We start from the raw sequence: 57,671 nt of genomic DNA, 5'->3' as shown, positions 1-57,671 counted from the left end.
ATTTTTATTGTACTACTATGATTACGTTGGACTGGTTTTTCTGATCGTGTCGCTGCTAAGCAGTGTAGTCTGGTTCATCCATACCCTTAGCGGGTTGAAGACGCAGGATAACGAGAAATGGGCCAAAATCAACTTTTTGATTTCGGTTAACTATCTAATGCTAATTTTTATCTTGATGGTTGTGAACACGACCTGGAGGTAACTCATCAAAACGAACGCCTTATGGAACAATGTGTGGACAAGCTGATTGTCCTCATTAAGGACCAGAGGTGTTTTTTTGTTATAATTAACAGATGTTTCATATTTAAGTGGATAATTTTAGGGAAAAAGGGTGCAGAGATATGAGTCAACTAGAGCAAGCAATACGGTTAAGACAGGAAGGCAAGACGCAGGATGCGATTGAGTTATTGCATACCATCGCGGAGAAGGAACCGGGCAATGCGGACGTATGGTATCAATTGGCCTGGGCAAATGATTCACTGGGATTGGAACGCGAAGCCGTACCATATTACGAAACAGCGCTAAGCCAGGGATTAAAGGGGGAAGATAGAGCAGGAGCCATTCTGGGTCTCGGCAGTACATATCGGACTTTGGGTCAATATGAACAGGCTAAGAAGTGGTTGGAAACGGGAATGAAAGAATTTCCGGAACAGCGGGAATTTGAAGTCTTCTATGCCATGGTACTCTACAATACCGGGGAGCATGCGGAAGCCATGAAACGGCTGCTGGTTCAGCTGGCGGATACATCGACGGATCAAGGCATACATGATTACAGCAGGGCAATCCGCTTTTATTCGGGTCAACTGGATCGCATCTGGGAGTAAACTGATTTTTTAAGTCAGCATTAATAAGAGGAGATGATATCATGAGCTCCAATAAAGAACTGGAACAGATGAACGAAAGAATGAATCGGCTTGAGCAGAAGCTGGATTATTTGGCATATCATCATCAGGGGAATCGGCGTTGTACAAATTGTGAGTAATGCGAGTTAAAGGAAGGGGAGGCACACTCCCCTATCCTGATTAAGGGGTATGAGCCAGCCATTCTTGTACAGCTTCAATAAAACGGCGGGTAGCTGGAGACAGATTGGCAAGAGAAGGGCAGGCTAGCCCAATGGTACGGTAAGGGTCGCCGCTGAGTGGTACAAGTGCCAGTTCATTCGTATGCCCTTGTAATACCATCTCAGGCAGGAGACTGATCCCGAGTCCGTTTCGAACCATGGCCATGATGGCCTGATCTTCAGCAACTTCATAGACTACATTCAGCTTGGCGGCGTGCTGCCGAATCAAACGTTCGATCTCATTGTCACCACCCCAGCGGGGCAGGATAAAAGGCTGTTCCAGCAGCAATTCAAACGATACAGAAGTTTCATCTGCAAGTGGATGACCTAGGGGCAGGATGCACATCATCCTGTCTTTTTGCAATGGGATGTTCTCATAAGACATCGATTCGCCAAGGGATAAAAAGCCGAGATCAATAGCCCCGCCAGCCAGCCAGGCTTCAATTTCAGCATAGTCACCCTCCCACAGTTTGATCTCTATACCCGGATGCCGCAAGCGGAATTGCTTCAGTATTCCAGGCAGCCATTGAGTCGAGACGCTGGCAAATGTTCCAATGCGTACTGTACCGACCTCAGCTCCGCGAATCAGTGATATTTCCTGGTTCATGAGCTCGTTCCAACGCAAAATTTCACGCGTATAACCAAGAATCCGTTCCCCTTCAGCGGTAACCTTTACACCTGTTCGGCCTCGATTCAACAATGTAAATCCGCAATCCGACTCCAGACTGGCAATGGCATGACTGATGGCAGACTGAGTAATATTCAGGGCCTCCGCAGCCTTGGTAAGGCTTCCGTAATCTACGACGGCATTCAGAATTTCATACTTGACCAATGACATAATTCAATCCGTTCCTTCCGGTGAGTAATGCATGAATTCATTTCATAAATACTATTATAAATATTCATTTTTATAATGGAAAGAGATCGTTTATACTTGCCAAGGCGAGTTGAATTTGTACGGTCTCAACATAGAACAATACATAGAATGAAGGTTGAAGCAGAGTGGGTAGAGTCATTGGAAAACAAGTTAATGTTTCAAGAAGGGCAGATCTGCAGATGCTGCTCGCAACCGTTATTTGGGGTTCCTCCTATTTATTCATGAAGTCAGGTCTGGAGTCCATGCAAGAACTCAATTTGGTCGCATTCCGCTTCAGTATCGCTTTTATTGCCGCAGCGGTTATTTTCCACCGGCGACTGTTCCGAATGGATCTGAAAACACTTGGGGCAGGTACCATTATGGGCACTGCATTATTTGCAGCCTTTGTACTGATTACTTATGGCGTACAGCGGACAACGACTTCGCAGGCAGGATTTCTGATTAGTTTGGCCGTAATCTTTGTGCCGATCCTAAGTACCATCTTACATAGACGCATGCCGGATACAAGGCTGATGATTAGCATTATTGTGGCTGTTGCCGGACTTGGTCTGCTCACACTCCAGCATGAGCTTAGCCTGCATACCGGTGATATCCTGTGTATTTTGGCTGCTTTAACGTATGCTATTTATATCATGATTGCTGGAAGATATATTCCGAAACATGATCCCTTAACGCTTGGCACCATTCAGCTGGGGGTTGCAGCGCTCTGGGGAATCGGGTCCACATTCCTGTTTGAGAGTCCGCGGTTGCCGGATAGCCCGGAATCGTGGGTGGCTATTCTCGGGCTCGGGGTACTGTGCAGTGGTATTGGATATATCCTCCAGACACTGGCTCAGCGTCATGCCTCGCCTACCCGGACCAGTCTCATTTTCTCTCTTGAACCGCTGTTTGCGGCAGCCTTTGCTTTTAGCTTCCAGGGAGAGACATTGACGATGCAAGGATATACGGGAGCCGCATTGATGCTGCTGGGTGTATTAATCACAGAAATTAAAACATTGGACGTCAGGTTTTGGCGCAGGAAGCGGGGAACATTGCCTGCAGACCTAGGGGAGCAGGGAGCTTCCGGAATATAAAATGGGCATAAGACAAAAGAGTTCGAACATCTCTTACCAGAAGAGTGGACGAGCTCTTTTTTGGTATAAATTGCAATCCGTGTTGGCTAACAAAACAAACAAAATTATAACTTGTTTTGTTGGATTATGTTTTTTATGCTACACTAAATGTAAATTAAGGGAGAACGGGTGAGTGAGTAATATGGGCAAAAAAGTGACCATGCAGCAAATAGCCGATGCTGCGGGGGTGTCAAAATTCGCAGTCTCGCGTGCTTTGACGGGAAAACCAGGGGTGAGTGAACAAACCAGGGAAATGATTGTGAGAACGGCAGGTCAACTGGGGTATTTCAAAACGGAAACCAAGCGATATCCTGTTGAGCCACAGCCTATGCGCAGCAGCAAGCCAGGGCAGTCTGGCACGATTCTCATTTTGTTTCCCAATATTCGTTCCCAAAATCGCTCCTCACTGTACTGGGGACCTGTATTTGACGGTATTTCTGCCCGCCTTAACGAACAAGGGATGGATATATTAACATTAACCGAGCCATCTTCGGACCGGATGTTCTCGGTACTTAATCCTGAAGCAATTAGCGGCATTATAACCGTGGGTTCCATCTCCACCCCTATACTGCTTGAGATTTATAGGCTTCAAATTCCGCTCGTGATGGTGGATCATGAGGACCCGGCCATTCACGGAGATACCGTATTTACGGATAATATCAAATGTATGAAAGAACTGGTGCTGATGCTCGTAAGCAAGGGGTACAGACGATTTCAGTTTGCCGGCCAGCTTCCTGATGCAGCAAGCTTCAGAGAGCGATGGTTAGGATACCGAACGGTGCTTGAAGAAATGCAGCTACCAACATTGCAGCAGGCCGACTTGCTGGGACCGGATCTTAAGCTTATTCAGAAGGCAATAACCGAAATGCCGTTAGAAGATATTCCAGAAGTCATCGTCTGCACCAATGATCATACGGCAGTAATCGTACTGCGTGCCTTGCAGAGTCGAGGCATAGCGGTGCCTGAGCGCTGTGCGGTGACAGGGTTTGATAATACGAGTGTAGATGAGCCTATTCTGGCCACGGTTCATATCAATAAGGAAAACCTTGGCATTAGAGCAGTGGATCAATTATTATGGCGTATGGATCATCCTCATGAGCCGTATGAACGCAAGTTGATCTATTCCGATTTGGTTGTCCGGGATGAGTACAACGCCATTCGTGAGCAAGATCAAGGTGAATAGATGCTTGTCGGATATGGGAGCAGACATGAGCAATGAACAGCTCATGTCTTTTTTTTGTTTTCCTATTTTGTTATTTAAGAAAAACGGATTGACGTTAAGTGGGTTATCATGTTAATTTTGTTTTGTAAGTTATTCTATAATTGAATAACAAAACCTAACAAATTGTTTCGCTTAAGACACTTCATCGATAAACGGAGGCTGTTATGAGTAAAATACAATCACAGATTTTTCAAAATTGGACGTTCAAGGCTTGTGAGGATCAAGAATGGTTGCCGGCTCAGGTGCCCGGCTGTGTGCATACGGATTTGCTGAAACTGGATAAGATTCCGGACCCGTTTTATGGAACGAACGAGAAAGAAGTTCAGTGGATTGACAAGAAGGATTGGGAATACCGGACAGAGTTTGATATAAACGAGGATTTGTTGTCACAGGAACATTTGGAGATTGTGTTTGACGGTCTCGATACATATGCGGATGTATATGTGAATGACCAGCACGTATTATCCGCTGACAACATGTTCCGCGTGTGGAATGTGGATGTGAAGTCCATTGTGAAGGCCAGTGGTAACGTACTCCGAATTCGTTTTCGGTCACCGATCCAAGAAGATCTGCCCAAGCTTGAGAAGTTGGGTTATGCATTGCCTGCTTCCAATGATCAGTCCGATGTCGGTGGACTTGGTGATAAACGGGTTAGTATCTTTGCCCGGAAAGCACCATATCACTACGGTTGGGATTGGGGTCCCCGCTTCGTAACCAGTGGCATCTGGCGTGAAGCACGTCTGGAAGGCTGGTCCGAAGTGAGAATCAATGATGTATTCATCCGGCAAAATGAAGTAACCGCTTCCGCTGCTTCGCTGACGGCCATCGTGGAGGTTGAAACGTTCAACCCGATTGAAACAATCATTCGTATTGGTACGGATGGTCAGACCTGGGAACAGGCTGCTTCGCTGCAGACGGGCGTGCAAACGATCGAAATTCCAGTTTCGATTAACGAACCGAAGCTGTGGTGGAGCCGGGGATTGGGTGATCCGCATATGTACTCCTTTGTTACAGAAGTACTCAAGGGAGAACAGGTTTTGGCCGATTCGACGGTTAAGACAGGACTTCGATCTATTCGCCTGGTGCGGGACAAGGATGAAGCTGGAGCTTCTTTCTACTTTGAGTTAAACGGTGTTGCCGTGTTTGCAAAAGGCGCCAATCACATTCCCAATGACAGCTTTATTACGGAGATTACGGCAGAGCGTTATCGGCATGAGATTGTCTCAGCAGCCGAGTCCAACATGAACATGCTGCGGGTCTGGGGCGGCGGTATTTATGAAGAAGATGTGTTCTATGAATTATGCGATGAGTACGGCTTGCTGGTTTGGCAGGACTTTATGTTTGCATGCAGCATGTATCCGGGTGACGAAGCGTTCCTGAACAGCGTGAGACATGAGGCCATCGATAATGTGAAACGTTTGCGTAATCATCCAAGCATCGTACTGTGGTGCGGAAATAACGAAATCGACTCGGCTTGGGCTCATTACATTGAAGACGGTGGCTGGGGCTGGAAAAAGGATTATAATGCCGAACAGCGCGAGAAGATCTGGGCAGATTATGAAGCCATTTTCCATGAGCTACTTCCGGAAGTGGTTGAAGCCTATGCGCCAGGTGTGGACTATTGGCCTTCTTCGCCACTCGTATCACTGACGGGTGATGAGAAGCAGCATGCTAATCCATCGACGTCGGAAGGGGATATTCACTACTGGGGCGTGTGGCACAGCGTTGAACCATTTGAAAACTACAACGTTTACGTTGGGCGTTTTATGAGCGAATATGGCTTCCAGTCGTTCCCGGAATATAAATCCGTTCGCAAATATGCGGAGGAAGAGGATCTGGCACTGGAATCCGAAGTGATGCTGGCACACCAGAAGAACGGTGCAGGTAACCGTCTGATCAAGCAGTATATGGACATGTACATGCATGAACCGAAGGACTTCCCATCCTTCCTATACATGAGTCAGGTGCTTCAGGCTGAAGCAATGAAAACAGCCATTGAAGCACATCGCCGCCGTAAACCGTACTGTATGGGAACACTCTACTGGCAGATGAATGATTGCTGGCCGGTCGCTTCGTGGGCAGGCATGGACTACTTCGGGAACTGGAAGGCCTTGCAGTATTATGCCAAACGTAGCTTCAGTGACGTACTGATCTCGGTGGATGGTACGAAGGAAGATAGAACGGATGTTTACCTGATTTCGGATCAGCTGCAGCCGGTTGAGGGTCAATTGCAAGTGCAGCTCATAGGGTTCGATGGTACGGTATACCGGGAGGAAGAGCACACAGTGAGTCTGGAGTCGAATTCCGGCAAACAGGTCCTGACCCTAAACAACGCCGACTGGCTCCAAGGCCACGATGCGGCAGCAACCCTGTTGCGATTGGAACTGAAGCAGAAGGGTCACGCAGACATTGTACAGGAACACTATTTTGCACCGTCGAAGGATCTTGGCTTGAAGCAAGCAGCGATCCAGGTGACTGAAGTGCAGGAGTCCGATGGTTCATATTTGGTTCTGGAAAGTGACACACTGGCTAAACAGGTATGGATCTCTACAGAAGCTGAAGGCGTGTTCTCCGATAACTTCTTTGATCTCATTCCTGGCATTCCGGTGAAGGTCAAGTTCACGTCCAGAGAAGGATTACAGCATGCTGGTGCTGCCTCGAAAGCTGGTGCAATTGAGGTTCGTTCGATGGCTGATTTTATTAAACTGTAATTGTACGCATTATTTAATCGTTGAATAAACAAATGTGAAAGGCCCGGGTGCACATGTCGTGTACCCGAGCCTTTTTTTAGTTTCTCTATCTCACAATACGATTAAAGGATGTTTCTTATTTTTCAATTTCGAGGATTTCAAGATCATACCGGTCCAGTAGCAGCTGATCTTCCTTGACTGAGCCGTCCAGCGCACTCGTATAGGTATCATTCAACTGTATGGAAACAGGCTCGGGGCTTAAGTTCAGAATAAAACGAAATGATCCATTTGGACCTGTCCGGGTGGTGATCTGGACCCCGTCAGGTAGAGCTTCAATCCCCGCAAGCTGGCGTTTGTCGCCAATCGTACGCAGTAACTTGCGCAAATAGGCTTCTTCCGGTTGGGTGGCTATGTAATAGACCTCACCCTCACCCCACTGGTTACGTGTAACGGCTGCACTTTCGGCATAGAATTGATCGGCATATACAGCAACGGGGTGTGCCGTATCGAGTTCAAGCACATCTGCCCACTGAGATGCGGTATATATATTGCCTAGATCATCCCGAATCGTGATGGTGTCGCCGCCTACTGGGTCATATTCAGTTACTCTCACACCGGAACAAGCGGACAATAATCCGGGAAGCGGGGCCATCACACATACATTATGGTCATCCTTAACGCCGGAACGATGTGTAAGGATCAGGGTTCCTCCTGCAGCTGCAAATGCCTGGAGTCGCTCTGCGGTTGCCTCGTCCAGGAGGTACAGATGAGGAGCAATAATGATTTTATATCCATCCAGTGATGCGGAAGAGTGGATGACATCTGTACTGATTCCCAATTTGGTCAAGGCACGATGCCATACTTTTATATTTTCGTAGTAATTCAATCCCTCAGCCTGAGGTTGAATATGAAGAGCGTATAATTGCTCATGCGAATGCAGGATGGCAACTTCATTATCCAGAGTTGAACCTTGGAGACGCTCGCCGAGTCTGTTCACCTCCGAGCACAACTGCTGGAATTCTTTAAACCGCCGGCCGGGCACATTACTGTGGTCGATTAGGCCATGCCAGAACTGCTCTGCTCCCACCGTAGCACTCCGCCAGCGGAAATGCACAACCGCATCTGCTCCGCGGGCTATGGTCTGCCACGAGTAAGCACGCAGAAAACCCGGACGGGGTGCACGCCACATCGGAAACCAGCATCCTGGCGGTCCGCTTAGCTGTTCCATAATCCAGAAATTGCGGCGTTTGATGCCACGTGTCAGATCCAGAGACAGCGCCCCACTGTATGGTGCCGTTTCGGTTTTGTTTGGTGATGGATTCGGATAATAATCAAAAGAAGCGAAATCGAGCTCTGCTGCAATCTTATATTGATCCGCTTTCTGCGGATAACTATGGAAATTATGCGTAATCGCATGGTCTGGACAATTACGGCGAATGATGTCTACCTGAATCTGCTGAAAGGCGACGATGGAATCCGACTGAAAACGGGAATAGTCCAGCAAGAAAGAAGGATTCTGAAACGTAGATCCCCCAAAGGGCGGTGTAATCTGTTCCCAATCACTGTATTCACCGCTCCACACCACAGTACCCCAGCGTTGATTGACTCGTTCCAGCGTCGAGTAACGCGCGTGAACCCATTCCCGAAAAGCATCCGCACAAGCGGGACACTGGCAATCCGTGAAGCTGAATTCATTGTCTGTTTGCCAGCCTACTACTCCAGGGTGCTTGGCATAACGTTCAGACAGTTTCTGCACGATGCGTGCACTGTATGTCCTCATGCTCGGACTGTTATAGCAGCGGTGGCCACGAACCCCTTCGTGGTATCGTTGACCATTGGGAAGGATAGGCAGAATATCCGGACATTTCTCAGTGAGCCAGCGTGGAGGTGTCATGGTGGGGGTTCCAATGATGATCTCTAATCCGTGACTGTGCAGGATATCCAGGGCCTGATCAAGCCATTTCCAATCGAACTGCCCATCTGCAGGCTCCATACGGCTCCACGCAAATTCACCTACACGCACAAGGTGTACACCGCTTTCGGCCATCAAACGGGCATCCTGTTCCCATAACGCAGAGTCCCAATGCTCTGGATAATAATCGACGCCCATTTGAACGGGACGGTTGAATTCCATATGAATTAGCTCCTTTTACAATAAAAATGATTAACTGCACATGAAACTGCTGTGCCTGTATCAGACAATAGTAAGCAGCATCATCTTGCATACGTAATGTACTTCTAACTTATTGTATAATGGATGTTTTCAGCGGAGTATAACATCATATTGTGATGATTAGTATGATCTTGTCATTTTCAAAAGTGTCTCGAATGTAACGTCTTGTACGCTTGGGTTGCGCATCCATAATTTGAATATTGCCATGCATAATTTCCCTTTAATAACAAACAATACATTCAAATTCACACAGGGAAGGAAGCGTTGAGCATGTGCAATCGTTTTTCATTAGCAGCTGATCTGGATGAAGTGAGGGACCATTTCAAGATTGAACGCGTGATGTATTACTACAAGAACCGGTATAACATTAGTCCGACGCAGCACACGCCGATCATTTTGCATCAGGACGGTGAACGGGTTTTGGACGAGTTTCGCTGGGGCTTTATTCCGTTCTGGGGGCGTGATGCCGTCAATGCCAACCTGATGACCGTGCATGAGAACCCATCCTACTACAAATTGGTGGAAACGAAACGATGCGTTATCCCATGTAACGGACTGTATTACTGGCGCAAGGAAGGCAAAAAAAGCTATGCGGTACGAGTGGTAATGCCGGATCGGGGATTGTTTGGTATCGCAGGGTTATATGAGATTTGGAAAGATACCCGCAAGCAGCCGCTTCGCACCTGCACGATGCTAATGACTGGTGCTAACATGGTAACCCGGGAGTTCGGCAGTAAAATGCCAGCGATTCTCTCGGAAGATGAAATCAATACATGGCTTGACCCGTCCAATACACGGGTGACGCAGCTGCTGCCTCTTCTCAAATCGTACAATACGACAGATATGAACCTGTACCCGGTGACACCTATGGTAGCTAACGATGAACATGATTGTTATGAATGTGTGGAAGAGATGGATCTGAAGCTCGCGTATGTACGCAATTTCTAAACGCATTTCTGTGGATGGTGATCCATAGGGCGGAGTGTTGGATTTCACTTCGCCCTTTTTGCTGTGAGCTTGATGCGGCGTGATTGTGTTTATATAAATGGAGGAATTGAATCGTCCAAAAAGATTAGAAAATGAAAAGTTGAAATCTGGAGTAATAGTAACTATAATGGTTACAGTAATCGAAATACGTATTCATATATCTATTTAAAGAGATATTATAATCAGGAGGGAACCACGAATGAATCCAAAGTATAGCCAAATGTTTGAACAAGTTTCACTACCAAACGGCATTAGTCTCAAAAACCGGATCGTACTCGCTCCTATGACTCATATGTCCTCGAATCCCGACGGTACCGTCTCGGATGCTGAACTGGCTTATTATGCTCGTCGCACTGGCGGTGCAGGCATGTCCGTGACTGCCGTAACGTATGTTACACCGAACGGTATCGGATTTCCGGCGCAGTTTGCAGCCTATGACGATAGCTTCGTTCCGGGCCTGAAACGCCTCGCCGACACGATCAAGCAGCAAGGTTCCAAAGCAGTACTTCAGATCTTCCATGCCGGACGTCTCACTCCAGAACAAGCTGTACCCGCTGGTCAAGTGGTAGCACCAAGTGCAGTTGCCAGTGAACGTCCAGGATCTCCTCTACCGAGAGAACTCTCTGACGAAGAGATTACGTCCATCATCAACGATTTCGGTGAAGCGACACGTCGCGCCATTGAAGCCGGCTTCGACGGTGTAGAAATCCACGGTGCGAATGGTTACTTGATTCAGCAGTTCTTTTCTCCGCATTCCAACCGCCGGGAAGACCGCTGGGGTGGCAGCATTGAGAAACGCCTGACATTCCCGCTGGCTGTAGTGGATGAAGTGAATAAGGTTGTTGCGAAACATACCAAGCTTCCGTTTATTGTTGGATACCGTTTCTCTCCTGAAGAACCGGAAACACCAGGGTTGACTATGGAAGAGACTTACGCACTTATTGACGCACTGAAAGAAAAAAATCTGGATTACTTGCATGTATCTCTGAACGAGTTCTGGTCCAAACCACGCCGGGGCGAAGCAGATACCCGTTCCAGAATGGAATTTATCCTTGACCGTGTAGGCGGCAAATTGCCGGTTATTGGTGTAGGTGCAATCCATACGGCAGACGAGGCAGCGGAAGCTCTTCAAACTGGCGTGCCACTGCTTGCCATCGGACGTGAGTTGATTATTGAACCGGACTGGGTAGAAAAAATCGAGAGCGGACGAGAAGAGGATATCGAGACCGTTTTGACCAAAGCGGATCAGGAGCGTCTGGTTATCCCTGACGGATTGTGGAATGCCATCATCAACACGCCGGGCTGGTTCCCTTTGGCAGACGATAAATAATACATCTCAGCAATTACGGAGGGAGCATAGGCTCCCTCTTTTTGCACGTTCTTCATCCCGATAAAATTCTCCTTCAGATAGCACTGTGGTATGATGGGATGTACAGGATTCATCTTGGATATCAACGGTTTGGAGTGAAGAAATAATGCTCGTGGCTGAACGTTATGAGAAAATTGTGGAATGGGTGGATGCGCAGGGAAGCATGCGTGTAACCGAGCTTAGTGAGCGCTGCGGGGTGACAGAGGAGACGATTCGCCGCGATCTGGACAAGCTGGAGCAGGCTGGCAGGCTTAGAAGATCCCACGGCGGTGCGGTTAGCGTAAAATATAAAGAAGAAGGACAAGCGGAGATCCCTTATCCTGAACGGGCGATTACGCATGCTGAAGAAAAGCGCAGAATAGCTGAAGAAGCCATCAAAATGGTACAGCCAGGCGACCGGATTGCACTGGATGCAAGCACAACGGCATGGTATATGGCTGCAGGGCTGCCGAATATTCAGCTAACTGTATTGACCAACTCCATCAAGGTGGCCGCTGAACTGAGCAGCAAGGAACAGATCAGGGTTATTGCTACGGGAGGGCAGCTTGCTTCCAAGTCGTTATCTTTTGTAGGCCCGCTTGCTGAACGTTCACTGGATGCCTACCATGTGGACAAGGTGTTTCTGTCCTGCAAAGGGGTGCATTTGACCAAAGGCATCAGCGAATCGAACGAATTGCAGGCTCTCGTGAAACAGAAGATGATCAGTATTGCGGATGAATTTATTTTGCTCGCCGATTCGAGCAAGTTCGATATACAGGCTTTTACGCGAGTTGCAGAACTCAGCAGTGTGACACAGGTTATTACCGATGTGGGGTTGAACGAGGAGCATGTTAGCGCACTGAACGAACAATCCATACCATGTAAACGAGTGTAATTATAGAAAAGTATAATCGAATATCTACACTTGAACGGAGAGGGCAGAAGAACTGGAAAAGCGGAGCGGTCGCATTTATCACCGGATTTCCCCTATAACAAGGGATTAAAAAATCTGGGGATAACAGCGATTGAAAGTTTTCTGACTTTGGAGTTCTCTTGTGTAGATTCAATTTTTTACTTTTCAAGAAAGGAATGAGTGAAATGAAACATCCTTTTCATCTGAAAGCTGTATGGAACGGTGGACGTAACAGTGAGGGCACAATTGATGCAGGAGGATTAAAATCGGTTATATCCATCCCACAGGAGATGGGGGGGCCAGGTACAGGAACCAATCCGGATGAAATGCTGCTGGGTGCAGCCTCTACCTGTTATCTGATTACCCTGGCAGCCATGCTGGAACGCTCGGATATTACACCGCATGAGCTGACACTGGAGTCGGAAGCAACGGTGGATGTCACCAATAATATTTTTACGTATGAACGAATCGTGCATCGACCACGCATAGTGCTTCAGTCTGATGCAACAGAGGCTGAGCTGACCAAAGCGGATCGACTTGCACATAAGGCCGAAGAGTCTTGTATGATAACAAGAGCGGTCGCAGGGAATGTAACCATCGAAACGCAGCCTGTCATTGTCACAGCTGATGTTAAAACAGTCTAAATGAAATGAAGAGACGGCGCGAGCCGTCATTTGTGTAAAATAAGGGGAAGTTCGGTATGAATTCACAGAAAAGCAAAGCGAACCGATTCGCGCGTTTAACGCGTGCGTTGAAGCTGAATTTTCTTAAATTGTTACGTGCTCCCGGAGGAGCACATAAGGTTTCCACCGGATTCGCGATCGGTTTTGGTCTCGAATTGATCGTTATCTCCACGGCATCACTGATCTATCTCGTGTTTTACCCCATTGTGCGATTGTCTGGCGGTTCACTTCCGGCTGCCATTGTGGGCAATGTGATTGGAAAACTGACATTTCTGCCGATTTTGCTCATGCCGCTAGCCAAGCAGATCGGGTCATGGATATTGCCAGCGCACAGCATGGGACAGGGCCCCGTGCACGAGAGTGCCTTTATGGAGCTGTTTCGCGGCAACTGGTCTGCGCTCAGCGAATTATTGCTGGGTGGGCTTGATATCCTCGCAGGCATGTCTGTATTTGGCGTGATCCTGGGGTTCATTTCGTATTTTGTGGTCAAATTCTTCTATGTCAGAGCTCTCCGTCGTCGCCATGAACGAAGAATGGAGAAGCGCCGCCTAGCGGCGATGTCTCCTGGACCAGCACCAGTGCTTATCCGGAAGACATCACAATCATAACCGGCAGAATGACCATGGATGCTGCGGTTGTCCATAGAATGCAGCGGGATACAAATTGCGGTGAGGCATTGAATTGCTCAGCCAAAATAACGGCGTTTACTGCCGTTGGCATGGATGCCAGAATCAGCAGCACGCTAAATAAGGTGCCCTCGACCTGAAGTGCAGTCAGAATCAGGTAAGATAGTACCGGCGCAGCAGCGAGACGCACGACAAGTCCAGTCCAGAAAGCACGCCGTACGTTAGGCTGCCATGGCTCAGCGGAACCGCGTGGTCGTAACATCTGTGCACCCAATATGGCAAGCACGACCGGGGAATACCCCGCTGCAAGCATTGCGATGCCACCATCCAGAGCTTCAGGAAGACTGATGCTGGTGGACCGCAGAACGATTGCAATGAATGCGGCATAAATGGAAGGCATACGGAACACGGACAAAATGGCATGTTTGACCGTGAATTCCGACCTGGCTGCAAAAAAGATCCCGACCGTATTCACAATAATCATCTGTCCGATCACATAGACCGAGGCCTTGTCCAATCCCAGTTGTCCAAAGGCAAGCAAAACGAGCGGGAGCCCGTAATTCACACAGTTTGTAAACGTGGAGACAAGGGTGAGTCCTGCTTTTTCGCTTGCACCCAGGTGGAAGATCCGGCTTAGTAGTTCGGCCAGTGCCCATAACGCGATCAGATTAATAATGGAAAACCAGAACGTGCCTGTGACGTCCGTCCAGGTAATTTCGGCATGAAGCAGCGTATCAAAGATCAGCGCAGGGCTCAGAATATAGAGGGAGAAGGTTGACAGTGACCGGGTATCCCAATTTTTGAACCGTTTCAACAGAAGGCCTCCGATAACTGGCAGGGATATGGGCAAAAAAACATGATACAACGTAAGCAGAAATGATTGCAGCAACCGAATTCAGTCCTTTCATGATGAAAAACCTATCTAATCATAGCAGAAGTTGGCCTGGATCGTGAAAGAATACACGTATGATATTTCTCCAATAACTTGCATGAGCCCCTGTATGTTGAGCGTGGGAAGGGCTGACGGATTGCTATTTTGATATGGCAGATTTATTATAGAAGAGGTGCAGCTAGACTACATACACATATAGGAGGAAACTGTAATGAGTGAATCAAAACGCTTGCTCGTATTGGTCGGCTCTTATGCCGAAGCGGAAAATGAGGGCATTTACGCATATGAATTGAATGAGGATACAGGCAGCTTAAGCAAGCTGGACGGCATCTCGGGTGTGAAAAATCCAACGTTTGTAAACGTTAATGCCGAAAACAACAAAGTGTATGCGATTGGGGAAGCTGTATCTCCAGAGGGAAACAAAATGTCCGAAGCGGTTGCTCTGAACATTGATCCTTCCACAGGGAAACTATCCTTGCTTAATCGTAATGATTCCATCTCAGCTCCACCATGTCATATCCAGCGTGATCCGTCTGGACGTTACCTGATCCTTTCCAGCTATCACGGTGGACTGGTAGGTCTGCAATCGTTGACGGATAACGGTGAAGTCGGAGCGCTTTTGGACGAGAAAAAACATGAGGGTAAAGGCGCACATCCAGAGCGTCAGGACAAGCCTCATGTACACTCTGCTTTCTTCAGCCCGGATGGCAAATACATGATGGTACAGGATTTGGGTGCTGACAAGATTGCCATCTACACGATTGATGCTGACAACAATGAGCTTGTGCTGCATAGCGAAACAAAAACCCATGCAGGAGCAGGTCCGCGTCACTTGGCGTTCCATCCGAATGGCCAGTTCGCTTATGTGATTAACGAAGTGGATTCTTCCATTACGTCTTACCGTTATGATGCAGCGGCAGGTACGTTGACTGAAGTATCCACTGTGTCGACCTTGCCGGATGGCTATGAGGGCGCTGAAAATACAACTGCTGAAATTACCGTATCGAATGATGGTCGTTTTGTATACGGATCGAACCGTGGACATGACAGCATCGTTGTATTTGCAGCAGATGCTGAAACAGGACATCTGAAACTGGTAGAACACGTTTCTGCTGAAGGTGAACACCCACGTCACTTTGCATTGACACCGAACGGTAAATTGCTCATTGCAGCTAACCGTGATACCAACAACATCGTTACGTTCACTGTAGATCAAGAAAGCGGACGTCTGAAATATACAGGACATAGTACAGGTGCTTCCAAGCCGGTATGTGTAAAACCCGTTTATTTCTAAACCGTATTGATCCAGTTGTACAAGCATAGATATATGAAATAATGCCCTGCCTTATGGCAGGGTATTTTTATTGATATAAGGAAGAGTTTTGTATTCGCTACTTATCCTATAGAGTGTTCCTTAATTAATTGTGATTACTACACTTCACATAACAACTAAACTAAATCGATAGTATAGTGTAGGTAACTACCTGACTTCAAAGTGCGTACTTCCTGAATGGAAAGTCAGGCCCTACAATGAATGAGTAGCCAAGATAAACATTGCATGCATCTGAAGAGGCTGATTGGTGCAGGCTAATTATTTAGAATCCTATACAGCAATAATCATACTTGAACAACAAAGGAGAAATGAATCATGAAATTGCAACTCGCACTCGATCTGGTAAATATCCCTGAAGGTATCGCTCTGGTTAAAGAAGTGGAACAATATATCGATATCGTTGAGATTGGTACACCAATCGTTATTAATGAAGGTTTGCACGCGGTAAAAGCGATGAAAGAAGCATTCCCAAATTTGCAAGTTCTTGCAGACCTCAAAATTATGGACGCTGGTGGTTATGAAATCATGAAAGCAGCTGAAGCTGGTGCGGATCTGATCACTGTGCTTGGGGCAACCAATGACAGTACGATCAAAGGTGCAGTAGCAGAAGCGAAGAAACAAAACAAACAAGTTCTTGTGGACATGATCAACGTGCCTAACCTTGAACAACGTGCTCGTGAAGTTGATTCGCTTGGCGTAGATTACATCTGTGTACACACAGGATATGACCTGCAAGCTGAAGGACAAAGCCCGTTCGAAGATTTGCAAACGATCAAAGCTGCTGTGAAAAACGCAAAAACGGCTGTAGCTGGCGGCATCAAGCTGGAAACATTGCCTGAAGTAATCAAAGCACAACCGGATCTGGTCATTGTGGGCGGCGGAATCACTGGACAAGCAGACAAAGCCAAAGTTGCGGCTGAAATGCAACGTCTCGTTCAACAAGGGTAACGGAATGAGCAGCAGACAATACGCAGCTGACATTCTGAAGGAGCTGGAACGTACACTAAGCCAGATCGACGATTCGGAGATGCAGGCGATGGCTGAGCATATTTTGGCTGCTGAACAGATTTTCGTGGCAGGTGCTGGACGCTCCGGTTTGATGGGAAAGGCTTTTGCCATGAGATTGATGCAGATGGGGCTCCGGGTATTTGTCGTCGGGGAGACTGTCACACCGGGCATCAGTCCGAAGGATTTCCTTCTACTATGCTCGGGTTCGGGAGAAACGGGCAGTCTGGCGGCGATGGCTCATAAGGCCAGCAAAGCAGGCGCTCCTGTCGGTCTGATCACGATCAAGCCGGAGTCCACCATTGGTCAATTGGCCAGCACCGTCGTTCGTCTGCCTGCATCGGCAAAAGAGGACACCGCAACGTCAGGCGCAGCCGTTACAATCCAGCCGATGGGTTCACTTTTTGAACAGGGATTGCTGCTTGCTATGGATGCTTTGGTACTCACATTAATGGAAAAGAAAGAGATGACCGGGGCGGACATGTTTGGCCGTCACGCGAATCTGGAATAGAAGATCGCTCATAGATTTTAAAGACAACATAGGCAGGACCGGTCCCTTATATATAAGAGGGAAGCCGGTCCTTTCTGTCATGCTTAATACGGTGGTAAATCACGTCTCCTATGCATTCGTGCCATGCTGTAGTAGAATGAAGAGAAGCTATATCGAATAATGTACCTGTTGATATAAGAATGTAAGCTAAGGGGGCTCGGAGCCATGGCAGCCGAAGTCAAGGAACGGATAAATCTGAAAGAAATCAACTGTGAGAAGGAATTGACCCTTGCTGTTATTGGCGGCAAATGGAAACTTATTATATTGTGGCATCTGGGCCTGGAAGGAACCAAGCGATTCAGTGAATTGAAACGGTTGATCCCTCATATCACCCAAAAAATGCTGACAAACCAGCTTCGGGAGCTGGAGGAAGATCGGCTGATTGAGCGTAAGGTTTATGCAGAAGTTCCTCCTCGGGTAGAATACAGCTTGACAGACCATGGACATAGTCTAATGCCAGTCCTGCGAGCCATGTACGATTGGGGCAAAAATTACGGTGAAAATGTAATCTGGAAATCAGAATAAGTCAGAGTCAAATAACCTTAAGTCAAATAAACCGCCAAGGTATGGAATATTTCCAGACCTTAGCGGTTTATTTTGATTCGGTTTGAACCAAAAGTCTCAATTTGGGAGATGTCAGGTATAAACGGTCGTAATATGATACGATGAGAGATATTGGAAATGCAAGGAGGAGGACATATACAGATGGAAAAGATACGTACACGCGACGAGGTAAGCCAGGAGTCGACATGGAATCTGACCGATTTGTTTGGGACTGATGCGGAGTGGGAGCAGGAACTCAGATCACTTCCTGAAGCAGCTGTCGATATTGAAACGTTCAAAGGACGTCTGGGCGAAGGTGCCGAACAGCTGCTGGCTTGTCTGGACGCTCGTGAAGCACTTCAGGAACGGATTGTGAAGACCGCATCCTACGCACGACTGAAACAATCAGAGGATAGTACCAATCCGGTAAACATTGAGAACTCGGCCAAAGCGGGAGATATCCTATCTTCTCTGTCGTCTTCCTTGTCTTTTGTCAATTCGGAAATTGCGGATCTTCCGGAGGGTACAGTGGAACGTTATATTGCAGAACTTCCCGGACTGGAGCCCTATGCTCGCAGCCTGAACCTTCTGCTTCAGGAAAAAGCACATCGTCTCTCACCGGAGACGGAGAAGGTGCTGGCTTCCCTCGGTGAAGTATTGGATTCGCCATACCGGATCTACCTCCGCGGTAAACTGGCAGACATGACTTTCGACGATGCGCTGGATGGAGAAGACAATAACCGTCCACTGTCCTGGTCGTTCTATGAAAATAACTACGAAATGTCTTCCGATACCAAGCTGCGCCGTTCTGCTTATGCAGCCTTTAGCTCCAAGCTTAACGATTACAAAAATACTTTTGCCGAAGGTTATGCAACCGAAGTAAAGAAACAGGTTGTTTTATCCAGGCTTCGCGGTTACGACGACGTAACCGATATGCTGCTTAGCCCGCAGCAAGTTAGCAAAGAGATGTACAACAATATCCTGGATATCATTCAGCAGGAACTGGCACCGCATATGCGCAAACTTGCGGCTCTCAAGAAACGCGAGCTGGGTCTGGACAAGCTTATGTTCTGTGATCTCAAGGCTCCACTGGACCCTGAATTTAGTCCGGCCATTACATATGAGGAGGCCTGCACGCTCATCCGTGAAGCGCTTGCTGTGCTTGGTCCCGAATACGGTGAAATTGTGGAGCGGGCATTCAGCGAACGTTGGGTGGATTACGCAGATAACGCCGGCAAGTCAACGGGTGCTTTCTGTTCATCCATTTACGGCGCGCATTCGTATATCCTTATCTCATGGGCTAACAATATGCGCGGTGCGTTTACGCTCGCTCATGAAGTCGGTCATGCTGGACATTTCATGCTTGCCGGACGCTATCAGCGGATCACCAATACAAGGCCTTCTCTATATTTCATCGAGGCACCATCTACCATGAATGAAATGCTGCTGGCCGATCATCTGTTAAAACGCTCTGACAATCCAAGAATGCGTCGGTGGGTAATCTTGCAGTTACTCAACACGTATTACCATAACTTCGTAACCCATCTGCTTGAAGGTGAATTACAGCGCCAAGTATATGCACTTGCGACCAAGGACGAACCGATTACAGCCAAGCTGCTCAGTGAGCTGAAAGGAAACATACTTTCCGCGTTCTGGGGTCCTGACCTGGTTGTAGATGAAGGGGCGAAGCTAACCTGGATGAGACAGCCTCATTATTATATGGGTCTGTACCCTTACACCTATGCAGCTGGTTTGACGGCATCGACTGCAGCTGCCGGACTGATTCGCGAGGAAGGACAGCCTGCCGTGGATCGCTGGCTCGAAGCATTAAAAGCAGGCGGTAGTCTCGCACCTCAAGAGCTCATGAAACTTGCGGGTGTAGACATGTCCGGACCTGAGCCGATTCGTGCAGCCGTGGCGTATGTAGGCAGTCTGGTTGATGAACTTGAACGTCTGTATTCCTGATTACGTTCATATAGTATACGGACAAGGCTAGTAAGGTTGTTCACGTGCACCGTCTCCTTGGCAAGGGACGGTGCATTCTTATTTTGGAGCCGGAAAGGAACGATGATGAATGATAACGAACAACATATCCTCATCGATGGGCAGATTAACCACAGACGGCTTCGGTGTATTTGACGACATGAATAGTGTGCCGGGATTTGAGGGGAATCAGGGAGGTTTTTTTTCGGGATTTAATGAGTTTGGGGCCATGAGTGCATTCGGATCCATATTTATTGGTGCTATATTTCTCATCATTGCATGTGTGATTGTGTACGCCATTATTTCAGGGGTTCGAACATGGTCTTCGAATAATGCAGCAGCACTGCTCACGCTGCACTGCACCGTGGTGGCGAAGAGAACCCAAGTTACGGGAGGCAGCGGGGACAGCAGTGCTTCCACCTGGTACTATGCAACATTTCAACTGGATAATGGAGAGCGTGTGGAACTGAACGTCGGCGGAAGCAACTACGGCATGCTGGTGGAAAATGACCAAGGCATGCTGACATACCAGGGCACAAGGTTCAAGCATTTCGAGAGAGATGTGCAGCCACAGTCCGGCGTAAGTAATGGCCGCTTTTATACGTAATCGAAACGTAATGCCAAACATAAGAACGACTTATCCATGGGATCAGGTCGTTTTTTTGTTGGGAAAGAACAAAACACAGGGTATTCAAACGCTTACAACAGTGATATACTCGTAAAATAAAGCAAAACAGTATAAAACAAAAACAAACAAACAATTAAGTGCAGGTAAAAAGCAACATTTGTATAGAAAGGTTGGTGTAGAGCAGTGAGCGTGTTGGCATATGATTTGGGAGCTGGCAGCGGGAGGGCGCTGCTGGGTCATCTGGATGACCGGGGAATAACGGCCACCGAAGTTCATCGATTCAAGAATGAGCCGGTCAAAGCAGGTGAGCGAATGTACTGGGACATTCTGCGTTTGCATCATGAAGTGCTGCAAGGTCTGCATCTGGTCAAGCAGCAGGGAGAGCAGCCAGGTAGTTTGGGGATCGACTCCTGGGGAGTTGACTTTGGACTTCTGGGCCACAATGGAGAATTGCTTGGTAACCCCTATCACTATCGTGATGGGCAGTTCAACGGCATGATGGAACAGATTCGCAATGAGTTAACCTCCCAGCGGATCTTCGAGCGAACAGGCATTCAATTTCTAAGTTTTAATACCCTGTACCAGCTCGCAACTCTGCAGCGGAACGGTTCACCACTGCTGGGTGCAGCAGATCGTTTTCTTATGATTCCGGACCTGCTTCGGTACTTTTTGACTGGAGAAGCGGTGAATGAGTTTACCAATGCAACGACAACACAGCTCTACAACCCGGTGAGCGGGCAGTGGGACGGAGAATTACTTGCTCACATCGGGGTTTCGGATCAGCTGTTTGGTGAAGCGGTGATGCCGGGTACACGAGTAGGTCAACTCCGCAGCAGTATATCCGGTGAATTGGGGATATCATCAATTCCTGTTATTGCAGTAGCCGAACATGATACGGGTTCAGCAGTGGTCGCTGTCCCGGCAACGGATCGTTCGTTTGCTTACTTGAGCTGTGGAACCTGGTCCTTGATGGGAACGGAGATCGATCATCCTGCCATTACTCCGGAAAGTTTGGCCTTGAATTTTACGAACGAAGGCGGAGCTGGCGGAACATTCCGTCTACTGAAGAACATTATGGGACTCTGGATCCTGCAGGAGAGCATGCGTGAATGGGAGCGTCAGGGGAAGGGGATCAGTTACGCTGAATTATTAAAACAGGCTGAAGCGGCCCCTCCATTTGCAAGTTTGTTTGACCCTGATGACGATCTGTTTATGCCAGCAGGTGACATGACGATTCGGATTCGCCAGTATTGCCGAGATACGGGACAGCAGGAACCACAGGATCAAGGAGCTATTGCCAGATCCATCCTGGAGAGTCTTGCGCTGAAATACAGAAGAGTACTTGAATGGACGGAACAATTATCGGGTCAGTCTTTTAATGGATTGCACATAGTCGGCGGAGGCATCCAGAATCAATTGCTGTGCCAGTGGACGGCAAGCTCTATTGGCAGACCGGTATGGGCAGGGCCGGCAGAAGGCAGTGCAATTGGTAACATGGCTGTCCAATGGATTGCGAGCGGAGCGTTCAAGGACATTTGGGAGGCTCGAAGGGTCATTCGTGATTCGTTCCCGGTAACCGAGTATGAACCGAAAGACAGAACGATTTGGGAAGAGGCATACGGCAGATTTCTTAGGTTAACGGACTCATCGAAATCACAGGCCGGAAGTGAGGTGTAACCATGCTGGCTGCCGAGCGGTATGATCGGATTGTCGAGATGGTTAATGAAAGCGGAAGCATGCGTGTGTCCGAGCTAAGTGATCGCTGTAGGGTAACCGAAGAGACCATTCGCCGCGATCTGGATCGGCTGGAGCAAGCCGGGCGATTAAAGCGCTCCCATGGGGGTGCTGTGAGCATCAAGGATGATCAGCCGGAGATCCCCTATCGCGTGAGGGAAACGACGCATGCGGAAGAGAAGAAGCGAATTGCTCAGGCAGCCCTTGCCATGATTCGCCCAGGGGATCGAATACTCCTGGATGCCAGCACCACTGCAGGTTATATGGCTGCGAACATGCCGGATATCCCGCTGACGGTGTTAACCAACTCGATTCAGGTAGCGACCGAACTTAGCAGCAAGGACAAGATAGAGGTGATCTCTACCGGGGGACAATTGGCACAGCGTTCGCTATCGTTTGTCGGGCCGCTGGCCGAACGTTCACTGGAAACGTATCACGTTGATAAACTGTTCTTGTCCTGCAAGGGGGTCCATCTGGATGGTGGCGGAATTAGCGAATCCAATGAACTGCAAGCCAGGTTGAAACAAAAAATGGTCGGCATCTCCGACCAGGTTATTTTGCTCGCAGATGCCAGCAAGTTTGGTGTGCGTGCGTTCGCCAGGGTAACCGGATTAAATGCGGTTCATGCTGTTATTCTCAATGAGCAGCTGGAGGGTGATCTCATGAAACGTTTGAAGGACTATGACATTCAAATTACGCTTGTATAAGCAAATGGGCATGTAGTCAGCTCGTTCTGACTTGGTACCTAGAGTTAACTTCAATAGATCAACTACTAATTGATTATGGGAGCGTGTATTTATGAAGGTCTCCTTGTTCATTACCTGCCTCAGTGATGCCATCTACCCGCGTGTCGGAGAAGCGATAGTCAGACTGCTTGCCGCTCACGGCGTTCGGTTGGAATTTCCGCCTGTCCAAACCTGCTGCGGTCAGCCTTCTTATAATAGCGGGTATTGGGATGAGACGAGAGTGGCAGCCAAAACGATTCTGGAAGCGTTTGACGACAGCGATTTTGTAGTCTGTCCTTCGGGGTCTTGCACGTATATGATTCATCATTATCCCGAGCTGTTTGGGGATGATCCGGTATGGCTCGAAAAGGCGAAACGGCTGGAAGCGAAAGCCTATGAATTTACGCAATTTCTGGTGCAGGTGCTCGGGATAACGGATCTGGGAGCACATTTTCCTCACAAGGTTACGTACCATCCATCGTGCCATGGCAGCAGGCTGCTCGGAGTCAAAGACGAACCGATGGCGCTGTTGTCTGCAGTGAAAGGGCTGGAATTTGTACCGCTTCCTTATGGAGAGGATTGCTGCGGGTTCGGGGGAACGTTTGCTGTAAAAATGTCCGATATATCCGGCGCCATGGTTACCGAGAAAGTTGATCATATCAAAGAGACCGATGCCGAGGTGCTTGTTGGACTGGATATGGCGTGTCTCATGAATATCGCAGGCAATCTGCGTTACCGGAATGAACCGGTTCGTGTCATGCATTTGGCGGAATTACTGTATGAGGGGGTGCGATCAGGATGAGTCAGCCTGGTGTAATGGATGTGTCTGTCAAAAAGCGTGCGGAACTCGCGCTCAATGATGATTTTCTGCGCAAAGCCGTCAAGTTCACAACAGAACGTCTGCGGAACGGAAAGAAATCGGCTTCGGAGGAACACGGAAACTGGGATGAATGGCGGGAACGGGGACGCCAGATTCGACTGCACACGATCGCACATCTGGATTATTATCTGAATGAATTCGTCAACAACGCCCGTGCTAACGGTGTCCATATCCATTTTGCTGATACATCGGCCGAGGCAGCCGCAATTGCGCTTGATATAGCGGCCCACAATGAAGCTGCGTCCGTGGTCAAATCCAAATCGATGGTGTCGGAAGAAGTACATCTGAACCATGCGCTTGAATCTGCCGGCATTGAAGCCATTGAGACCGATTTGGGTGAATATATCATCCAGTTGGCAGGGGAAGCACCCTCACATATCGTTATTCCGGCGATTCACAAAAATCGTTATCAGATTGCGGAGCTATTATCAAAAGAAGCAGGGGAAACTCTCGAACCGGATACAACCGTGCTCGCCGGGTTTGTGCGTAAAAAGCTGCGTGAAAAATTTCTTGAGGCTGACATTGGCATGACGGGCTGTAACTTTGCCATTGCAGAGACAGGCTCCATGGTGCTGTTCGAGAATGAAGGCAACGCCCGTATGGTATCCACTGTACCGAAGACACAGATTACCTTGATGGGAATGGAGCGTATCATTCCATCCTGGACCGATCTTGAAGTGATGGCCACACTGCTGCCGCGTTCCGCTACAGGACAAAAATTGACCATGTATATGTCAGGCATCACCGGGCCGCGCCGAACAGCAGACGGGGATGGTCCCGATGAGATGCATATTATTATCGTGGATAATGGAAGATCCCTGCAGCTGGGTGATCCTGAATTTCAGGAACTGCTGAATTGCATACGCTGCGGAGCCTGTCTGAATGCTTGTCCGGTATACCGTCATATAGGCGGTCATGCCTATGGTGGAACCTACAGTGGGCCGATTGGAGCGGTGTTGACCCCAGCACTGAATGGGAATATAGACGAGTGGAACGACATTGCCAGTGCTTCGAGTTTATGCGGGGCCTGTTATGAGGCCTGTCCTGTCAAAATACCTTTACATGATATGCTCGTGTATTTACGCAGACGTAAGGTTGAAGAAGGCCACGGAAACAAGCTGGAGGGAGCAGGCATGAAGGGATTTGCCGCTGTGGTGTCCAGCTCCAAACGTTTCAGTGCGGCTATTCGTCTGGGCCAGCTTGGCCAGAAGGCTGTTGTGCGTAATGAAGGAATTTCGCTCAAGCTTGGTCCGCTCAAGGGCTGGAACACATACCGAGTTGCACCGAGCCTGGCCAAACGTTCATTCCGCCAGCAGTGGAGCAAGCTGGATCAGGAGCTGGATCAAGATCGAAAAGAAATGGATAGCAATGTCCGCAACCGGATGGAGCACATTTTGCGAGAACGGGAGCAAGGAGGCGGCAGGCATGAGCACTGAGCATCAGCAGTGGCTGAACCAATTGGAGAAGCGGTCGCGCGAGAAGCAGGAGAAGTTCATGAATGGTATTGCTTCCAAGTTAAGAAGGCCCCGCCAAAATCATGCGCCAACGCAGCCTTTTCGAGGTGCGCCGTCATTCTGGAATGAACTGGAATGGGATGAAGAGAAACGTATACAGGCATTTACCGATAACTTTGTGAGTGTTGGTGCCCACATTGTTCGGGTGAAGAATTTGGATGAAGCTTCCACTTTTATTACAACGAAAGCGAATGAACTGGGAGCAAAGTATGTGATTCGTCAGAACGAACAGGAGCTAGATGAATTGCAGCTTGAAGCAGAGCTGCCGGACGTACAGATTTCCGTATGGAACAGCAAGCCGGATGAAAACTGGAAAGCTCGGGCTGCAGAGGCCGATATTGGCGTGGTCATGGCGGATTATGCGACTGCTTACACAGGTTCAGTTACGGTGCTATCTTCACCAGAGAAGGGACGCGCTGTGAGTCTTCTGCCAACCGTATTAATCATTATCATTCCGGTAGAACGCCTGCATACCCGATTGGGCGAGACGCTGAATCGCTTTGATGAAGCAGGAAGAGAGAACCTTCCCGCTGGTATCCATTTTATTTCCGGCCCAAGTCGGTCTTCCGATATTGAAAATGACCTGACGATTGGTGTACACGGTCCGGGTGTAGTATACGGCCTGATTATGGGATAAGCGTTTATCAATTATCTAATAACCCAGCACAGCAACTGTCCAATGGAGTAGATCCGTTCTCTTCTCAGGACAGTTGTTTTTTTGGCATACTTTCACAATGCATAATAGATAATAGCTATTAAATTAATATGTTTTATATATTTCAACTATAAGATGAACGCAGATATAATTTATGTAAAGAGCCTATTTTAGTCTACTTCTTATGGGAGGCGCTATATATGAATCCTATTTATTCTTATCAAGTTTCTTCAAAGGATGGACATATTGATGATTTATCAAGGTTTGAGGGAAAGGTACTGCTCATTGTCAACACTGCCAGCAAGTGCAGCTATTCCAGACAATTTTCGGAGCTGCAGCACCTCTATGACAAGTATGGCGAACAAGGCCTGGAAATTTTGGCTTTTCCCTGCAATCAGTACAATCATAAAGAACCAGGTAATAATGCAGAGATCACCCAATATTGCAAAAGTAATTTTCATGTGACCTTTTCGATGTTTGATAAGATCGAGGTTACCGGAACATCCATTCATCCTCTGTTTCGTCATCTGGTCGAAAAGGCTGCATTCCAGGGATATGATCTCGAAACGGAAGAAGGTCGGTGGATGGATCATTTTGTAAGGGAAAACCATCCTGCATTGTATTACGGGGACGGGATCAAGTGGAATTTCACCAAGTTTTTGATCCGAGCGGATGGCGAGGTTAGTGATCGCTATGAAACGACAGTTGAACCTTTAATGATGGAAACGAAAATCAGGGAACTGCTGAAGAAACGCTAGATTACATGGTGAAGCTCCCGTGTAAAAATCAAGGGTGGAGAAGGCCTGAAACCGTTTCAGGCCAAGGGACCACCTAGTTCAAAGAGCAGGGCCGACCCGATGGTCCTATGACTTTGAGACTGTTGAAGATTGGAACTGGAAATGTTAGGGTAAAAGTAAGATAACGAAGCGCCTCATTTTTTTTACTCAAAATTGACCGATATACCAAATCGGTCAGTTGGTTCTATTGTGTTTTATCATGATCTTGAATCAAATGTGAGTACTTGTAGAAAATGATGGTATACCTATTTAGTCGAATGCTGAAGTTAACAGTGCCATTATTCATGATCAGTCAACCATATGAGTTGGAATAGGAGTGAAGAAGATGTCGTCAATGTCAGTACCCCAGCCCAAAACCTTTGGACCACTGGGTAACTTGCCACAATTAAACTTGGATGAACCGGTACAATCCTTGGTTAAGCTTGCTGAGGAATACGGACCGATCTTTCGAATGGAATACCCGGGACGGAGCGAGCTGTACATTTCGGGTCATAAGCTGGTTGCCGAGGTGACGGATGAATCCAAATTCGATAAGCGTGTATGGGCACCGCTTGCGAAAGTTCGTGCGTTTGCTGGAGATGGCTTATTTACAAGTTGGACGGATGAGCCCAATTGGAAAAAAGCACATAATGTGCTTCTGCCCAGCTTCAGTCAGCGTGCCATGCAGGGATATCATAATAAAATGATCGATCTGGCCGTGCAGCTTGTTCAGAAATGGTCTAGGCTGAATCCGGATGAAACGGTAAATGTACCCGATGATATGACACGTCTAACGCTGGATACGATCGGGTTATGCGGATTCAATTACCGGTTTAACAGCTTTTATCGGGAAGAACCTCACCCCTTTATTACAAGCATGGTTCGCGCTCTGGATGAATCCATGAGTTCGCTGCAGCGTCTCCGTCTTCAGGACAAATTGATGATTAGCAAAAAGAAACAATTTGAGCAGGATATCCGCTCCATGTTCGCGCTGGTCGATCATATTATCGCCGAGCGCAAAGAACAGCCTCAGGAGGGCGCAGACGATCTGTTATCCCATATGCTGAGCGGTAAGGACCCGGAGACGGGAGAAACACTGGATGACGAAAATATCCGCTACCAGATCATTACGTTTCTGATTGCAGGACATGAAACAACGAGCGGACTATTATCCTTTGCCATTTATTATTTGATGAAAAATCCGGATAAACTGGCTAAGGCGCAAGCCGAGGCTGACCAGATTTTGAAGGATCCGGTTCCAACGTATAATCAGGTTCGGAGTCTGAAATATATCCGTATGGCACTAAACGAAGCACTTCGTCTGTGGCCAACAGCCCCGGCGTTCTCCCTTTATGCCAAAGAAGATACCGTGCTCGCCGGAGAGTATCCGTTGAAAAAAGGGGACAGCGTTAGTGTGCTCATTCCCAAACTGCATCGAGACCGCGATGCCTGGGGCGACGATGTGGAAGAGTTCCGTCCGGAGCGATTTGAGGATCCAAGCAAGGTGCCGCACGATGCATATAAGCCTTTTGGTAACGGTCAGCGGGCATGTATTGGGCAGCAATTTGCACTTCAAGAGGCAACGCTGGTGCTGGGCATGGTTTTGAAACATTTTGACTTCATTGATCATACGGATTATCAGTTGAAGGTGAAAGAAACCTTGACGCTCAAGCCGGACCATTTCACCATCCGTGTTCGTGCCCGTGGTGGGCAGCCTGTCATGGCTGTACCGGGTGTTGCGTTGGAAGAGCCAGCTCCTGCTGTCAAACGAAAAGAGCTGGATACGGCAAATGCCCATCATACCCCGATGCTGGTTCTGTACGGTTCCAACCTGGGTACTGCGGAAGGCATTGCACGTGAGATTGCAGATACTGCGCGATATCAGGGCTTTCGTAGCGAAGTAGAGGCACTGGACAATCGGGTAGGCAACCTGCCGAAGGAAGGTGTCGTCATTATTGTTAGTGCATCCTACAATGGTCAGCCGCCAAGCAACGCCAAGAATTTTGTGGAGTGGATTCAACATGCAGATGCCAATGCTTTTGAAGGCGTGCGCTTTGTTGTTCTTGGCTGTGGGGATCATAACTGGGCCAGCACGTATCAGCGTATTCCGCGTTTGATTGATGAACAGCTCTCTTCCAAGGGGGCAAGCCGGTTATCCCCACTTGGCGAAAGTGATGCCAGCGGAGATTTCGAGAAACAGGTTGAGGACTGGAGCGAACAATTGTGGCCGGATCTGGCACACGCAATGGGATTGAAGTTGAACAGCAGCTCAGGCAGTGAGCGCAGCTCGTTGTCCGTTCAATTTGTCAGTGGGCATGCGGTGACGCCACTTGCAGATACGTACGATGCCCATGCGGCTCACGTATTGGAGAATCGGGAACTTCATGATGCTGGCAGCCTCCGCAGCACGCGTCATCTGGAGATTCAGCTGCCTGAAGGCATGACTTACAAGGAAGGCGATCATCTGGGGGTTCTCCCGCAAAATCCACCGGAACTCGTGGAGCGTGTACTCAAACGTTATGGTTTTACGGGTACGGAACACCTGGTTTTGGATGCATCTGGTCGAAGCGCTGCGCACTTGCCACTGCATCAGCCGGTTAATCTGGTTGACTTGCTCAGCCACAGCGTGGAATTGCAGGAGGCTGCAACACGTGCCCAGCTGAGAGAGCTGGCAGCCTACACCGTATGCCCGCCGCATAAGAAGGAGCTTGAAGCACTTCTGGACGAATCGGTATATATGGAAGAAGTGAGGGGTAAGCGGGTATCGATGCTGGATTATCTCGTGAAGTATGAGGCGTGCGAAATGCCGTTCGAACGCTTCCTCGAACTGTTGCCCTCACTCAAAGCGAGATATTACTCCATCTCAAGTTCGCCTCGGGTACAGCCAGAGCAGGCTAGTATTACGGTCAGTGTGGTTCGAGCGCCGGCTTGGAGCGGTCAAGGGGAGTATAAAGGTATAGCGTCCAATTATCTGGCAAACCTGAAACCGGGTGAAGAGGTGATCATGTTTATCCGAACGCCTGAATCCGGGTTTGAACTGCCATCTGATCCAGAAGTGCCGGTTATTATGGTGGGTCCAGGAACGGGAGTGGCCCCATTCCGTGGATTCCTGCAAGCAAGACGGGTTCTTAAGGAACAGGGACAGAGCGTGGGCGAAGCTCATTTGTACTTTGGATGCCGCAATCCGGAGCATGATTACTTGTATAAAAATGAGCTTGAAGCGGCACAGCAAGAAGGACTTGTCCAGCTTCACACTGCCTTTTCCAGAGTCGATGGACAGGATAAATGTTATGTTCAGCATTTGATGAGGGATGACGCCGAAAAACTGATTCCTCTGCTTGAGCAGGGCGGGCATCTGTATATTTGCGGAGACGGCAGCAAGATGGCTCCTGATGTGGAGGCAACACTCAAGCAGGCATACACCGACATTAGTGGCAAGCCTGTAGATGAGGCAGATGCATGGCTCGAACGCTTACAGCAGGAAGGTCGTTATGCCAAGGATGTATGGACAGGGCTATAATGAGATAACCCAAGTAGAGTCGAATACAGTGTTCATTACATGGATAAGCTTCAATTGGTGAACTACGCGGTGAGACACAGAGAAATTCTGTGCTCACCGTTTTTGGCGTGAAGCGCTAAGCAGGCAAATCGATACAGGTTGCGTTATAATGAAATGGGCCGTATGGATTAGAGGGGACAGCGCCGATTAACGTGTCTGCTTTTTCTTTTTAATTGTTGGACGATGGATGGATTCGATCTGACTCAGGGGAAACAGGATGCGGGAAGGGAATTTGCCGGTTCCCTGCAGCTCCAGATAATCAAGTCCCACGCCAACCAGCCGGATATTTCGAAAGGCATTTTTGGATGGGAACACGGTGCGAATGCCTACTCGAACACCTCGGCGTGTCTGATGTGTATCAAACACACGGATGGACAACAGGCTGAGCGGAATAAACAATTGTCGATTTACTTTGATAAAATGGCGAGAATACACCCGTTTGATCCGGCCTGGTTCAAGTCCTGACCGCGGTGTATTGAGCTCGGCCAGATGTCCCTGCAGCTCCGCCAAACGCTGTTGCAGCGTTTTGCCTGTATGGAGATGATGCCACTTCATAAGTCATCCTCCGTTCTCCGTTTATACCTACTATATGAACGGATCAGGTCAGGTGGTGAGCAATTGCCTGCCCATGTTTTATCGTATTGGCCCATTATTTAAGATATAGGGAGTGATTCCAATGAACGTTGAACTGAATAAAGATTTGGTCAAGGATGACCGCGGAAATTACTATATTGCGGTGCACAAGGAAGGGAAAGAGTTAACACTCGTCAATGCGTTTGTTGAGTCATCCTTTACCCCGGAATTAATATACAATGAAGAGTTTCGTAATCGACACAAGGAGAACGAGGGCGGGTTTGTAGGCAAAATTGCAATGGATCTGCTGCGGCATGACGTGGTCATGGGATTAAAAGAAATTGACCGCAAACTGCTGGATTTATCGGAAGTAGAGCAGGAATACAACGTAAGTTTCATTGATACGATTGAGTTTTATCGCCACCCTTCGTGGCAGCGAAAAGCTTGAGTGAGTCTGTTTCTCTATAGCATTATAAACCGGGAGAAATGGACACGCTCTCCTCGGTAATGGACATGCTTTGGACAAGCAAAGGCGCAGGTGCATGGAGACTTCTCTGCACTTGCGCCTTTTTACTATTGATAACTTGGATAGATCATGCCAATATCCCGGACGGTTTGCAAACCATCTCCAGTGAAGCACTGCATCTCATTTCCTTTAATTCGAATCGGAAGGGACTTCCCCTGATAAGTAAGCTCGCCCTCAATCGTTCGCACGCTCATTCCAATGATACTTTCCAGCCTTCCATCACGATCGGTGATCACCCGGATTCCAGCCGGAGCCTGAATATGAAAGCTGCCTTTTCGATAGACCACCATTTGATCTGGGGAGTTCACCAGTTCAAACGGTTGCCCGTCAACCGTTCGGCTGTAGGCTGTACTCCCGGCAACTTCTTCGCCATGATCCATGGCTGGGGGAAGAAGTCCGGTAAACCACAGCTGGTCTGAACCGACAGGCATAATGCCGGATAACCTTTCCACAAAATCAAGTAGACACAGGATGGCTGGGGAGTAGGTATCCGTGAAGCCTTCTTCACCGGTCCATGGACTAAGGGTTTGAGCAAAACGCTTCGCTCTGGATAACGCAGCCAGAATCGGATTCAGCACCCATGTCAATTCCACATAGCGATGGTGATGTTCGAAGGCATGGGGAGCCCGAATGAGGCTCAGAAAATTAGACGGCCCACCCCAGCTGTTATAGGTGGATGAAGGGTCGAACCGGGGATCATCCATGGCTAGGGACGTAAAGGGATATCGGGCAAAAAATTTGCTTGTATTGAGCAGATATCTTTGCAGCAGCTGGTCGAACAAATGTTGATCACCCACCTCACAGGCCAGCACGCGCAGCAGCACATCCGATTGAACTCGAACAAACTTGTCATTGCGATCACGATCATAAAAGAACTGATCCTCTTCGTCATAACAGTAGCGAAAGAGGCTGTCCAGACTGAATTCAGCTTTTGCTTTCCATTCCTGACCCGATTCGCCAAGTTCCTCTGCCATACGGGACATATACATACGCTGGCAATAAATATTGGCGGTTAAATCCGGTGCCAGGAACGGCAATATCGGAGAATCCGGATGGTATGCACCGGGATCATTCTGGTAAGGCGTATCCGGTACATGCCAGAACCTGGGTGATAGATCATGTCCGGTGTCAAATGTACTGAAAGCCTCTACGCATCCGGTTCCCCGGGTATCCCGATGTTTCGCAATCCATTCGTCATAACGTGTCATGGCAGTATACATCGTACTCAGGAAACTCCAGTCCTTACCGTGAAGCTGATAGTGATTCCATACACTTCGTGCAAGCGGAGTAACCAATTGAATCTGACGGAAGGAGGGACCAGTCTCTGTCAGTTTGTAAGGCAGTAATCCATCCTCCCGCTGATGAGCTGCGAAGCTTAGATAGGTTGCTCGGGAAACGGAAGGAAGCAGGCGGGAGAGCAGTTCTGCGTTAATCGTGCCCGTGCTCTCCAGCCAGCAGCCGAGATAGATGCCTCCTTCCTGGAGAACAGGATCTCCGCTGCTCATGGGAACGATGCAGGCAAGGAGCTTCTCTACTGCTGCATAATAAGCCTGTTCCAGGCCTCCGCCCGAAGCGGCAAAACGGACTCCCGATTCCTGCCACTCTTGCAAGATAACTGCGTCTTTCGGCTTACTGGGCTGAACAAGGTTTGGAATGGACATCTGGCGCAGCCGGTTCAATAGTGCTTCTGCCATGTTCGCCTCCTAATGGGTTGTGGTGGTTATTGCTATTGGTTGGATTCGAAAATTCGGAGAGTACCGCTGTAGAAGCTTGATACCGCCTCCTCGACACTTTTTCGACCAAATCCAATTTCCTGGGTTGTCGTCTGAGCCAGCTTGGAGAATTCCGCAAAGCCAGGAGGATTATAACTTACGTCAAAAGGCTCCGTTTTGGTGGCTTCAGATACAAAATTGGTATAGTCATAAACGAGTTCTTCAACGGCTCCGGCTTCTTCCTGAAGAAGATTCCGATTGGTTTCCGTAACAGGGACGCCGCGGTCATTGCCAAGAATTCGGGCCGCATCCGGATCATTGATCCAGAAGTCCATCAGCATGGCAACCTCTTTAGGATGTTTGGTATTCGCATAGCCAGACAATCCCTGACTGGATTCAAATACCACGCCAGTACCTTTGGGTCCGCGCGGAACCGGATGCAGAATGAGCGGATCCTCCGTCAGGCTCTGGAATGCAGCGAGCTGGTTGGACGGAAGCAGGGTCATGGCCGCTTTGCCTGTAATCAGCAGCGATTTGCTCGTGTCATCATGCGGATTGGAGACCTGCAATTCAGGTGTGACTACACCACCGTCGGCCGATGCCTTTTCCCAGTATTGAAACCATTCGAGAATGTCCTCCTGTGCAAAACCCAACGTACCGTTGGTCATGTCATACAGCTGTTTGCCACGCTGCTTCAGGTAGATATCCATCCCGTCCACCGTAAAGTTATACGTTCCAAATATGCCATCGCCGAGCTTGTCAGAGAGCTCCTTGCTGATTGCGGCATAATCTTCCCAGGTCCAGTCCGCCTCAGGCAGAGGGATGCCAGCTTTATCGAACAACGCCTTGTTAATTACAATTCCACGTGCATTGGCACCGGCTGAAATATGCTGAAGCTTCCCGTCAAGACGACCGTATTCCACCATGGTGGTATCCATGCCGTCCAGGTTCAGTTCATTTCCGACATATGGATCGAGGTTGAGCAATACATCCTTTTTGGCATAATCGACCACATTGCCACCCAGGAAGAATACATCGGGTGCCGTTCCTGATGCCAGCTGTGTATTCAATTTGTCAAAATATCCGGAGGAAGGGGCGAATTCACCTACAATTTTGATGTCCGGATGTTTTTCCTGAAAGACTTGAAGAGCTTCGTTTGTAATGTCTGCCCGTTTCTGATCACCCCACCACATCATGCGCAGTTCGACCTGGCCGTTTGATTCGTTACCTTGATCCGTATTACCGCCAGCACCCGTATGATCCGTACCCGAGCAGGCTGTTGCAAATAGCAGGAGTGAGGCGGCCATTCCCATCATGAGTCGCTTAAACATCGTTCATCCTCCTAACGAATATGGTGATTGCGAAAATAGAACTTACTTCAGACCGGTAGTAGCAATGCCTTCAAGAAAATAGCGCTGAAATACCAAAAAGATAATCGTTACAGGGAGTAGGGATAACGTGGACATGGCAAGCAATGCTCCCCAATCGGATTGTCCTGATGGATCAAACAGGGAACGTATGCCCAGCTGTACGGTGAACAGATCGATCTTGCTTAGGTAAATCATCTGGCTGAAAAAATCATCCCAGCTCCAGATAAAGGTGAAGATCGCCGTTGTGATCAACGCAGGAACAAGGAGAGGCACCACGATTCTGAAAAAAATCTGGGACTGTCCGCACCCGTCAATCGTTGCGCTCTCGTCGAGCTCCCGCGGAATACCGCGGATAAATTGCACCATTAGCAGAATGAAAAAGGAGTCCTGTGCCAGCCACTTAGGCAAAATAAGCGGGAAATACGTATTGATCCACTGCAGCTCGTTATACAGAATATATTGAGGTACAAGCGTTACATGGTAAGGCAGCATAATCGTGACCAGCATGATGCTGAACCACAGCGTTTTTAAATTGAAGCGGAGTCTGGAAAAAGCATAGGCAGCGAGCGAACAGGAGATCACATTTCCCAGAACGCTCATGACCGAGATGAGTGCCGAATTGCCGAAGAATCGGCCGAAGGAAACGCCCTGTAATCCTTTCCAGCCATTCACGTAATGATCCAGTGTGAAGCTGGTTGGAATCAGACTGCTGTTCGTAAAGATTAGATGGTTAGGTTTGAACGAACTGAAGATCAGCCATAACACGGGGTACAGCATCAGCAGACCGAGGAGAATAATGACCGTGTGTCTCCCGGTTTGAATGAGCTTTCGTTTGAACGGCATATGCATTACCTCCCCTCCTGATTGTCGCCATAGAATACCCAGAACCTGGATGTGAGAAAGACGATAGCTGTGAATATACCGATAATGACCAACATGATCCAGGCGAGTGCCGAGGCGTAACCCATATCAAAGAACGAGAAGCCTTTCAGATACAAATACAGGGTGTAGAACATGGTGGCATCAAGTGGTCCTCCGCGACCATCACCGATGACATATGCCGGAGTGAAGGCCTGGAAGGAATTGATCATGCTCATGATCAGGTTGAAAAAAATGACCGGTGACAGCATGGGCAGCGTGATGCGGAAAAATTGACGCAGCTTGCTCGCACCGTCCACATCCGACGCTTCGTAAAGGTCGGCTGGAATCTGCTTCAGGCCAGCGAGGAAGATCACCATCGCCGAACCGAATTGCCACACGGATAAGGTCACGATGGTATAAATGACATAGTCGGGATGTGCAATCCAGGAAGGCCCCGCTATGCCGAACCAGTTCAGGAATTGATTGACGAGTCCGTTACCGTCAAAAATTTGGCGCCATACGATGGCGATGGCAACACTTCCTCCCAAAAGGGAAGGGATGTAATATACGGTTCGATAAATACCGAGGCCGCGAATGCCTTTGTTTAGCGCCATCGCTATTAGCAGCGCAAAGGCGAGGCGGAGCGGGACGGACAAGAATACATAAAAGAAGGTCAGTCCAAGCGATCTGCGAAATGTATCGTCTTCACTGAAGATTTGCACATAGTTGCTGAGCCCCGTCCACGTCGGCGGTGATAACAGATTGAATTTGGTCATGGATAAGTACAGCGATGCAGCCATTGGCCCCAGCGTTAGACAGAACAGTCCGATCAGCCAAGGCAACAGGAACAAGTAGGCTGTCTTATTTTGCTGGCCATATAAGGGCGTGGACATTTTTTTCATGATTTGCCTCCCTTCAGGCTAAGAGTGGTTGAACATTCACAATTCCAATAACTGAATCCGCTTACATGATACGCGATGAACGTCCTGATAACCTCATCTTACCTGGGAGCCGACGCGGCCGGAATCTCATTTCTTCGGATTCTCATCAGTGATTTTTTCGGATTGAAGCACCCGGTACTCGGAAGGACTCATGTGGTGCACCTTTTTGAAGCGGGCGCTGAAATAGCTCGGGGATGAGAAGCCTGTAAGCTCAGTGATATCCCATACACTCAATTGAGTTTCCTTCAGTAAGCGTGTTGCGTGTTTCATCCGGGTTTCCGTCAAATATTGAATAAATGAGATGCCCGCACCTTCCTTGAACATCTCAGAGAAATAGGAAGGGTGATAGTTAAATTGCTCTGCGATGGAGGTGAGCGTAATTTCCTGCATGTAGTTTTCATCGATATAACATTTCGCTGATTCGATCATGGTTGCTTCTGTGGTCTCGGATGGCTGCTGCCCGTCTACAAAATCCTCTGCCCATTGCATCAGCAGCCGTTCTGCTTGTTCAGGAGTCTCCAGCCACAGTACCCATTCAGGAGAGATCCAGCGAGATGGTGTACCATAAGCATGTCGCATGTAGTCCATGGCGGCAGACTCCATCAGCAGTGAAATTTGCAATAGACAGCGGATTAAACGGGAAGTGGATCTGTGAAAGGCATCGTCCAGCTCTTTTCGAATCATGCTGCGAAAGGAATCCAGGTCCCCTCGGAGAAGACATCGATGCATGGCGCGGTTGATCTCCTCGGGAATCAGTGGACTGTGATCAGTTACCTCTGTTGTCTGAGCGTAACCAGACTGGCGTCCGGCCAGGTTCCATGCCAGCAGGGAGTGGACGTACCCTTCCTTCCAGCGTTCGAGTCCAGCCACCGTCAGCCCAATTCCAATCTGCATTTCCATTGTCAGATAGGACATAATCTGTATGCGGAGCCTTTCCACAAATTCATGCTGCATTCCGTCCAATATCATGAAATGTATGATTCCAGGATGAGCTGTGTCCTGAAATACAAGTACAGTTCCCGTATAAGATTCAGCAATCTCGTGACAGATCATTTGGAATGGGAGATGCATGTCCTCCGGAATCCGGATTTCGGAAGCAGGAGCATGGTTTGTTTCCCGCAAACCTGCAGTCAGGAAGCAGACCTCGGAATGCTGCCATTCTTCCAGATGAAATAATCGGATTCGTTCAGGCAGTGAAGAAGGAGGGAGCTTGTTACCCTTGACGAGATCCATAATAAAGTGTGTTTTCATCTGTTGATAGTATTGGGACAGGCGCCATTGGATCCTTTCGGATTCATCCCGAGCCTTGCGTTTCTTATCCAGCTCCTCCTTGATTTTGATCAAAGCCGCTTTCAATTCTCCCCGGGTTACCGGCTTTAATAAGTAGTCCATGGCATGATTACGAACACCGGCTCTGGCATATTGGAAGTCCTCATATCCCGTGATGATCATGATTTCGATGGATGGATTGTGGGTTCTACAGATGTCGAGCAGCTGCACTCCATCCATGACCGGCATATTCATATCAGTCAGGAGCAGGTCATAGTGTCCCGATTGGAGCAACCGAGCGGCTTCCACTCCGTTTGCGGCCTCACCTGAGATGGCAAAGCCCATTCCACTCCAGTCGGCTTTCAGCTTCAGGCCTTCACGGACCTCAATCTCATCATCAGCGATCAATACGTTGTACATGTTTTTCCTCCTGTACGGGTAGAACCAGTTCAATACAAGTGCCCTGGGTATCCCCGTTCGATATATGAATGGCAAAGAGGGAACCGTAATGCAGCCGGCACCGGGCAACCACATTGCCAAGTCCGATATGCCAGCTTGAATGGCGAAGCATCGGTTCGAGTTGTGCGGTAACGGTCTCAGGATCCTGCATTCTGGAGATGATGTCCAGAGGCATCCCCGGACCATTGTCCTTAATCTTGAGGTGCAGGCGTTCCTTGTTCCTGCAGATTCGAATACGCACCCGAGCAGTCGTTTGATGTTGAAAACTGTATTTGACTGCATTCTCGATTAGCGGCTGCAGAATAAACTTGACCAAGACAAGGTGATCCAGTCTGCCCGATTCTTGGGTGGAAATATCGAGCTTGGGTCCGAAGCGGGTTTGAAGAATGGAGATGTAGTGGCGGACGTAGGTGAGTTCCTCAGCCAGTGGCACACGATCATCATTCGTATGCATGGAGTACCTCATCATTTTCCCGAGATCCTCAATGACCTGCACAGTGTCGTCCGTTCGCCGCTGTATCGCAAGACTGCTGACCAGTTCCAGCGTGTTGAACATAAAATGCGGATTGATCTGCATGAGGAGAGCCTTATATTCCGCCTGCTGTCGAAGCAGCTTCAGCTCGAATTCATTCTGGATATGCTGCCTGAGGCGGATGATCATGTAGCGAAATGTAGATATCACATAACTAATCTCGCTCTTCACATTCTGGTCTGGGGGAAGCAGGGATTCGGCCTGATCAAACGAACCCCGCTGTACCTGTCTCATCGCCAGAACCAGGCGGGTTAAGGGCTTGGTTACGCCGTAGGACAGCCAGGCCGCAGCACACAGGGACACCAGGATTACGGCGATTGTCACCACAAATGTTGTCGTCTGGAGTTTGTGCAGAGAGGAATACATCTCTTTTTCCGGTGCCAGACCTACCAGCATCCAGCCTGTGCGCCCGAGTTTTTTGTATACCATCATGTCTCGCCCGCCCACATCATTGGTCAGATATTCAACGCCTGATTTTGGTGTGCGGTTTCGAATATGTTCGATGTCGGATAGAGTTCCGGTCCCAAGCTCATGTGCTTGTTGGGAGAGGAGGGGCCGGCCTTGTTCGTTTAGCAGAAAAATGGTGCTGTTCTTAGCCAGATGAATCCGGCTGAGGGGTTCGAGAAAATAGGACTCGCTTACATTGACCTTCATGACATTCCGTGCAGTAGCATGATGGAAGGTACCCAGAGGCATAAGCAGGCTGACCACCGGGTTGCCATGGTCCCTGACCCTTTCATGAACGTCGGTATGTGCAGCGAGCCACCTGTCACCGGATGTGAAGAAGTTCATATACCATGGTTCTTGCAAAAACGAAGGATCGCCCACGACCTGATTTTCGCCGCCAATCCGAAGCCCGTTCAGCCGATAGATGGACACATCGGAAATGCTGGTATAGCTGTTCGTTGCCTGCGTCAGAAAGCGGCTCATGGCGAGGTTAGCCAGCATTTTCTCTCCCTCGGACAGTTGTGGATCACTCATGGCATTATCCCAGTTTTTCGCCATATCGCTATTGAATACGAGAGAGGCTACATCATAAATTTGCATTTGTACCATATCGATGTAAGAGCCGTATTCCTCCATTTTCTCGAGAGCAGAGGACTCGATATAGGAACGGATTACAGCCCGGGATTCCGCAAACAACAGGAAGGAGAGCGTGCCGAACGAGAGGACGAACAGGACAAGAATTAAGGCAATTAATCGGCTTTTTAATGAAAAGAACATCCATTTCCCCCTTTAACTTCGTGATCATTCAATGTTTGCTTTTGGTTCTTCAAAAGAGATTGCAAATGGAAAAAAGACCGCGTAAATACGCAGCCTTGAATCATGACCGTTGTAGGATCAACTTTCCATCAAATTAAAACTGAACCAGGTTCTTAATGTGGACCGGCATCCCGGTTGAAATTGCACGATTGGCTGCAATACCTGTCAGGATCGATCTTGCTCCATCAATATGGTTGGCAGCACGGGCATACGGATCTTCTGCAGGCTCGCCGAACAGATCATTAAGCAGAACGGGGTCTCCACCGCCATGGCCGCCTTTTTTCTCTTCGACTTGCACTTCATATGGAGTATCGAACATGGGCAGCACACGAAGGGTTTTACCGATCAGGGCACCTTCCAGACTTTTGTCCCCGAGTGAATTGACATAGGACTGTTCAACGATGGACATCTCGATCCGGCCTTTGGTGCCGTTAATGGCTATACGGTATCCTTCCCACGGCTGATAGGCGACAAGCGAATACGTCAAAATGGCTTTGTTCTGATACTGGACGAGCACACCCATCGTATCCTCAATGTTAATGCCATCCCCGAATACGCTCTGATCGCGCTGGTAGCCGTCCTCGGGCTCCGCATCCAGATACATCGCTTTGAGGTGCGCATCCGAATCCAGATGGAGGGCAAACGGATCTTCCTGAGCGAGCGGATTGCCCGTTGCGCGGTTATAAAATTGGGTAACGCCTCGTTCTTCCGCATTCTCACGCCCATAATACATGAGATCGCCGAAGGCAAAGACCGTTTCGGGCTGGGAGCCAATCCAGAAATTGACGAGATCAAAATGATGGGTGGATTTATGAACGAGTAAGCCGCCGCTGTTACGTTTGTCGCGGTGCCAGCGACGGAAGTAGTCTGCACCGTGCCGGGTATTAAGCAGCCATTCAAAATGAACGGAGGTTACTTTACCGATGGTATCGTTCATGATTAGCTCACGAATCTTGGTATGATGGGGAGCATATCGGTAGTTGAAGGTAACGCGGATATTTCGCCCGGTTCGTTTGGCAGCATCGAGGATATCCTGGCATTTGTGCTCATCGATGGTCATGGGTTTCTCGGTCACGACGTCACATCCAAGCTCCATCGCCCGAATAATGTACTTGTGATGCGTACGGTCAACGCTGGTCACAATGACGGCATCGGGTTTCTCGTTCTCAATCATCTGGTCAAACTGGTCTGCTGTATAGGTAGGAACCTCATTGTATTGATATCGTTCTCTCAGCAGTTGATTCGCATAATTCATCCGCGTTTGATTAATATCACAAAAAGCTGCAAGCTCGGATTGTTCACGGAAATTTTTCGCTAGTGCTCCATAAAAAAATTCTGCACGGCCACCGGTGCCGACCAGTACATAGCGTTTTTTGCTACCCATATCTATCGCCTCCTTGAATATAGCTCTAGCCTATAACAAGGGAATACTTCTTTCGCCGCATTTTTTGCGTAATCGCTTTCAAACCCCGCTTATTTTGCTATAATCCTTGAAAAGGGGGCTGCTTCATGTCACAGCCGTTTCGAGCGGATTACCACGATTCTACCGGATTTTTGGATATTGAATATGATCGCAGGGTGGGCTATTATTCCATGACCGCGGATCATCTCCACGATCATTATGAGCTCTATTATCTCCTGAAGGGGGAACGCATCTATTTTATTAAAGACCGTTCCTACCATGTCAAAGCCGGGGATTTTGTATTTGTTGACCGGAATGCCGTACATAAAACCTTGGAAAGCGGAAGGCCTGATCATGAACGAATTGTACTGTATCTGAAGCAGGAGCTTTTTAAAGAGATGAGTATTGCCCCTGCGTTGATGGAGGGGTTAAAGGAGCCATTTGAATGGGAAGTTCCTATGTTAAGGCTTCCATCACCTATTAGCGAAACGGCAGAACGGATCATTCATGAAATGATCGATGAGATGATTCAGCCTAAGGTTGGAAGCAGCCTGCTGCTGCGCCACCGCTCCATTGAATTGCTATTAATTGCGTATCGTAATCAGGAGCAGGGGAGGGTATATCCAGTCGAGAGCGAGCCAGTCCTTCATCCCAAGACGCAAGCCGTTGTTCGCTATCTGAATGATAATTATCGGAACCCTTTGACGCTGCCGGAAGTCGCAGCAGAATTCCGAATTAGTCCGCATTACCTCAGTCGATTGTTTAAACAAACCACGGGTTTTACCTTCATTGATTATTTGAATTTGCTTCGCGTGAAGGAAGCGCAGCGACTGCTGCGCGAGAGCGAGGATTCCATTACGGAGATCGCCTGGCGGGCAGGCTTCAGCAACTTTTCTCATTTTGGCAAAGTGTTCAAGCGAACCGTACAGATGTCTCCACGAAAATACAGGCAGGGGGATGGGAAGTCGCGTCCATCATAATCGATGCAGCGATTACAGGATCATGCACTGATCATACAAAAAGACCTGATTAAGCCTGCAGCAGCAGGAACATGTTCAGGTCTTTCCGTATTTTTTTCACAATATAAAGGGTGCTAATCATCTACCTCATGTGGTTCAAACAGAAATATGACTCTCATCTGTCTCCGGACGAAGCTGGATTTGCAGCTCTTCATCCCGATTACAGACCATAACCCCATCCACAACATCCAGGCGTGCAGCTTGAATGGAGGAACGACGAGCAGGCTCACTGGCATGATCTACTCCTTCAATGCGATCGGGATGGGTGAAGTAGAAAATATAAGCTGTATCATCCTGGACCACTACATCTGCATGCAAACCGATAACGCCATCGTCTTCACGTGTCCCCGGCTGATCGAGAATCATGCTGTTCCATACCCAATTCTCCAGATCATCCGATTGGTATACAGCCTGTCCTCTCCATTCATCCACAATCATCCAGTAGCTGTTATGAAAGCGAAAAACGTTGGGACCTTCATGGGCACGACCTGTAATGACGGGACCGATAACATCCCAGTGGTGAAGATCCGTGCTGTCTGCGGCATAGGTATGAGATCCATTTGCCTCATCTTTGTACCACATCCGAAAACGACCATCCGGCAGCGGATAAATACAGGCATCAATGACACGGTCCGAACTGAGCTCCAGTTTGCCATGATATGTCCAGGTCAGCAGATCGGGGCTTGTGTAATGCAATATGTGGCGGTCATGATCCGGCCAGTCATGGGGCACGCCTTGAATATAACTGACATACATGTGATACGTGTTATCATGCCAGAAAATTTCCGGCGCCCAGAACGTATTATGTCCCCATTCATGTTCCAAACCGGTTAACGTACCACGATAGGTCCACGTCTGTCCTCCATCGGACGATGAGGCAACGCCGAGATCCGTGCCATGAACCCAGGCAAATTTAGGTCCTCCTGCGGTAGCTCTGCGGTTGGTGTAGATCATCCACCAGGTCTGTTCAGCGCGGTTCCATACAACGACCGGATCAGCGGCTCCATCGAAGATGGGATCACGAAATAAGGGTGCATTCAAGATAACGTCCTCCTTTGAGTAAACAGATCATTGCTGTACTTGTTTGTAACTATCGTAATAGAGAATGGCAGGAATTACAATATAACGTTTTCAAAAGATCAGAATTAATATAAGAACTAATCCTGAAATGGGGATTGCATTTTAGAAGCGTTTTTGGATGATCCGATGATCTGATAAACTATAAGTAGCGGGATTAGAGCATAACGTTACTTCATCAAAGTGACATTCATAGAAAACGAAAGGTTAGAGTTCATCATGTTCAAAGCGAATCATTGCTTAAGCGTAAGATCGAGCGTATATTAATGTTTATCCAAAATAGTAATATATTGATAGATTTGCGTTTGGATATCTGTCTCTTGGGAGGGGAAGCGATGATAGCAGCGAGATTGAATGAACTGGGGATTATTTTGCCTGAGGCAAGCGCTCCAGCTGCGAAGTATGCCAATGCAGTTATTGTAAATGGGTTAATGTATGTATCAGGGAAAGGTCCGGATACGGTGGAGCGTGGCAAATTGGGAGAGGACTTCACGACCGAACAGGGATACGAATTTGCCCGCAATGCCGGGATTGAGGTGCTCGCTGTAGTCCAGGATGTGCTGGGTTCACTGGACCTGGTGAAACGTGTGGTCAAAGTCCAGGGTTTTGTTAACGCATCGGCTTCCTATCAGGAACACCACAAGGTGTTGAACGGGTCTGCATCGTATCGATTGGAATGCACGCTGCTTCGAGATCGGCTACTGGATCAGATCGTCGCGTGCAGGTGAAGGATTAATGACGGAAGCTGTCCGGGGAATTGAGCAATTTGCAATAACATATCTGAACGCTAACCGTCTGGAGATTCGCTGTGATTCTCGGAATGTACGCAGTGCCAAGGTCGCTGAGCGTTCAGGTTACACCCTGGAAGGCATAATGCGAAGTATGCGCCGGGACAGTACCGGTACCCTGGTCGATGTCATGGTGTTTAGCAAAATCAGGGGCAAGGAATTCGAATAAACGCTGGAGGCTAAAGTATGAAGCTTATTGGTCAAGGTCGAACTGCGGACATCTACGCCTACGCTTCCGATCAAATTTTGAAGCTGTATCATCGTAACTTACCGCTTGAAGCCATCCAGAATGAATTCAGAATTACACAGCTGTTAAATGATAAGAAATTACCCGTGCCTCAGGCACGAAAAATTACGGTTGAAGGAGATCGTACAGGTATTGTATTTGAACGGATCGAAGGTCAGACGATATTCTCCATGATGTTCCACCAGTCTTTAAGCCTTCAAGAACTGGTACATCAGCTGGCTGCCTGTCATCAGGAGCTTCATGCCCAAAGTGATGATGGGAGAGTCCTGCCTTCACAGAAGCAGGTTTTGTCAGGGGCGATTCAGAGAACACAGCTACTGTCTGCAGAGGATAAAGCCAGGATACTTGATTATCTCACCCGTCTCCCTGAGCGAATACAGATCTGTCACGGTGATTATCATCCCGATAATATCATGATGAACGAGAAGAAGAACGCCTACAATGTTATCGATTGGATGACAGGCATGTCGGGCGATCCTGCAGGAGATGTGGCACGCAGTTGGGTCATCTTAACGAGCGCATCGCTGCCGGAGGATGCTGATCCTGCGATACGATTGGGGTTTGAAAGGTCTCGTGATACGATAGTGGACGGGTACATCAACCATTACATGCGTCTATCAGGCGTAACCTGGCAGGAGATCGAACGATGGATTCTGCCCGTTGCAGCTGCTCGCCTGGGAGAGAGTTTGCCAGGGAATGAAGCAGAAAGGGTGCTGAAACTTGTGGTGGATCGATTGAACCGTCTAGACAGATGAATTGAACTAAATAACGAGGTGAATGTCAACATGCTGCACTCATTAGAAGCCATACATTCTTATAGAACAGGCAACATCCCAGAGGATAAGCAGCGATTATGGCTGCAGCTGCTGGCGGCGGCCGAGCAGCCCCATATTAATCTTGAACGCATTTATTCCATGGCTGACCTTGAGGGAACCAATCCCGTTCTGGACTACGTCGAGCGGACCTTGCACGTCCTGGATCAGCTGAACGTTTCCTTTTGGGTACGAGAGGTCGTGGAGGAAGTACTGGTCTGGTCGGAGACAGCCAAGGCCGGCTCAGTGCAGCAAAGGAAGGCATGGCAGCGCGCAGGGGTGAATCTGTTTGTACACAATAGGGGTTCTGCACAGTTATACAGGGAGTATGTTATTAATCGCAGTACAGGAAACATCGGTAGTGACGATAAAGTTGTGGTTGAGGTCAATGAGGAGAATCCAATTCAGAAGAATGGAGCTACGCCAAGACAGGAAATGATCTATGCTCTCATTGGAACGCATGGACTGATTGGACAATACATACGCGGGGAGATACCTTTTGCCGAGAATGCTCCGCTGCATGCTTTTATCACTCATGGCTGGCTGACAGCTGAAGAATTGCACACGGTTCTGATGGCGCTCAACCAGTGCATCATTGCTGGTGTTGATCCGAAGCTATGGCAGCAGGTTAAAGCGGAAGTAGAGCGAATGGTTGGGTGGATTATCAGCGGACCGAATCATGCAGACTGGCCTTTGAAGGAACGTTTATCCCGGCTCCGAAGCTCGTCCATTCGCGAAGGCGAGGCCCTGGATGAGGCGTACGCTAAACTGCAAACAGAGCTTGATGTAGACAAAATGCTGGCTCCTCTGTCTCGTCGTACATTGTGGTATGTGGAATCCGCCCTGCAGGATTTCTCCCTGCAGGAAATGGTGAAAGTGTTCCTTCTTACCCTGCATAGTGAAGGCATGGTTCAAAGGGAATCGAATTCAGATGATGTACGTCATATCAGTTTCGAACCGTTAATGAATACGATGTATTACGACTATAAAGGTGTCAAAAAGCTGAACATCTACAAAAAAAGAATGATTGAAAAGTACCTTGAGCAATGGTCATGGAAGCTGATTGAAGAGGAACAGTCGGTCGTTTATCCGCACTTGACCCATCGCGTAGTACGTCAACCGGATCTGCCGGATACGGTTTTTGTGACCTTTGAGTTCTCGCCGGCGGCCGAGAAGCTAATTGCGTTCTGTATTGAAGCCGAGAAATCGCCGCTATATGAGAAGGCCGTATTGCTGCTCTTCGATTTGTTCGGACTGCGGCGTGATGCGTATGACCGGTTCCATAATGAAGAGACGTATTTGGCAGACATGAACAGCTCAGGGGATTATAAAAAAGTGCTGCTGGACTACATCGTTGGCAAGCGTGTACTCGATATCGGTCCAGGTGGCGGTGTTCTGCTGGATCTTATTGAGCAGGAGAAGCCCGAAGTGGAGCCGATAGGCATTGATATTTCTGCCAATGTCATCGAAGCGCTGGAGCGCAAGAAACAGCGAGAAGGTCACCGCTGGCAGGTCATGAAGGGGGACGCCTTGAGGCTGGATCAATACGTACAGCCAGGCACGGTGGATACGGTAATCTTTTCGTCTATTCTGCATGAATTGTACTCCTATATAGAGCGGGATGGACGGAGATTTAACACGGATACGGTTGTCGCAGCACTTCAAAGTTCGTTTCATGTTCTGTCGCCGGGTGGAAGAATATTAATCCGTGATGGCATTATGACAGAACCTCAAGAGCAGAATAGACGGATTCGGTTTTTGGAGCCGGATGGTATGCAGTGGCTGGAACGATATGCTCAGGACTTCCAGGGCCGGAAGATTACGTTTGAACGTGTTGCTGAGAATGAGGCGGTTCTTAACATTAATGATGCCATGGAATTCCTGTATACGTATACGTGGGGCGAAGAAGCTTACGTTCACGAGATTCAGGAACAGTTCGGCATCTTTACACCATCGGCTTACGAGAACTGTATTCGTGAAGCGCTTGGTGAGCAGGCAGAGATTATTAAGCTGGAGCATTTTCTTCAGGAAGGATATACCGAGGCACTTGAGGGACGCATTGTGTTCATGAAGGAAGACGGACAGCCTGCATCCTTGCCAGACAGTACTTGCCTCCTTGTGATTGAGAAAAAGAAGGGGCTGGCTGACGGATGAGTAACGAGTCCAAAACCATCTTGTATTTTGTGCGGCATGCAGAATCCGCCTATGTGGAAGGACAGGAACGAGAGCGAGGACTCACAGAGCTTGGGTGCCGAGATGCAGCGAATGTTGCAGAAGTTCTCAGTCAGGAGAAGATTCAATGGTATTACTCCAGTCCATATCGGAGAGCGGTTGATACCATTCAGGAACTGGCTGACAGATCGAGCGCCCCTGTGGTGATGGAGGAAGATTTGCGCGAACGTCAATTATCCGATGAACGTGTTAAGCATGCCAATTTTCTTGAATCAAAACGGCGATTATACCTTGAGCCTTCCTTTGCATACCCTGGCGGAGAGTCGGGGGAGCAGGCAGGTGCACGAGCGGTAGCCGTAATTGAGCGAATTCTGGACACACACGCTGGACAAAAAGTAGTGATTGGCACACATGGAGATGTGATGACTCTTATATTCCAACACTATGATACGTCCTACGGTTATGAGTTCTGGAAGAGCACGACGATGCCGGATATCTATAAGCTGGAATTTAACATGGAGCATGAATTGGTACAGGTCACCCGTCTGTGGCAAAGGGGAGAGAACATATGAAAATCACGTTTAATCTGGATACTTACGTGGTGGACGAGCTGCATATCCCTAAGCTTCATGAGCATCTGTACTACATATTTGATCTGGAGGGAACAGGAATTCACCCTGACCAAGAAAGCATAACCCAGTTCGGCGCAATGGAATACAAACGTGGAGAGGATCGCCACTCAACAGTATGAGAAGAGCGGACTGAATCATTTTACAGCCGATCCGACCCGCAGCATACGAAGATTCGAAATACCTGAAATGTACAGCAGCATCACAGAAGATGGAGGGAATACCTAATGAATAGAAGAGAGGCAGAGAAGCTTCTTAAGAAACTTAATGAAGGCAGGCTCATTACTAATGAGATGTTTCAAGGGCTGGATATCGACAGCTACCTGGACAAGCGTGATGATCCGGCTTTTGCAGATGAATGAATGCGGGCATACGGCAAATGGGTACAAGATGCTGATTCTATCGCGGAAGATGAATTGCTTCGTGCATCGAGGGAACAGGCATTCAAACAGACGCTGCACCATACAGGGCATCCCGAATTGGCTGGTTATGTGAGTGATGATATTGGCCTTATTGGGGCTGCAATGCTGCAGGGTGAGAGTGAGCATTCCTTCGTAGGTCAATTGCTTGAGAGTTACCATAACGGAAAACTGCCTCTGCTCTAGCAGGGGCAGGGGTGGTCTGTAGCTTTCGTTTGTATAAAAAAATGGATTCAAATGTGTATTGTGAGTGTGGTGAGGCATAAGGTACAATTCACCTTAGACATTAATTGAGAATGATAATCATTGTAGATAGGCATTCTCTTTAATACAGCTGATTACATAGGGGTGGTGGAGAGTAGTATGGCAAGTTTTAGTAAAGGGATTAAAGGTTGGGGAATTACAGTTCTGGTCCTGGCAGTATTCATAGCGGGATGCAGTTCGAATTCGGGAGCAGCGGAGGAACAGGCTCAGTCGCCAGTAACGGAGAATACAACTGCTGGCAGCGGCAATTCTTCCGAGTCGAGCCAAGAAGCAGAAACACGTGTGGTACAGGATGAATTCGGAGATGTAACGATTCCGGTGCATCCGAAGCGAATAGCCGGGATCTATGTGGAAGATTACCTGAAGGCTCTGGAAATCACACCTGTCGTACAATGGTATCACCCATCATGGGGAATACAGGATTATCTGAACCTGGATGTCCCACAATTTGATATATCCGGGAATATCGAAGCTCTTCTGCAATATGACCCGGATCTGATCATTGTGGATGGTGCCGCGGATGCAGAGAAATATGAAATGTATTCCAAAGTGGCACCGACATATCGTTTACCTGAGAGCACCTTGCAGGATTCCAAGCAGATGCTTGCCAAGATTGCCGATGTAGTAGGGGAACAGGAAAAAGGTGCGGAAGTGGCTGCGGCTTACGATGAGAAAATCAGGGATACCAAAGCCAAGCTTGCTGAAAGCGTTGGAGACGAGACAGTGGCGGTTGTCCGCCTTAATGTGGATGATAACAGCCTGGCACTGTTCGGAGTGAAAAACCGCTATACCGGATTTATATATTCCGAACTTGGCTTGACACCCCATGCCCTGGCTGAAAGCATGGAAGCCTTTCAAGAGGTTCTGTCCGAGGAAGCGGTCCCGCAAATCGATGCAGATAGAATCATCATATTCCCTTCGGATGGAGATTGGTCTTCTCCGGAGAATCAGGAAGCTATCAAGGTATTGGATAGCAAGCTGTGGAATTCTCTGCCTGCCGTGAAAAACAATAAAGTGTACAAGATGGAGAGATCTCACTGGCAATCTGGGGCAATCACAGCAAACTCAATGAAAATGGATGATCTTCTGGAGAAAATGACGCCATAACGAACATCGATCGGGTAATGTATACAAGAAAGTTCTTCAACCAGGGTTGAAGAGCTTTCTTTTTTCGTTTAGACTAAACTAAATGATAACAATTCTCAATTAAGGACGATGACGAATGTCTCATACCATAGAACAGATTCTTCCCATGCCCTGGCTGTGTTCACTTCAGCAAATTCAATATGTTCAAATCCCTCTCTCAGAACCTTACAACCGTGTGGAATACACCTCTTCGGACAGCCATTCTATACTTGTAGTAACCCAAGGACAAGGAGAACTGGTTTCGCAAGATGTCGTCTTCAAGTTAAAAAAGGGGATGATTCTTTTTTTCGCTTCTGGTATACCCGTCTTACCTCTGCAAACTGGAGATGGTTCAGAATCCAAGCTGCATTATTATAAGCTTGATTTGACCGCTGGTGAGACAAGCAAGATTGGATCCACCACTCCACTCGAAGAGACAAGTCCTGCTTTTCCGCAGTCTCAAGTCATCACGGAATCATCATCGCCTATTGAGCTGGCCTACACCCCCTGGAGCTCTTGTCTGGATATATTGGATCAACTGTTACAGCAGCAGGCGAGAGAGGATTGGCTGAAACAATGGGACTGGCAGCTTCGTTTCCAGGAATGGTTTCGGATGCTGCTTCTGCAAAATGATTCGAGCAATGCTTCCATGGATTATCGAACTCGCTTACAACAATCCATTCGCTATATCCGTGATCATTATAACCAGCCCATTACGGTGGATGATCTGGCGTCAGGTACCCGGCTCACCAGGTCCAGTTATACCCGACAATTCAAGGAGATGACCGGCAAGCTTCCTCTGGATTATGTGAATTCGATTCGCTTGGAACGTTCCAAACAACTGCTGCAGCAGACAGATGATCGGCTGCACGATATTGCCCAAAGTGTCGGATTCAGTAACGAGTACTATTTTAGTCGTCGGTTTAAGCAATATGCAGGCATCTCACCGGGAGTATACAGACGTCATTATCGTCAGGACGTGCGAGTATTTGCACCGTACCTCGAAGATTTTGTATTAGCGCTAGGCGTGGAGCCCGTGCTTCAATACGCTCACCATTTGTGGGGCAAACAGCACTACTTGGGGATGGATAATGTTCCTGAATTCGATGTGACCCATCAGGATGCAATGTTTCAAGAGAACCATAAGCCGGACTTTATTATGCTGAGTGATGGCTATGAGCGGTGGAATCTGGCCCGTTTCGAACAGGTGGCGCCTACGTTTTATGTGAATCATAAGGGAGAGGACTGGCGCTCCATATTAAGATCAACAGCGGATGTATTGGGAAAAGGAGATCGGGTTAGGGACGTCGTAGGTTCGTATGAAGAAAAAGCACGTGAGGCCAACGCTCGACTAACACGATCTGCGCAAGGAAAGACGGTAGCTTTCTTGCGGATCTCTGCCACTGAAATTGTGTTGTACGGCGTACAGCAGGGTTATGTGGGACCTGTGATGTATCAGGATTTGGGGTTAACGCCACATCCTCTGGTGCAGCAATGGGCACTGAAAGAACGTAGAATTAGCATAAGCGTTGATCAATTGAAGCTATTGCAGGCGGATCATTTATTTATTACATTTGACTGTCTGGATTCTGCAGTGATTGGAGATGAACGGAAGCTGCTGAACAGCAGGGAATGGAGACAGCTTTCAGCAGTAAGAAACGGATGTGTATACGAAGTGGACTTTCTAACTTGGATGAATTACGGGGTTATCTCCCACGGGAAGAAAATCGATGATATCCTGCGTGTATTGGCTTAGACTACCTTTGGAAGGAGAGCAGTCATGGAACGTAATATTACTCAGAATATGGATAAGTCAGCAATCGCTAAAATTATTGCGGAGTTGAATCAGCACCATGAGCATCATATTGGGTATTGCGGCAAGGATGCGCTTGAAATTGAGCAGGCAATGATGGATGCTTTTGGTGATCAACCGGACCTGTGGATTAGTACCCTGAATGAGAATGGGCAGCTGACAGGAGTGCTTGGGATGGATACAGATACGGATACGGGGACTGCTGAATTGTGGGGGCCATTTATTCAGTGTGCTCCAGAGCAGTGGCAAGAATTAGCATCTTGTTTGTGGGAGCAGGGAATGAACAAATTAGCAGAAAACCGGATTCATATCCAGAAAGTTTACGGATTTTATAATGAACATCATGCGAATGCCATCACGTTCATGAAGGACAAGGGAGCTAAGCTCAAGAGCAGGCAGGTTATTTTGCATAATCGCTCATTGAATGAAGTAAGCCTGGACCAGGGTGAAAATAACAGGATTCAGACCATTACTCCAGATCAGTATCCATCTTTTATCCAGTTACATAATTCCACCTTTACCGGTACGTATTACGATGGTGAAACACTCATTCAGCGCTCAGACAAGCAGCATCATCATTTATACGTTCTGTCTGGCACGGAAGGGGAGATTCACGGATATGTCTACGCCGAGGCTGATCCGGAATTTGGTGAGGGTAGTATTGAATATATTGCGGTGAATCCGGATTACTTCAGGCAGGGACTGGGTTCGCTTTTACTGAACAAGGTGTTATATGAGCTCAATCAGAAGAGCCAAGTGAGTGAAATCCGCTTATGTGTAGATGAAATGAATTCTGGAGCACTATCGTTATACCGTAAAGCTGGCTTCGAAACGGAGCATGTGCTGGAGCTGTATCAATTAGATCATATGTATGAATAGCAGTTAAAAAGGCGGCTGACTCTTTGTCAGACGCCTTTATTGTGTAAATATGAAGGGTGGCAATCATAGCGCCCGCCTAAGTAGGGAGCACAGGGAGCACGATTCTACTCTCTTTCCATCACAGCGAAGTAGTTGTTTTCATCATCTGCAAAGTTAAAGACTCTTCCGCCCGGAATCGTAACCAGTTCACCTAACGTAACCTGCTTGCTGGCCAAATCCGCATAGAGCCCATCAAGATCTTTGGTGAAAAACATGAGCGAAGGTGTGCCCAGATTCAACTCGGGGGACATTTTGGCTACGAATTCCTTGTCGTGAAGGATAATGGTTGTCTCGGCACCTTCTTCAGGAGCAATTTCAACCCAGCGCATACCCTCGCCGTTGACTTCGGAGACCACGTGAAAGCCTGCTTTTTCTGTCCAAAATTGAAGGGCCTTGTCCTGATCGTTGACATACAACATGATTTGACCAACTTTGCTAAACAATGATACTCACTCCCCAGTTATCGTATTGTTCCAACCTTTAAATTGAAGGATTCACCATTCTTAAGTTCATTCGTATGAGCCATTTTTATAATACCATAAAACTCTTTTGATCAACGTTTACATTCCGAGTACAAAATGCATACACAGATGTCCTTGACTGCGCGTTTGCATCATACCATTAACTAGAGGGTGATTCGCAACAACTGAATACCTCTAAGCATAGCCATGGAATGGCGGATGGGAGCGCTGTAATGACGACACGGGTAGTTCTGTTGGAAGAAGGCACGGCAGAGATGAAAGGACTATTGGGCAGTAAAGGAGCCGCGCTTGCGGAGTTATGCCAGGCGGGGTGGCCTGTTCCGGCAGGATTCACCATTACAACGGAACACTGTCACGATTTCCTTAGCTGCTCAGAAACAACTTATGCCGAAGGTTCCGAAGATCTGGCCAGGGCAGTCCGTCAGCTGGAACAGCATACAGGCACAGCCTTTGGTGATCCGGAGGCTCCGCTTTTGCTTGCTGTGCAATCTAGTGACGTGCTTCCCCGGGATGCGAACTCCTTGGTGCTGCTAAGCGTAGGACTTAATGACATTACAGTAGAGGGACTTGCCCGGCGCATTAACAACCGCCCGTATGCACTCAACTGCTACCGGGTGCTGCTGCAGAATTATGGCTGGTTGGTTCATGGCATCCCGCTTGAGGTTTTTGATGAACGATTGGGAGATATCACGAGTTTGGATGAAACGAGACTGGAGTACGCTATTGCGCAGTATAAAGACGTCATTGAAGAACAGGGACATTCCGCTTTCCCTCAGGATGTGCAGCTTCAACTGCACAGGATCATCCAGGCATTCTCCCTTTCTGATCCAGGATTGCATAACCAAACCTTGAGCTCCACTTCGTTCGCCTATGGTATGCCCGTTTTGATTCAAGTGATGGTGAATGGAGAGTGCGGAGACCGCTGCGGAAGCGGTACAATCTACTCACGTCATCCGTTGACTGGGGCCCAAGGGATCTATGGCGAATACATGTCGTTTGCAGGCTCAGGGTATGACCTGGAGGAGCTGGAACAGATCAGGGATGCGGAACCAGAGCTGGTTGGCCAGCTGTTGCAAGCAAGTCGTGAGCTGGAGAGAGTGAACACCGCTGTTCAGGAAATTAAATTTGTCATTGAGTCGGGGAAGCTGTACCTTTTACAAGCACGGGATGCCCGTTTAAGTCCTGAAGCTGTGATCAGGACCATAGTGGATTTTGCAAATGAAGGTTTAATAACCAGGGAAGAGGCACTGCTGCGTGTCGAGTCTTCTAACGTAATTCCCACATCTGAACTTCAGCAGTTGCTTGAATGGGCTGATGATGTGAAAAATATAACGGTACTCGCAAATGCAAGTCATCCTCGTGATGCGGCCATGGCCCGTAAGTTTGGATCCGACGGAATTGGCATCTGCCGAACCGATCATATGTTACTGTCTAGCTCGCGGATGCCTTATGTGCAAAAGATGGTGCTGGCTGAAACCAACGTTGAGCGCAAACGTGGTCTGGAACGGCTGCTGCCCATGCTGCAGTCTGATCTAGAGCAGATTTTCGAGGAAATGAACGGATTTCCGGTAACGATAAGACTATTCGATCCTCCATTATATGAACTTCTCCCGGGTTTGGATGAGTTGGTGGAACGTCAAGAAGGATTACAGGCAGGGCATGCAAGAGGACTTGATGTAAATCAGGAGGAGCTTAGTCGCATGGCCCGGCTTGTAGAGCGGCTGCACGAGCAGCATCCGATCAGCAGGCAGCTTGGGTGTCATCTTGGAACCGTTTTCCCGGAAATTTATGAAATGCAGGCAGAGGCCGTCTTTCGTGCAGCGCTAAAATGCATTCGCCAGGGATTGTGGGTTCGCCCCGAGATTCTCGTAACGTCGAGAGGACCAGGTAGTGAGCTGCAAGTAATCAGAGAACTGATTGATCAAGTGGCTGAACAGATTCTGGGGGAGGAGAGACGTCACTGCCATTACAGGGTAGGTTCGCTGATTGAAGGGGCTCAAATGGCACTAACCGTGGCACATACAGCCAGGCAGGCTGATTTCCTGTCTTTTGGAGCAGAGATTCTGCATCTGGATGGGGGAGAACAACTACTGGAACGCGCTGTCGTTCAGGCTCGGCTTCGTAAACCTCATTTGAGAGTAGGTCTCTGCGTGGAGGAACATGTTGACCTGAGTACCTTTACCTACAGCCAGCGTATGGGAATGGATTACGTAAGCTGCCCACCTGAACAGGTGGCTTTCGCCAGAATTGCCGCTGCACAGGCCGTACTCATTGCACGGATGCAGAATAGTAACGTACAGGATGATGATATATCGACGACAGCTTGACCTATGGCAATTGGCATGAGTCAATGAATGTCTTCCAAATAGGTGAATTATAAATTATATTAGACGTTCTTGTCTTAATCACAACGGGGACCGGATGCTGCAAGATGCTGGTTACAGGAATTTGAGTCCGTTCATGGAATACAAATAGCAAAACTGTTATACTGAAATATGCGTTTTGTAAAACGAACGTAAAATTTCAGATAAGGGTTGAAAGCGACCATGTTAAATTCCAAAAACGAACGGACCTCCTCACGGACTTTATTTGCCGTCTTGTTTATCCTTATGCTGCTGAAGCTGTCGCTTTTGCGGTATTTCTTTTTCCAAGGCCTGTCCGGGATCGGTCTTGTGACGGATGCATTAGGAGCTCTGACTGTCGTCTGCATCCTGGATCTCATTGTGCCGAAGCGCTGGAAGCGGATGGTGTACGGCGGGTTTAACCTGCTCTTTTCCCTCGTCCTGTTTGCGGCAACCCTGTATAACGTGCATTTCAGCTCCGTACCCACATATACGGCGCTCAGCGAGATCGGGCAGGTAGCACAGGTACGGGGAAGTATTGGACCACTGATACGGCCTTCCCATTTTTTGTTCTTTGTTGACATCGTGCTTGCACTGCCGGTTTGGCTCGTTATGCGTCGTCGGCGGTCGGGTGTCAGAAACGGAAGTTACCGGGACAGCGGGTTGCATTTCGGTAAAATGCGCAGAAGATACTGGGGCAAGCTGGGGGTAGCTCTTACGGCTGCATTCTGTATCGTGCTGTCAGGCAGTTTTATTGTCAAAGGCGAAACAATTGATAACGAACTGGTGCGAGCTGAGAATCTTGGATTTCTGAATTATCAAGTGTCGTCCGCGATATTGACCAGCAAAGAAAACGAAGCTATAGCGAATGGCAATATCAATGAAACGATTGACAAGATTAATCAACTGGTGAGTCAATATCCATATCAGGACAAAACTAACCAGGGATCGGCAATCAAAGCCAAATATTTTGGTGAGGCCAAAGGCAGCAATTTAATTGTACTGCAATTGGAATCCTTTCAGAATTTCCCGATTAACGCTTCCCTGGATGGTCAGGTATTGACACCGGTACTGAACGATTTAGCCAAAGAAAGCTATTATTTCTCTCATTTTTTCCAACAGATCGGTCAGGGAAATACCTCGGATGCCGAGTTTATGTCCAATACGTCCATCTATCCAACCGGGGTTGTTCCGATGTCAGCCGGATATAGCGACCGCGAGCTGCCAAGTCTACCGAAGCTGCTTCGCAATGAAGGCTACCAGTCAGAGACTTTCCACGTCAATGACGTGACGTTCTGGAATCGGAACAAGATGTATCCGGCCCTCGGTTTTGATCGATATTTCGATAAGCCGAGCTTCGAGAATGACCGCTTTAACGATTTTGGTCCTTCGGATGAGGAGTTATATCGTGTAGGTGTGGAAAAAATGGCTGCCCATCAAGCGGCAAATCAGCCGTTCTATGCCCAGTTCATTACCGCATCGAGCCACTCGCCATTCACGGTTCCAGCGGATCGGGCGCGCATTACCATTCCTGCAACGATCACGAACACATTGCTTCACGATTATTTGCAGGCCATTAATTACACCGATTATGCAGTCGGTCAGCTCATTGATGAGTTGAAAGCAAACGGGCTATGGGAGAATACAACACTCGTTATCTATGGGGATCACTTCGGCTTGCCCGCAAATGACGAGATTACCGAACAGATTCAAGCGAGCCTGAATGTCCCATATGATGGCAAGGTGAGCCGGTTTAATATCCCACTCTTGATTCACACGCCAAACCAGGTTAAAGGTCAATTGATTGAACAGCCTGGTGGTCAGCTCGATATTCTGCCTACAGTCATGAACCTAATGGGTATTTCGTTAAAAGAAGAACAGTTCACTGCATTTGGGCATGACCTGCTGAATATGGACCACAATGCATTCGGTATACGGTATTACTTGCCGACAGGCTCGTTCGTCAACAATGACATTATGTTTATACCAGGTGCAGGTTTTGATGACGGGACAGCATATTCACTTAAAACCTATGAACCGGTTACCGATCTGGAGCCGTATCGCTCCGATTACGAGCATGTGCTCAGCCTCATGAGGCTATCTGACGAGTATGTGAAGCTGCTGCCCAAACGAGCACCATAATAGAACAAAAAGCTTTCATTCAAATAGGAAGTGCCACCAGCGGTTG

At 48.3% G+C, this 57,671-nt stretch carries 51 protein-coding genes (1 of these 51 running past the window's edge); 38 read left to right on the top strand and 13 right to left on the bottom strand.

The window, feature by feature from the left end:
* A protein-coding gene (gene cyoE, locus AC3WQ3_RS25900; RefSeq protein WP_492474086.1) for a heme o synthase crosses the window boundary here: on the top strand, nucleotides 1–202 show its end. 656 nt of this gene lie to the left of the window's left edge; only the last 202 of its 858 coding nucleotides appear in the window; its start codon lies beyond the left edge, outside the window; its stop codon occupies nucleotides 200–202.
* A 139-nt stretch (nucleotides 203–341) separates the two neighbouring features.
* Nucleotides 342–824, top strand: a complete 483-nt coding sequence (locus AC3WQ3_RS25895) for a tetratricopeptide repeat protein (protein WP_492474085.1) — start codon at nucleotides 342–344, stop codon at nucleotides 822–824.
* 198 nt (nucleotides 825–1,022) lie between these two features.
* Here AC3WQ3_RS25895 and AC3WQ3_RS25890 read toward each other — a convergent pair whose 3' ends face one another.
* On the bottom strand, nucleotides 1,023–1,898 hold the full coding sequence (locus tag AC3WQ3_RS25890; protein ID WP_492474084.1) for a LysR family transcriptional regulator: 876 nt from the start codon (nucleotides 1,896–1,898) through the stop codon (nucleotides 1,023–1,025).
* Nucleotides 1,899–2,062: 164 nt separating this feature from the next.
* On the opposite strand from AC3WQ3_RS25890, the gene AC3WQ3_RS25885 reads away from it, so the two are divergent.
* From AC3WQ3_RS25885 to AC3WQ3_RS25875, 3 genes are all read left to right on the top strand, one after another.
* Nucleotides 2,063–3,010, top strand: coding sequence for a DMT family transporter (locus AC3WQ3_RS25885; RefSeq protein WP_336779713.1), 948 nt, complete (start codon nucleotides 2,063–2,065; stop codon nucleotides 3,008–3,010).
* A gap of 181 nt (nucleotides 3,011–3,191) precedes the next feature.
* Entirely contained in the window at nucleotides 3,192–4,232 is a 1,041-nt protein-coding gene (locus AC3WQ3_RS25880; RefSeq protein WP_492474091.1) for a substrate-binding domain-containing protein, read from the top strand.
* 203 nt (nucleotides 4,233–4,435) lie between these two features.
* Entirely contained in the window at nucleotides 4,436–6,982 is a 2,547-nt protein-coding gene (locus AC3WQ3_RS25875) for a beta-mannosidase (protein ID WP_492474083.1), read from the top strand.
* A gap of 115 nt (nucleotides 6,983–7,097) precedes the next feature.
* Here AC3WQ3_RS25875 and AC3WQ3_RS25870 read toward each other — a convergent pair whose 3' ends face one another.
* Nucleotides 7,098–9,095 (bottom strand): beta-galactosidase, encoded by a 1,998-nt coding sequence (locus AC3WQ3_RS25870; RefSeq protein WP_492474082.1) that lies wholly within the window; start codon nucleotides 9,093–9,095, stop codon nucleotides 7,098–7,100.
* 309 nt (nucleotides 9,096–9,404) lie between these two features.
* Between AC3WQ3_RS25870 and AC3WQ3_RS25865 the strand changes: the two genes are divergently transcribed.
* The 5 genes from AC3WQ3_RS25865 to AC3WQ3_RS25845 all read left to right on the top strand — a co-directional run bounded on the left by AC3WQ3_RS25865 (nucleotide 9,405) and on the right by AC3WQ3_RS25845 (nucleotide 13,673).
* Nucleotides 9,405–10,082, top strand: a complete 678-nt coding sequence (locus AC3WQ3_RS25865; RefSeq protein ID WP_127536152.1) for an SOS response-associated peptidase — start codon at nucleotides 9,405–9,407, stop codon at nucleotides 10,080–10,082.
* A gap of 238 nt (nucleotides 10,083–10,320) precedes the next feature.
* On the top strand, nucleotides 10,321–11,451 hold the full coding sequence (locus AC3WQ3_RS25860) for an NADH-dependent flavin oxidoreductase (protein ID WP_336779716.1): 1,131 nt from the start codon (nucleotides 10,321–10,323) through the stop codon (nucleotides 11,449–11,451).
* Between the two features lie 145 nt (nucleotides 11,452–11,596).
* Nucleotides 11,597–12,364, top strand: a complete 768-nt coding sequence (locus tag AC3WQ3_RS25855) for a DeoR/GlpR family DNA-binding transcription regulator (protein ID WP_492474081.1) — start codon at nucleotides 11,597–11,599, stop codon at nucleotides 12,362–12,364.
* A 203-nt stretch (nucleotides 12,365–12,567) separates the two neighbouring features.
* Nucleotides 12,568–13,026 (top strand): OsmC family protein, encoded by a 459-nt coding sequence (locus tag AC3WQ3_RS25850; RefSeq protein WP_336779718.1) that lies wholly within the window; start codon nucleotides 12,568–12,570, stop codon nucleotides 13,024–13,026.
* 56 nt (nucleotides 13,027–13,082) lie between these two features.
* Nucleotides 13,083–13,673 (top strand): DUF2062 domain-containing protein, encoded by a 591-nt coding sequence (locus AC3WQ3_RS25845; protein WP_336779719.1) that lies wholly within the window; start codon nucleotides 13,083–13,085, stop codon nucleotides 13,671–13,673.
* Here the strand turns inward: AC3WQ3_RS25845 and AC3WQ3_RS25840 are convergent.
* Complete coding sequence (locus AC3WQ3_RS25840; RefSeq protein ID WP_492474080.1) at nucleotides 13,648–14,580, bottom strand: AEC family transporter; 933 nt, start codon at nucleotides 14,578–14,580, stop codon at nucleotides 13,648–13,650. The two genes, AC3WQ3_RS25845 and AC3WQ3_RS25840, sit on opposite strands and share 26 nt — an antisense overlap.
* Before the next feature lie 214 nt (nucleotides 14,581–14,794).
* On the opposite strand from AC3WQ3_RS25840, the gene AC3WQ3_RS25835 reads away from it, so the two are divergent.
* The 13 genes from AC3WQ3_RS25835 (at nucleotide 14,795) to AC3WQ3_RS25775 (ending at nucleotide 30,429) form a co-directional block, all read left to right on the top strand.
* Entirely contained in the window at nucleotides 14,795–15,877 is a 1,083-nt protein-coding gene (locus tag AC3WQ3_RS25835) for a lactonase family protein (protein WP_154893499.1), read from the top strand.
* 354 nt (nucleotides 15,878–16,231) lie between these two features.
* A complete protein-coding gene (hxlA, locus tag AC3WQ3_RS25830) occupies nucleotides 16,232–16,864 on the top strand; it encodes a 3-hexulose-6-phosphate synthase (protein ID WP_090993813.1) in 633 nt (210 codons plus the stop codon).
* Between the two features lie 4 nt (nucleotides 16,865–16,868).
* Nucleotides 16,869–17,432, top strand: a complete 564-nt coding sequence (gene hxlB / locus AC3WQ3_RS25825; RefSeq protein WP_336779722.1) for a 6-phospho-3-hexuloisomerase — start codon at nucleotides 16,869–16,871, stop codon at nucleotides 17,430–17,432.
* Nucleotides 17,433–17,636: 204 nt separating this feature from the next.
* Nucleotides 17,637–17,996 carry a winged helix-turn-helix transcriptional regulator gene (locus tag AC3WQ3_RS25820; RefSeq protein ID WP_095287596.1) on the top strand — a complete coding sequence of 120 codons (360 nt, stop codon included), beginning with the start codon at nucleotides 17,637–17,639 and terminating at the stop codon, nucleotides 17,994–17,996.
* A 180-nt stretch (nucleotides 17,997–18,176) separates the two neighbouring features.
* Entirely contained in the window at nucleotides 18,177–19,979 is a 1,803-nt protein-coding gene (gene pepF / locus AC3WQ3_RS25815; protein ID WP_492474079.1) for an oligoendopeptidase F, read from the top strand.
* Between the two features lie 136 nt (nucleotides 19,980–20,115).
* Nucleotides 20,116–20,604 carry a DUF2500 domain-containing protein gene (locus tag AC3WQ3_RS25810; protein ID WP_492474078.1) on the top strand — a complete coding sequence of 163 codons (489 nt, stop codon included), beginning with the start codon at nucleotides 20,116–20,118 and terminating at the stop codon, nucleotides 20,602–20,604.
* A 204-nt stretch (nucleotides 20,605–20,808) separates the two neighbouring features.
* On the top strand, nucleotides 20,809–22,302 hold the full coding sequence (locus AC3WQ3_RS25805) for a rhamnulokinase (protein ID WP_492474077.1): 1,494 nt from the start codon (nucleotides 20,809–20,811) through the stop codon (nucleotides 22,300–22,302).
* Nucleotides 22,303–22,304: 2 nt separating this feature from the next.
* Nucleotides 22,305–23,066 (top strand): DeoR/GlpR family DNA-binding transcription regulator, encoded by a 762-nt coding sequence (locus AC3WQ3_RS25800; RefSeq protein WP_336779725.1) that lies wholly within the window; start codon nucleotides 22,305–22,307, stop codon nucleotides 23,064–23,066.
* 91 nt (nucleotides 23,067–23,157) lie between these two features.
* On the top strand, nucleotides 23,158–23,886 hold the full coding sequence (locus AC3WQ3_RS25795; protein WP_492474076.1) for a (Fe-S)-binding protein: 729 nt from the start codon (nucleotides 23,158–23,160) through the stop codon (nucleotides 23,884–23,886).
* Nucleotides 23,883–25,400 (top strand): LutB/LldF family L-lactate oxidation iron-sulfur protein, encoded by a 1,518-nt coding sequence (locus tag AC3WQ3_RS25790; protein ID WP_154893494.1) that lies wholly within the window; start codon nucleotides 23,883–23,885, stop codon nucleotides 25,398–25,400. The genes AC3WQ3_RS25795 and AC3WQ3_RS25790 overlap by 4 nt, the downstream gene beginning before the upstream one ends.
* Nucleotides 25,390–26,115: a LutC/YkgG family protein gene (locus AC3WQ3_RS25785; RefSeq protein ID WP_492474075.1), complete on the top strand. Its 726-nt coding sequence runs from the start codon at nucleotides 25,390–25,392 to the stop codon at nucleotides 26,113–26,115. The genes AC3WQ3_RS25790 and AC3WQ3_RS25785 overlap by 11 nt, the downstream gene beginning before the upstream one ends.
* A gap of 218 nt (nucleotides 26,116–26,333) precedes the next feature.
* Nucleotides 26,334–26,891: a glutathione peroxidase gene (locus AC3WQ3_RS25780; protein ID WP_492474074.1), complete on the top strand. Its 558-nt coding sequence runs from the start codon at nucleotides 26,334–26,336 to the stop codon at nucleotides 26,889–26,891.
* Nucleotides 26,892–27,255: 364 nt separating this feature from the next.
* On the top strand, nucleotides 27,256–30,429 hold the full coding sequence (locus tag AC3WQ3_RS25775) for a bifunctional cytochrome P450/NADPH--P450 reductase (RefSeq protein ID WP_154893491.1): 3,174 nt from the start codon (nucleotides 27,256–27,258) through the stop codon (nucleotides 30,427–30,429).
* 186 nt (nucleotides 30,430–30,615) lie between these two features.
* Here AC3WQ3_RS25775 and AC3WQ3_RS25770 read toward each other — a convergent pair whose 3' ends face one another.
* A complete protein-coding gene (locus AC3WQ3_RS25770) occupies nucleotides 30,616–31,023 on the bottom strand; it encodes a hypothetical protein (protein ID WP_095358485.1) in 408 nt (135 codons plus the stop codon).
* A gap of 121 nt (nucleotides 31,024–31,144) precedes the next feature.
* Between AC3WQ3_RS25770 and AC3WQ3_RS25765 the strand changes: the two genes are divergently transcribed.
* Entirely contained in the window at nucleotides 31,145–31,489 is a 345-nt protein-coding gene (locus AC3WQ3_RS25765) for a hypothetical protein (protein WP_492474073.1), read from the top strand.
* Nucleotides 31,490–31,614: 125 nt separating this feature from the next.
* Here AC3WQ3_RS25765 and AC3WQ3_RS25760 read toward each other — a convergent pair whose 3' ends face one another.
* From AC3WQ3_RS25760 to AC3WQ3_RS25730, 7 genes are all read right to left on the bottom strand, one after another.
* Entirely contained in the window at nucleotides 31,615–33,261 is a 1,647-nt protein-coding gene (locus AC3WQ3_RS25760; protein WP_492474072.1) for an MGH1-like glycoside hydrolase domain-containing protein, read from the bottom strand.
* Nucleotides 33,262–33,293: 32 nt separating this feature from the next.
* Nucleotides 33,294–34,610 carry an extracellular solute-binding protein gene (locus AC3WQ3_RS25755; protein ID WP_154893488.1) on the bottom strand — a complete coding sequence of 439 codons (1,317 nt, stop codon included), beginning with the start codon at nucleotides 34,608–34,610 and terminating at the stop codon, nucleotides 33,294–33,296.
* A 42-nt stretch (nucleotides 34,611–34,652) separates the two neighbouring features.
* Entirely contained in the window at nucleotides 34,653–35,492 is an 840-nt protein-coding gene (locus AC3WQ3_RS25750; protein WP_492474071.1) for a carbohydrate ABC transporter permease, read from the bottom strand.
* 5 nt (nucleotides 35,493–35,497) lie between these two features.
* Nucleotides 35,498–36,412 carry a carbohydrate ABC transporter permease gene (locus AC3WQ3_RS25745; RefSeq protein WP_127536134.1) on the bottom strand — a complete coding sequence of 305 codons (915 nt, stop codon included), beginning with the start codon at nucleotides 36,410–36,412 and terminating at the stop codon, nucleotides 35,498–35,500.
* 126 nt (nucleotides 36,413–36,538) lie between these two features.
* Nucleotides 36,539–38,140 (bottom strand): response regulator transcription factor, encoded by a 1,602-nt coding sequence (locus AC3WQ3_RS25740; RefSeq protein ID WP_492474070.1) that lies wholly within the window; start codon nucleotides 38,138–38,140, stop codon nucleotides 36,539–36,541.
* On the bottom strand, nucleotides 38,118–39,935 hold the full coding sequence (locus tag AC3WQ3_RS25735; protein WP_492474069.1) for a cache domain-containing sensor histidine kinase: 1,818 nt from the start codon (nucleotides 39,933–39,935) through the stop codon (nucleotides 38,118–38,120). Before AC3WQ3_RS25735 ends, AC3WQ3_RS25740 begins: the two co-directional genes overlap by 23 nt.
* A 133-nt stretch (nucleotides 39,936–40,068) precedes the next feature.
* Nucleotides 40,069–41,358: a Gfo/Idh/MocA family oxidoreductase gene (locus AC3WQ3_RS25730; RefSeq protein WP_492474068.1), complete on the bottom strand. Its 1,290-nt coding sequence runs from the start codon at nucleotides 41,356–41,358 to the stop codon at nucleotides 40,069–40,071.
* Between the two features lie 125 nt (nucleotides 41,359–41,483).
* On the opposite strand from AC3WQ3_RS25730, the gene AC3WQ3_RS25725 reads away from it, so the two are divergent.
* Entirely contained in the window at nucleotides 41,484–42,356 is an 873-nt protein-coding gene (locus AC3WQ3_RS25725) for a helix-turn-helix domain-containing protein (protein WP_492474067.1), read from the top strand.
* 135 nt (nucleotides 42,357–42,491) lie between these two features.
* On the opposite strand, the gene AC3WQ3_RS25720 is transcribed toward AC3WQ3_RS25725, so the two are convergent.
* Complete coding sequence (locus tag AC3WQ3_RS25720; protein WP_492474066.1) at nucleotides 42,492–43,436, bottom strand: glycosyl hydrolase; 945 nt, start codon at nucleotides 43,434–43,436, stop codon at nucleotides 42,492–42,494.
* 371 nt (nucleotides 43,437–43,807) lie between these two features.
* Between AC3WQ3_RS25720 and AC3WQ3_RS25715 the strand changes: the two genes are divergently transcribed.
* The 11 genes from AC3WQ3_RS25715 to AC3WQ3_RS25665 all read left to right on the top strand — a co-directional run bounded on the left by AC3WQ3_RS25715 (nucleotide 43,808) and on the right by AC3WQ3_RS25665 (nucleotide 52,620).
* On the top strand, nucleotides 43,808–44,200 hold the full coding sequence (locus AC3WQ3_RS25715) for a RidA family protein (RefSeq protein WP_492474065.1): 393 nt from the start codon (nucleotides 43,808–43,810) through the stop codon (nucleotides 44,198–44,200).
* Nucleotides 44,130–44,429, top strand: a complete 300-nt coding sequence (locus AC3WQ3_RS25710) for a GNAT family N-acetyltransferase (protein WP_492474090.1) — start codon at nucleotides 44,130–44,132, stop codon at nucleotides 44,427–44,429. The genes AC3WQ3_RS25715 and AC3WQ3_RS25710 overlap by 71 nt, the downstream gene beginning before the upstream one ends.
* 17 nt (nucleotides 44,430–44,446) lie before the next feature.
* Nucleotides 44,447–45,262 (top strand): aminoglycoside phosphotransferase family protein, encoded by an 816-nt coding sequence (locus AC3WQ3_RS25705; RefSeq protein WP_492474064.1) that lies wholly within the window; start codon nucleotides 44,447–44,449, stop codon nucleotides 45,260–45,262.
* A 30-nt stretch (nucleotides 45,263–45,292) separates the two neighbouring features.
* Nucleotides 45,293–47,473, top strand: a complete 2,181-nt coding sequence (locus AC3WQ3_RS25700) for a class I SAM-dependent methyltransferase (protein WP_492474063.1) — start codon at nucleotides 45,293–45,295, stop codon at nucleotides 47,471–47,473.
* Entirely contained in the window at nucleotides 47,470–48,063 is a 594-nt protein-coding gene (locus AC3WQ3_RS25695; protein WP_492474062.1) for a histidine phosphatase family protein, read from the top strand. The genes AC3WQ3_RS25700 and AC3WQ3_RS25695 overlap by 4 nt, the downstream gene beginning before the upstream one ends.
* Nucleotides 48,060–48,242: a hypothetical protein gene (locus AC3WQ3_RS25690; RefSeq protein WP_492474061.1), complete on the top strand. Its 183-nt coding sequence runs from the start codon at nucleotides 48,060–48,062 to the stop codon at nucleotides 48,240–48,242. The genes AC3WQ3_RS25695 and AC3WQ3_RS25690 overlap by 4 nt, the downstream gene beginning before the upstream one ends.
* A gap of 105 nt (nucleotides 48,243–48,347) precedes the next feature.
* Nucleotides 48,348–48,482: an immunity protein PIM1 family protein gene (locus AC3WQ3_RS25685; RefSeq protein WP_492474060.1), complete on the top strand. Its 135-nt coding sequence runs from the start codon at nucleotides 48,348–48,350 to the stop codon at nucleotides 48,480–48,482.
* The gene (locus AC3WQ3_RS25680; RefSeq protein WP_492474059.1) at nucleotides 48,483–48,725 is read left to right on the top strand and encodes an immunity protein PIM1 family protein; all 243 of its coding nucleotides are present in this window, start codon (nucleotides 48,483–48,485) and stop codon (nucleotides 48,723–48,725) included.
* Between the two features lie 177 nt (nucleotides 48,726–48,902).
* Entirely contained in the window at nucleotides 48,903–49,910 is a 1,008-nt protein-coding gene (locus AC3WQ3_RS25675; protein WP_492474058.1) for an ABC transporter substrate-binding protein, read from the top strand.
* A 115-nt stretch (nucleotides 49,911–50,025) separates the two neighbouring features.
* Nucleotides 50,026–51,684: an AraC family transcriptional regulator gene (locus tag AC3WQ3_RS25670; protein WP_492474057.1), complete on the top strand. Its 1,659-nt coding sequence runs from the start codon at nucleotides 50,026–50,028 to the stop codon at nucleotides 51,682–51,684.
* A gap of 24 nt (nucleotides 51,685–51,708) precedes the next feature.
* On the top strand, nucleotides 51,709–52,620 hold the full coding sequence (locus tag AC3WQ3_RS25665; RefSeq protein ID WP_492474056.1) for a GNAT family N-acetyltransferase: 912 nt from the start codon (nucleotides 51,709–51,711) through the stop codon (nucleotides 52,618–52,620).
* Between the two features lie 104 nt (nucleotides 52,621–52,724).
* On the opposite strand, the gene AC3WQ3_RS25660 is transcribed toward AC3WQ3_RS25665, so the two are convergent.
* On the bottom strand, nucleotides 52,725–53,102 hold the full coding sequence (locus AC3WQ3_RS25660) for a VOC family protein (protein ID WP_336779746.1): 378 nt from the start codon (nucleotides 53,100–53,102) through the stop codon (nucleotides 52,725–52,727).
* Nucleotides 53,103–53,353: 251 nt separating this feature from the next.
* On the opposite strand from AC3WQ3_RS25660, the gene AC3WQ3_RS25655 reads away from it, so the two are divergent.
* Complete coding sequence (locus AC3WQ3_RS25655; protein WP_492474055.1) at nucleotides 53,354–55,468, top strand: putative PEP-binding protein; 2,115 nt, start codon at nucleotides 53,354–53,356, stop codon at nucleotides 55,466–55,468.
* A gap of 219 nt (nucleotides 55,469–55,687) precedes the next feature.
* Nucleotides 55,688–57,625: an LTA synthase family protein gene (locus AC3WQ3_RS25650; RefSeq protein WP_492474054.1), complete on the top strand. Its 1,938-nt coding sequence runs from the start codon at nucleotides 55,688–55,690 to the stop codon at nucleotides 57,623–57,625.
* Nucleotides 57,626–57,671 lie beyond the last annotated feature (46 nt).

This window comes from Paenibacillus sp. FW104-T2 (assembly GCF_058789975.1).
The sequence above is the reverse complement of the archived record's forward strand: the minus strand, read 5'-3'. Positions and strand labels throughout refer to the sequence as shown.

Excerpts from the sequence above, each read along its gene's own strand:
- AC3WQ3_RS25895 (WP_492474085.1), top strand. The coding sequence starts at position 342 with ATGAGTCAACTAGAGCAAGCAATACGGTTAAGACAGGAAGGCAAGACG.
- AC3WQ3_RS25890 (WP_492474084.1), bottom strand. The coding sequence starts at position 1,898 with ATGTCATTGGTCAAGTATGAAATTCTGAATGCCGTCGTAGATTACGGA.
- AC3WQ3_RS25880 (WP_492474091.1), top strand. The coding sequence starts at position 3,192 with ATGGGCAAAAAAGTGACCATGCAGCAAATAGCCGATGCTGCGGGGGTG.
- AC3WQ3_RS25875 (WP_492474083.1), top strand. The coding sequence starts at position 4,436 with ATGAGTAAAATACAATCACAGATTTTTCAAAATTGGACGTTCAAGGCT.
- AC3WQ3_RS25870 (WP_492474082.1), bottom strand. The coding sequence starts at position 9,095 with ATGGAATTCAACCGTCCCGTTCAAATGGGCGTCGATTATTATCCAGAG.
- AC3WQ3_RS25865 (WP_127536152.1), top strand. The coding sequence starts at position 9,405 with ATGTGCAATCGTTTTTCATTAGCAGCTGATCTGGATGAAGTGAGGGAC.
- AC3WQ3_RS25860 (WP_336779716.1), top strand. The coding sequence starts at position 10,321 with ATGAATCCAAAGTATAGCCAAATGTTTGAACAAGTTTCACTACCAAAC.
- AC3WQ3_RS25855 (WP_492474081.1), top strand. The coding sequence starts at position 11,597 with ATGCTCGTGGCTGAACGTTATGAGAAAATTGTGGAATGGGTGGATGCG.
- AC3WQ3_RS25850 (WP_336779718.1), top strand. The coding sequence starts at position 12,568 with ATGAAACATCCTTTTCATCTGAAAGCTGTATGGAACGGTGGACGTAAC.
- AC3WQ3_RS25845 (WP_336779719.1), top strand. The coding sequence starts at position 13,083 with ATGAATTCACAGAAAAGCAAAGCGAACCGATTCGCGCGTTTAACGCGT.
- AC3WQ3_RS25835 (WP_154893499.1), top strand. The coding sequence starts at position 14,795 with ATGAGTGAATCAAAACGCTTGCTCGTATTGGTCGGCTCTTATGCCGAA.
- hxlA (WP_090993813.1), top strand. The coding sequence starts at position 16,232 with ATGAAATTGCAACTCGCACTCGATCTGGTAAATATCCCTGAAGGTATC.
- hxlB (WP_336779722.1), top strand. The coding sequence starts at position 16,869 with ATGAGCAGCAGACAATACGCAGCTGACATTCTGAAGGAGCTGGAACGT.
- AC3WQ3_RS25820 (WP_095287596.1), top strand. The coding sequence starts at position 17,637 with ATGGCAGCCGAAGTCAAGGAACGGATAAATCTGAAAGAAATCAACTGT.
- pepF (WP_492474079.1), top strand. The coding sequence starts at position 18,177 with ATGGAAAAGATACGTACACGCGACGAGGTAAGCCAGGAGTCGACATGG.
- AC3WQ3_RS25810 (WP_492474078.1), top strand. The coding sequence starts at position 20,116 with ATGGGCAGATTAACCACAGACGGCTTCGGTGTATTTGACGACATGAAT.
- AC3WQ3_RS25800 (WP_336779725.1), top strand. The coding sequence starts at position 22,305 with ATGCTGGCTGCCGAGCGGTATGATCGGATTGTCGAGATGGTTAATGAA.
- AC3WQ3_RS25795 (WP_492474076.1), top strand. The coding sequence starts at position 23,158 with ATGAAGGTCTCCTTGTTCATTACCTGCCTCAGTGATGCCATCTACCCG.
- AC3WQ3_RS25790 (WP_154893494.1), top strand. The coding sequence starts at position 23,883 with ATGAGTCAGCCTGGTGTAATGGATGTGTCTGTCAAAAAGCGTGCGGAA.
- AC3WQ3_RS25785 (WP_492474075.1), top strand. The coding sequence starts at position 25,390 with ATGAGCACTGAGCATCAGCAGTGGCTGAACCAATTGGAGAAGCGGTCG.
- AC3WQ3_RS25780 (WP_492474074.1), top strand. The coding sequence starts at position 26,334 with ATGAATCCTATTTATTCTTATCAAGTTTCTTCAAAGGATGGACATATT.
- AC3WQ3_RS25775 (WP_154893491.1), top strand. The coding sequence starts at position 27,256 with ATGTCGTCAATGTCAGTACCCCAGCCCAAAACCTTTGGACCACTGGGT.
- AC3WQ3_RS25770 (WP_095358485.1), bottom strand. The coding sequence starts at position 31,023 with ATGAAGTGGCATCATCTCCATACAGGCAAAACGCTGCAACAGCGTTTG.
- AC3WQ3_RS25765 (WP_492474073.1), top strand. The coding sequence starts at position 31,145 with ATGAACGTTGAACTGAATAAAGATTTGGTCAAGGATGACCGCGGAAAT.
- AC3WQ3_RS25760 (WP_492474072.1), bottom strand. The coding sequence starts at position 33,261 with ATGGCAGAAGCACTATTGAACCGGCTGCGCCAGATGTCCATTCCAAAC.
- AC3WQ3_RS25755 (WP_154893488.1), bottom strand. The coding sequence starts at position 34,610 with ATGTTTAAGCGACTCATGATGGGAATGGCCGCCTCACTCCTGCTATTT.
- AC3WQ3_RS25750 (WP_492474071.1), bottom strand. The coding sequence starts at position 35,492 with ATGCCGTTCAAACGAAAGCTCATTCAAACCGGGAGACACACGGTCATT.
- AC3WQ3_RS25745 (WP_127536134.1), bottom strand. The coding sequence starts at position 36,412 with ATGAAAAAAATGTCCACGCCCTTATATGGCCAGCAAAATAAGACAGCC.
- AC3WQ3_RS25740 (WP_492474070.1), bottom strand. The coding sequence starts at position 38,140 with ATGTACAACGTATTGATCGCTGATGATGAGATTGAGGTCCGTGAAGGC.
- AC3WQ3_RS25735 (WP_492474069.1), bottom strand. The coding sequence starts at position 39,935 with ATGTTCTTTTCATTAAAAAGCCGATTAATTGCCTTAATTCTTGTCCTG.
- AC3WQ3_RS25730 (WP_492474068.1), bottom strand. The coding sequence starts at position 41,358 with ATGGGTAGCAAAAAACGCTATGTACTGGTCGGCACCGGTGGCCGTGCA.
- AC3WQ3_RS25725 (WP_492474067.1), top strand. The coding sequence starts at position 41,484 with ATGTCACAGCCGTTTCGAGCGGATTACCACGATTCTACCGGATTTTTG.
- AC3WQ3_RS25715 (WP_492474065.1), top strand. The coding sequence starts at position 43,808 with ATGATAGCAGCGAGATTGAATGAACTGGGGATTATTTTGCCTGAGGCA.
- AC3WQ3_RS25705 (WP_492474064.1), top strand. The coding sequence starts at position 44,447 with ATGAAGCTTATTGGTCAAGGTCGAACTGCGGACATCTACGCCTACGCT.
- AC3WQ3_RS25700 (WP_492474063.1), top strand. The coding sequence starts at position 45,293 with ATGCTGCACTCATTAGAAGCCATACATTCTTATAGAACAGGCAACATC.
- AC3WQ3_RS25695 (WP_492474062.1), top strand. The coding sequence starts at position 47,470 with ATGAGTAACGAGTCCAAAACCATCTTGTATTTTGTGCGGCATGCAGAA.
- AC3WQ3_RS25690 (WP_492474061.1), top strand. The coding sequence starts at position 48,060 with ATGAAAATCACGTTTAATCTGGATACTTACGTGGTGGACGAGCTGCAT.
- AC3WQ3_RS25685 (WP_492474060.1), top strand. The coding sequence starts at position 48,348 with ATGAATAGAAGAGAGGCAGAGAAGCTTCTTAAGAAACTTAATGAAGGC.
- AC3WQ3_RS25680 (WP_492474059.1), top strand. The coding sequence starts at position 48,483 with ATGCGGGCATACGGCAAATGGGTACAAGATGCTGATTCTATCGCGGAA.
- AC3WQ3_RS25675 (WP_492474058.1), top strand. The coding sequence starts at position 48,903 with ATGGCAAGTTTTAGTAAAGGGATTAAAGGTTGGGGAATTACAGTTCTG.
- AC3WQ3_RS25670 (WP_492474057.1), top strand. The coding sequence starts at position 50,026 with ATGTCTCATACCATAGAACAGATTCTTCCCATGCCCTGGCTGTGTTCA.
- AC3WQ3_RS25665 (WP_492474056.1), top strand. The coding sequence starts at position 51,709 with ATGGAACGTAATATTACTCAGAATATGGATAAGTCAGCAATCGCTAAA.
- AC3WQ3_RS25655 (WP_492474055.1), top strand. The coding sequence starts at position 53,354 with ATGACGACACGGGTAGTTCTGTTGGAAGAAGGCACGGCAGAGATGAAA.
- AC3WQ3_RS25650 (WP_492474054.1), top strand. The coding sequence starts at position 55,688 with ATGTTAAATTCCAAAAACGAACGGACCTCCTCACGGACTTTATTTGCC.